Origin of the sequence: Pseudomonas lactucae, from assembly GCF_016937615.1 — a bacterium.
In the GTDB taxonomy this organism is placed as follows: Bacteria; Pseudomonadota; Gammaproteobacteria; order Pseudomonadales; family Pseudomonadaceae; genus Aquipseudomonas; species Aquipseudomonas lactucae.
Map to the genome: position 1 here is coordinate 1 of NZ_JAFHKI010000003.1, position 45,545 is coordinate 45,545.

Genomic DNA, 45,545 nt, shown 5'->3' on the forward strand with positions numbered 1-45,545 from the left:
CACCTGTGCACAGATCCGCAGCCGTGGCCTGCACTTTGTGCATGGGTTACTGATGCCGGGCGTGGATGCGTTGTCGGCGCCGGTGTTCAACGCCGTCGGGCACGTTGCGGCGGTGATGACCGTGGTCGGCCCCACCTCGCTGTTCCACGCGACGAAGATGGCCCGGCGGCGCAGCGCTTGCTGACGGCGACCCGGGCGTGAGTTGGCGCATGGGCTATCAGCCCTGAATCAGTCGTGCCACTGCGTCAGGGCGACGGCCAGACGGTTTTCCAGGGCGTGGATTGGCGCGGCATCGCTCAGGTAATTGTTGCTCACCATCGAGAACACCAGGCGTCGCCCACCGGCATCGGTGATGTAGCCACTTAACGACGAGACGCCGGCCATGGAGCCGGTCTTGGCGTGCAGGTTGTTTTCGGCGGCCGTGCCACGCAGGCGATAACGCAGGCCGCCGCCGCTCATGCGGTCGGCGTTGCCGGCAATCGGCAAGGCGTTGTACCAGGCGTCGAACCAGGGCTGTCTGGACGCGGCCAGCAACAGGTCGGTCAGGGTCTGCGACGACACCAGATTGCGCCGCGACAAGCCCGAACCGTCCACCTGGCTCAGCGTCGCCGGGTCCATGCCGTGGCGTTTCATGAACGCCGCCACCGCCGCCACACCCGCCTGCGCGGTGCCCGCATTCGCCGTCTTGCGCCCCATGGCCTTGAGCAAGACTTCGGACATATTGTTATTCGACAGTTTAAGCAGCGGCGTGATCAGTGCCTGCAACGGCGCCGACTGGTGCTCGGCCAGAGTCGTGGCGGTGACCGGGGTTGCACCACCGATCACCCGTCGTCCCAAGACCTTGATGCCCTGCTGCGTCAGCGCCTGTTCGAACAGGTTGGCGACCAGTTGCGTCGGCTCCCATACGCTCACCCACTGTCGGCTTTGCGTACCCGACGCCAACGTGCCGCTGAGTTGCAGCAGATTGGTGCCGTGCTGGCGGGTAATGCCATAGGTGTTGCCAGGGCCGCTGACCGCGCGATTGCTCAGTTGCACGTAATCGGTTGCCGGGCTCACCCCCACGTTAACTGGCTGGCCGGCTATCACCGGGGCCTTGGCCGTGACGATTAATGTGCCCGCATCAAAATCCGTATCGGGCGACACCGTCAGTGCCGAAATCTGCGCGCCATAGTAGGTACTTTCATCGTCCTGGGCCCAGTCCACACCGAGGCGTTCGGCGTCGAACCAAGTGTCATCGAACACCAGGTCCCCCTGCACCTGCCGCACGCCCTGGCTCGCCAGTTGCGCGGCCAGCGCCTGGTAATCAGCGAATTGCGTGGTCGGGTCGCCCAGGCCGCGCAGGTACAGGTTGCCAGTCAGGCGCTCGCCCTGCCGCGTGCCGTTGCTCAACAGTTGCGTGGAAAACCGATACTGCGGCCCCAGCACCTCCATCGCGGCGGCGGTGGTCAGCAATTTGAGGTTGGAGGCCGGCACCAGCCGCGTGCGCGGATTGTGTTGATAAAGGGTGTCGCCGCTGCGGGCGTCGCGCACCATCAGGGAGACGGTGGCGCCGTTGAGGGCCGGGTCGGCCAGCAGTTGATCAAGAGTGGCGGTGGAGCTTGGCGAAATGCTGGCGCAACCCGCGAGTAAAAAGCTCATGCACAGCAGGTGTAGCCATCGTCCAGAGTGCATCGGTATTGTTTTCCGGCAAATCATTAGTGCGGGCAACGCTAACAGCTCCGTCCTGTTGTGGCGAGCGGGCTTGCTCCAACATTGGGTCCTCACCGCTCTCGCAATTCCCCTTAGAACTGCAACGTACTCGACACCGACACCTGCCGCGCATCGCCCATCGACACGAAAAACCGGCTGGCCGCCGAGGTGTAGTAGGTGCGGTCAAACAGGTTCTTCACGTTGAGCTGGAACTTGACCTTCTGCCCCTCGATTCTGGTGTCGTAGGTCGCGAACGCATCCGCCACGGTGTAGCCCGGCAGGTCGAAATCGTTGGCCGCATCGCCGGCGCGCTCGCCCACATAACGCGCCCCCGCGCCCACGCGCAATTGGTCGCCGCCGAACACGTTGCCGAAGTCGTACACCGCCGACAGCGAGCCGGTGTGTTTGGCGACGTTTTGCAGGCGGTTGCCTTGCAGGGTCGGGTCTTTGGTGACGTCGGCATCGGTGTAGGCATAGCTGCCGATCAGGCTCCAGTTGTCGGTGAGCTGGCCGCTGGCGTCCAGCTCCAGGCCACGCGAGCGCACTTCGCCGGCAACGCTGTAGATCGTGTTCGCGCCGGAGCCGACCGATACCAGCACGTTGCGCTTGTTAATGTCGAACAACGCCACGCTGGCGGTGATGCGCCCCGGCACGTCGAGCTTGGCGCCCAGCTCCCAGGACTTGGATTGCTCAGGCGTCAGATCGCCGGTCAAGGTGCTGCCATCGGCCAGGGCGGCGATGGTGGAGTTGGGTTTGAACGACTCGGTGTAGCTGCCGTAGAACGACAGTTCATTGGTGTAGCGATACACCAGGCCTGCGCGCGGCACCCAGGCCTGGCCCTTGCCGTCGGTATTGGCCTTGAACGGTACGCCTTTGCCGGCGTATTGGTCGTACATCTGGTAGCGCGCGCCAGCCACAAAGATCCACTGGTCGGTGAGGTGAATCGCGTCCTGGAAAAACAGCGAGTCGCTGCGCAACAGGTCGGTCTGGGCGCTGTCGGCGGCGCTGACCGTGGTGCCCGCCACTTCGTTGCCGTACACCGGGTCGTTGTAGTTGAAGTTGGCGCGCGAGCCCTGGCGAATCAGGTCGGCGCGATAGATCTTGCGGTACTCGTCGTCCAGTCCGAACACCAGGTCATGCTGCATGCCCAGCACATTGACCTTGCCTTCCAGGCTGGCGGTGGCGAAACGGTCGGTGCTGATCGCGCCCTGGGTGCCGTCCATCCTGCGGGCCAATGTGCCGTTGCTGTTCACCGCACTGATGCGCACCTGGCTGGCATCGTAGGTTTCGCGGTTCCAGCTGTAGCCAAAGTGAGCTTTCCACGCGTCGTTCAAGTCGTGGTCGGCTTCGAAGCGGTACAGGTCCGAGCGCCCTTCCATATTGTTGAACGGCTCATCCAGGCGCCGTGTGGCGGGGATGTCCAGCGGATGGTTGGTCTTGGGGTCGATGGCGGTACCACGGTCGAATGGCGAGAGAAATTCACGGTGTTCGTAGGCGAACAGCAATTGGGTGCTGTCTCCGTACCAGGCCAGGGACGGTGCCAACAACGTCTCGCGATGGGTGCCGAAGTTGCGCCAGTAGTCTTCATCTTCATGGTCGACGATCAGGCGATAGGCCAGGCCCGAATCACCCAGCGGGCCAGTGGTGTCGAGGCCGCCGCCGCTGCCGTTCTTGCCGTTGCCGAAGGTGGAGCCGCGCACGGTCAGGGACGTGGTTTGAGTCAACTCGGGCTTTTTGCTGACGATATTCACCACGCCGCCCGGGTCCTGGATGCCATACAGCAGCGACGACGGCCCCTTGAGCACTTCGACGCGCTCGGCCGTGGCGTTCAAGGCACGGCCCTGCACCACCGGCATGCCGTCGCGCATGATCGAGCCGTTACGGTTGTCGCCAAAGCCGCGCAGCATCACGGCGTCCTGGGTACTGGCGAGGGTGTTGGCCTGGGTGATACCGCTGACATTGCCCAGGGCGTCATCCAGGTTGCGCGGGGTCTGGTCGCGCAATACCTGGGCCGGGACCACATTGACGGTTTGCGGGGTTTCCAGCAGCAGCGCATGGGAGCGCATCACCGAACTGGTGGGCGGCGGCTGGTAGCTGGTGCTGTCCTGGGTTTGGCCGACACCGCTGATGGTGGTGGCGCCCAGGTTGAGCGTACCGTCGGTGGGCACGGGCTCCAGCGCCAGGGTGCGGGCGTCGATCTGGCGGAAGGTAAAGCCGGAGTTACCCAGCAGGCGTTGCAGGGCCTGGGCCGCGCTCATCTGCCCGCTGACCGCCGGAGCGCTCAGACCGTAAGGCGCTTCATCGGTATAGATCACGCTGATGCCGGTGACCCGACTGAAATCGCTCAGAGCCTGGGGCAACGGCTTGGCAGCCAGGGCAAAGGTGAATTGGGCACTTTGCTGCTCTTGCGCCTGCGCCACGCACAGCGGCAGCAACGCCAGCCCCGATACGGCCAGTACCGACGCGCCCAACCACTGTTTAACCAAACCGCCCGCCATCGACTTCATGCTGTAGGAACCCGTGTAGAAAACGCCGTTAATGCGAATAGATCGCAGTTTCAAGCACTACACGGGTGGGCCACAGGTTTACCTCACCTTTATCTGCAAATATTTTTGGTTTATTGCGCCTGGAGGCGAAAACCGAAGCGTGGGAAGTGCACATGCACAGTGCCTGCGCGTGGGTCGGTGCGGCGCAGGATCAGCGTTTCGCGACCGGCAAAGAGCAACTCGCCGGCGACCGGATCGACCCCGTAATCGATCGCGCTGATGCTCACCTGCTGGCCGGCCTTAAAACCATTCAAGTCCTCGAATACCTCCTCGGGCAACTCGGCGGGGGTTGCCTCGCGGGCGATTTGCAGGGCCTGCTCGGCGCTCATCTGGCTGGACGTGCCGTGGCCGAAACCGAGCACACGTCCCAACCACGCCGACACGGCCGGATACGCATCCACTAACGGCGCGGTCACGGGAGTGGCCTTGAGGAACCACAACGAGTGGGCCAGGGCGAAGTCGGCTATGCACGGCTCGCCGAACAGGAAGTCACCCGGTTCACGCTGCAGTTGCTGCTCCAGCCGCGCCATGATCGACGGCCATTGATGTTTGGCCAATTCACTCGGGAGTTTGCTCGCCGTACCGCCGCTGAACAGCGCGGCGCGGTCGGCGAGAAAGGCCTTGATCGCTTCCGGCGGCAACTTGCCGAAACGCACCGCCACCGATTCCGGCTGGAATACCAGACTCACGGCATGCGCAAACACCACGCTGTCGGCCCAGGTGGCGAAGGTTTGCGTGATCATTTCCTGGCCCAGCGGAAACAGCGCCGGCGCGACTTTTTCCTGTTCAAGGCGGCGTGCGATCAGCGCGGTGTCGCAATAGATATCGGCGCCGATCTGCAGCACCGGGGTTTTACGGTAGCCACCGGTGAGGGCGGTCAGGTCCGGCTTGGGCATCACCGGTGAGATATGCACCGAGTGCCAGGACAAGCCTTTGAAGCCCAGCAGCAGCCGAGCTTTTTCCGCGAAGGGAGAGGTGGGGTAGTGGTGCAGGATTAGCTCAGACATGCCGGGGTCCACTCGAATGATGAACCCGCAGCTTAGCGCGCAATGGGTTGCGGTGGCGTGATGGGCGCCCATCAGTCAGATCAATGACCCGCTCGCCGCCAGGCATTCCTTGGCGCTCTTCTTCAATTTCTTGATCAGCCGTTCCTGGCGCAGCGCCTCGCCCTTGCTCGCGCACCGCTCGGTATACACCAGCGCGACCGCCGGGCTGGACAAAAAAAACCGTGCGCCCTTGCCGCTCTGGTGCGAGGCAAAACGGCGCACCGGGTCGTTGCTGATGCCGCAATACAGCGCGCCATTGGCGGCACGCACCAGGTATACAAACCAGGGTTTGGGTTCGGCGGGATCAGTCACAGGCGGATTCAACGGACCAGAGGAACACCAAGCTTATCAACGACTGGCCTGGAATGCCTTCAGACCTTTGCGCGCCTGGGCACGCACAGCGTTTTTCACCAGCGGCGTCCAGCCCAGCAGCAGGCCTTTGGTGCCCAATGCCTGGCGCGACCAGCGCCACAGGTCGAAGCTGTCGTGGTGTTCGCAGATCTTGCCGTCGCGCAATACAAAGCGTGCCTGGATATCGTTGACCACTGTGTTGCCGGTGGCGCTGAACAGGTAGGTGGCGACCCAATGCGCACCGCCGCTGCGATCATCGCTGCGCACATTGTCGAACGTCAGGGAGAAGTCCTTGGCGCGGGTGGTGAGCATGCGCCACATATCGCCGGCATCCCGGCCACGCAGTTCACCGAAGGCCGGGTCGCTGAACAGCACATCGTCGGTGTAGCAGGCCGCCATGGCCTCGGCATCCAGGCGTTGGAACGCCTCGTAGAAGCGGGTGATCAGGGCGCTGTGGGCATCACTCATGGGCGGGTTCCGTAAACATTTTTGTCAGGCCTGCACGATAGTCCGTGCAGGCCATGAAAACCATGGGCATTCATGACAAAAATAGTGCCGGCGTTGCGCGTTACAGGTAGACGATGTCCAGGGTGGCGCTGCCGTCGATGGGGATGTCTTCGGTGCCCGGCAAATTGTCTTTCTGAGTGATAAATGTAGAAATCAGCAGATCGGCCCGCAAGATCTGCACCGCCAGTGGCACGGGCTGCTGGGTACTTCCCCCGTTCGCCGCGCGCAGCCAGTTCGGTTGCCAGAGTGCGTCCCAGGTTTCAAACCAGGTCTGGCCATCGACGGACTCGACTATGGCACGCGCAACACCGTCGGCTGTCGTGTTGCTTGTGCGAAGCATGTACCGACCGATTTTCTCACCGCCAGACGCTACTCCCAGCCCGAAAAATGAACTGACCGGCGGCCCGCCCTGCCATTCAGGCATGGCGGTTCCGTAGCGGTTATCCGTCGCCTTGACGGCAATCAGCGCCGTCGCTTCGCAGTTGACCGTTAACGTCAACGTGGCGTCCGGCAACTGCGTATGCCTGCGGGGGTCGAGGTCCTGGAAAGATATTTTGCCGTGGTCCACCACGCCGCCGTTGGACAGCTGCGGCGTACAGGCAGACGGTGTGATCATGCCGACGACACTCAAGTCCACACTGGACGCGGCAAATACAGTGGAGACACCCGCCAGCAATAAAGCCGCGGCCGTAAGTACATGAAACTGTTGCATGGGAATGCTCGCTTGCGGTCGATTAATTAACAGCCTCGACAGACATGTGTCGGCAACTTGTCAAGTCGACTCATCCAATAGACTAGGCATGTCAGGCTCCCACCCACTTGCGGCAGGAGGACGACATTAAACTAAAGGATTAACAGCGCACACCCAATACAACTAATACGAATCCGAACAGTAAGTTATCGGCATTAAACGACAACTTGCTAAGGCACCATTCCGGCCTCGCGCGCATAGGCAAACAAATCCACATCCGTGGATATACACAAGCGATGCATGGCAGTACTTTTCTGTTTGCTGATAGTGGAAATACTGCGATTGACCTGGGCGGCGATCTGGCTGACGGTCATGCCACTGGCCAACATGCGCACCACTTCGCGCTCCTTGCCCGACAGTTGCGGCGATGCGTCACTCTTTGAAGTGCCGGCCAGTTCCATCTGTACACGCAAGGACTCACTGACAAAGGTGCGTCCGCTGACCACGGCCCTCAAGGCCAGGGGCAACTCCCGCGCCGAGGCGCTTTTGGCGACGATCGCCCTCGCGCCATGGGCGAACGCCGAACGCAGGGTGGCGACATTGGCGAACATGGTCACCAGAATCACCGGCAATGTCGGATATTGGCGCTGCAACAAGCCCAACAAACCATACCCATCCGCCTGCTGGTCGCCGGGCATGGCGAAATCAGTGACAATCACATCGCAAGGCGTACTCGCCACCAGCGCCAGCAACTGATCAGGGCCATTGGCCTCACCCACGACTTTGTATACACCACCGGCCTCGATTACCACTTTCTGCCCAACACGAACAATGGGGTGATCGTCGGCAATAATTATCCGAAGCATCGTATTTTCCATGATGGCAATTTGAACAACTGAAAATACCCCGGCAAACCTTGGACAACAACCGGTGATATTGCACAGGTTTTCACCACACCCCGTATTTACGTGCGCTTAACTTATACCCACAAGAGAAAAGGAACAGTCGTACAGAAACATCCTACTTATCAGATGGAAAAATTCCTGCATTTCCTCGTAGGACACTAGAGGCTTGCCAAGTACGATAAATAATGTTCGATGTCCCTTTCAAAACGCGTCAGCAGCGCTGCGTTAGCGGCCACGCCGGTGCGCTGTACACGCTCGATCAGGTGCATGGCGCGCTGTTCCAGGCCCGTGTCGCCAAGAAATGCCATCCCCCCCACCAGCCGATGCAAGCGCTGGGTGGTGGTGACGCTATCTTGATCGTTGAGCGCTTGTTTCAGCACTGCCAGGTCTTCGTGAGCCTCCTGGATCAAACAAAACAACAGGGGTTCCACCACCTCCCAGAAGCCGAACGTTGCGATCAGGCTGGCACGGGTTGCAAGCTTGCCATGCAAACGTACCAAATCCACCGGGCGCCCTGGGCGATGCAGCCGTGTGTCGGAGCTGGGCAGCCAATACAGCAGCACCTCGCGCAGTCGCTCAAGGGTGATGGGCTTGAGCATCCAGTCGTCCATGCCGCACGCCACGCAGCGCTGGATCTGCTCCGCGCCCAGGCATCCGGTCAAGGCAATCACCGGCAGCCGCGCGGTGCCGGCCAGACGTTCACGGCGACGCAGTTCAAGGGTCAGGGCATAACCGTCCATCACCGGCATGCGGCAATCACTGATCAGCAGATCGAACGGACGCGCCGCCAAGGCCTCCAGCGCCGCCTGGCCATCTCCAACGGCTTCATGGGCCAACCCCAGCGAACACAAAAATGAACCGATCAGCAGCCGATAGGCGCGGTGATCATCGGCCACCAATACCCGCAGGGTCTGCCAATGCGGCGGTATTGGCGATTTGATGTGTGGACTACAGCCAGCAGTGGAGTCCTGCATAGCTACCTCGCGCAAAAGATCAGCGCGCCGGTCCACGGGGAGCCGACGGTTGCCGACCGGACGGTCGACCTCACTCGATTTTTTCGCGCAAGGGCCTGCACCTCCATCCAATTAAATGAATCGAGATTATTAAATAGCCAAGAAAAGTATCCGAATGAATGATTCAGGGCGATACAACAACTACGACAATACCGTTTCTCTTACACGCAAGGGTGTCTTTTCCGGCGCTCAGCGGCATCGCCACTCACTATCGTAATAGTTGCATTCACACACGACAGGGCCGTCGCTAAAGTCGCCGTCGCTCAGCCTCAGGACAGCGCGCCGGGGCTGAAACTCCCTGTCTCAGCGCAGGGCCAGAACGCTTACTCACAAGGACTTGTGCCCATGGACAGAACCACCCCAGCCGCCCTCGCCATTGTGTTGGCGGCCTGCGCATCCGGCGCCATAGCCGCCAGCGACACCGACTTGAACGTCACCGGCATCATTACCCCAGCCTCCTGCAAGCCCAGCCTGTCCGATGGCGGCGTGGTCGACCACGGCAAGCTGACCGCCAAGGACCTGCACCCGGACAAACCCACTAGCCTGCAAGTCGGCGAAATGAGCCTGGAAGTGGTGTGTGAAGGCGCGACGTTTTTCACCCTGAACACCATCGACAACCGCGCCGGCAGCTCGGCGATCAACCCGGCGCTTCACGGCCTGGGCATCATCAACGATGACCAGAAACTCGGCAGCGTGGCCTTTGGGTTATTTGATCCTGTGGCCGACAGCGTACCGGTGCAAACCATCCTGTCACGCGACGGCGGGGCCCACTGGAGCCCTTCGGCGTATCTCGGGCACGTCGCCTTGACGTCGTTCTCCGCACCCGGCGGCCCCTACGCGCCGATGGCCATGCAAACCCTGAACGCCCGCCTGCGCGCATTCACCATGATCGTGCCCGCCACGGACCTGACCCTGCTCGATGAAGTGCCCATCGACGGCCAGGCCACGCTGCAACTCAAGTACTGGTAACCCTTTCTCCTAATCGCTATTCCCGGAGCTCCACGATGAACATTGTCTTCAAAACCCTGACCGCCGCCCTGCTGCTTGCCAGCAGCGGCAGCGCCTTTGCCGCGTCCAGTGTCGACCTGACCGTCAAAGGCCTGATCACCCCAAGCGCCTGCACGCCCACCCTGTCCAACGGCGGTTCGGTGGACTACGGCAAGATTTCGGCCAAGGACCTCAACGTCGATCAAAAGACCTGGCTCGACCCGCAAACCCTGCAACTCACTGTCACCTGTGACGCAGCCACGTTGATGGCGCTGGACGCCGACGACAACCGCGCCGGCTCGAACTACGGTGACGACACGTTCGAGTTCGGACTGGGCCTGATCAACGGTACCGAAAAGCTCGGTGCCATGGGGCTGCGAGTGTTAAACCCAATCGCCGATGGTGTCCCGGTCAAGACCGTCGCTTCCAATGATGGCGGCGCCAGTTGGATGGTCAGTCGCGATCTCACGCCGGTCGAGCTCCTTGCGCCCGCCGCAACGGGCGTTGATGCGCCGATTCCCGTGCAAGTGTGGACCGCGGACCTGGTCGTCAGCTCGGCAATCGCTCCGGCGAGCGGGCTGACCCTCACCAACGAAGCCGCCATCGACGTTCGGCAACCCTCACCGTGCACTATCTGTAACACCCTGACCCAAACAACGGCAGGCATCCACGCCTGCCCTCGTCCTGTACGCAAACGATGAACCAGGCAACCGGTGAACCTTCCCCATGAAGCATTACTCTTCACGCCTTCTTGCCCTGTTTTACCTGCTCGGCGCCCACTCGTTGGCGTTGGCGGCCTCCAGTGCCGAGCTGAACGTCACTGGCCTGATCACCCCCAGCGCCTGCACCCCAACGTTGTCGGCCAACGGCATTGTCGACCACGGCAGGGTGCCGGCACGCAGTCTCAACCAGTATGAGTTCAGCGTCTTGCCGCCCCAAGCCCTGGATCTGAATGTGAGTTGCAATCAACCGGTGCTGTTCGTACTGGTCGGCGTGGACAATCGCGCCGATTCCTCCCTGGGGCCGGGCTTTTATTACGGCCTGGGCACCAACGTGCATGCCCCCACGGAGCGGCTGGGCACCGTCTCGCTGGCGTTTCGCGAGGCGACAGGCGACGGCCAGCGCGTACTGGTTCTGGCGTCCAGCAACCAGGGCCTGACCTGGTTCCCGGAGTCCAATGCCTACCCGGACAACTACATGGGTTTTGCCCGTCCAGGCACGCTGATCCCGGAGCCGCACCGGCGGGTCGACGCCACGCTGCAGATCAGTACCTCTATCAACGCGGCAGCTTTCCTGACCCTCGATCAGGAAGTGCCGCTGGACGGTTCCATCCTGCTTGACCTGAGGTACCTGTAGCCATGGCTCCCCTGCCCTTTTTCAGCCGTTCCTTCACCTGGGTACGCTACGCCGGTGTGTATGTCGTCGCGCTTGCCCTGGCCTGCGGCGGCCCCACATGGGTACTGGCCGACGGCATGGTGCCGGACACCTCGGTGGTGATCGTCAACGAGGCCGACGGCGAAGCTTCGGTCACGGTGACCAACACCGATGACAAGCTCGCGCTGCTGCATGTCACCCTTGAAGACATCCCCGAGGACGCGGCGCCGTTGCTGTTCGTTACCCCGCCCCTGGCCAGGGTCGAACCGGCCAAGAGCCAACTGATCCGCTTCATCCTGCAAGCGCCCGAGCCCTTGACCACTCAACGCCTCAAACGGGTGATTTTCGAAGGCATGCCCCAGGGCCGTATGGCGGCCGAGGCCGGGCATGCGCGAGTCGGGGTGACGGTGCGCCAGAACCTGCCGGTGATCGTGCATCCCAAAGGCCTGGCACCCAACCGCACACCCTGGACCGGACTGCAGTGGCGTTTGAACAACGACCAGTTGAGCGTACACAACCCGAGCCCCTACGTGGTGCGCTTGGCCCAGGAGCTGCGACTGCTGCCCGGCGCAGGTTCGGCGCTGCTGCCACGCACCTATGTACTGCCGGGGGAAACCCTGACGGTCACCACCAGCGGCGCCGCGGCAAGCCGCGTGCAACTGCAACCGGCCACGGTGTACGGCTTTGCCGTGCCGCCCTACGAAGCGCCGATCACCCTCTAGAAATAAGGTGGCCCGCCAATGCCACCCAACGTCCTGACGCCACCGCAGAGTGGCCAGGCCACCGACAGTTGAGTACGACCTTGTGAGCACAGCAATCACTGACCGCGACGGCAGAAGCGTGCCCGGCGTTTCACCGCGCCGCGCCGCCAGGCTACTCGCTGGACTGGCGCTGGCGGTTGGCGGCGCGTGGCCTGGCGGTGCGCCGCTGGCCGATGAAAACCCGAGTGTCGGGTCCTTCGATCCGCAGACCCTGTCCCGGCGCGGCATCGACCCGGAACTGGCCAACCTGCTGCTGCAAGCCCCGCGTTTCGGGGCGGCCGGCATGCCGTCAACCTGAGTGTCAACGGACAGCGTCGTGGCCGCGTGGACGTGGAGTTCAATCGCCAGGGCGGGCTGTGTTTCGACCGTGCCCTGCTGGATGCCGGCAACCTGAGGGTGCCCGATAACCAAGGCGACCCGCTCTGCCATCCCTTTACCGAGCGCTACCCGCAAACCGTCATCGAGCAGGACCCCGCGAGCCTGGGCCTGGCGCTTGTCGTACCCACCGACGCCCTACGCCCCGCGCAACAGGACATCTCGGGCTATCAGACCGGCGGCTTTGCGGGCCTGCTCAACTATGACCTCACCGGGTTGTACAACGAAGTGGGCGACAACCGCAGTCGCTTCGGCTCGGCCAATACCGAGGTGGGCTTCAATGCCGGTGACTGGATCGTACGCAGTCGTCAAGTCAAGACCTGGCAAGACAGCCGTTCGCGCACCACCCACCTGGACGCTTACGCCCAACGCACCTTCGCCGAACACCAGGCGGTGCTGCAGGCCGGGCAGATCAGCCTGTACAACCCGGTGCTGGCGGGGACGCAGATCACTGGCGCGCAAGTGCTGACCGAGACCGCACTGCAGGATCAGAACCAGGGCGCGACGATCACCGGTATCGCCAACAGCCCGGCCCAGGTCGAGGTCCGCCAGAACGGCGCGTTGATCCACTCCACCGTGGTGCCGGCCGGCCCCTTCATATTGACCGATGTGCGCCGCCTCAACGGCCGCTCCGACGTGGAAGTCACGGTCAAGGAAACCACCGGCGAAGAACGCCGCTTCAACGTGCCCGCCGGCATGCTTGGCCTGGGTTTGCCGGCACCGGGTTATTCGGTGGCGGCCGGGCGCGTGCGCCAGATCGGCGACAGCAACGGCCAGGAGCCCTGGGTGGTCAGCGCCGGCTGGAGCGGCGCGGTGCACCCGCAAATCAGTGTGGGCGGCGGCCTGCTGGTGGCGGATGCCTATCGTGCGGCGGGACTGAACCTGGGCTGGTTGCCATGGCAGGACAGCCAGTTGCAGTTGACCGCCCAAGGCGCCGAGGCCAGCCGTGAAGGGCGTGATCGAGGGGTGCAAACGGATGTGTCGTGGTCCCAGCGCTTGAGTGACAGCTGGTCGATGAGCACGTCCGCTTCATGGCGCTCCCAGGGTTACCGCGACCTGGAAGACTCAACTTATGTCGGCAACCACCGCGACCAACAACGCTCGCGCTACCGCGATCAGCAAAGCCTGACCGCCTCCTGGACGCACCCGGCGCTGGGCGCGTTCAGTGCCGGAGTATCACGCACGGCGTCGTACAACGGTGAGAGCAGCAGCCGCGCGCTGGCCTCCTGGGGCACGCAGTTTGGCCGGGTATCGGTGTCGGCCAGCGCCGAGTGGCAAGTGGGCGGCCGCCAGCAAAACGACAACAGCCTTTACCTCAACCTCAGCCTGCCGCTGGGGGAAACCCGCCGTGCCCGGGCCTGGGCGCGCAACACGGGCGGCGAACACCGCATGGGCGTGGGGATGAGCGAGCAGTTCAATGATCAACTGAGCTACCGCGTCGGTGTGGAACGTGACAGCCGGGACCGCGAAGTCGAGGCCTCGCTCGGTGTGTCGGCCTTGCCGTGGTACAGCCAGTTGGATTTCAACTACACCCGCGCCGATGACCAAAGCGCCAGTTACCAGGGCGGTGCCCGTGGCGGCATCGTGCTGCATGGGGACGGCGTGACCCTCTCGCCGTATCCGGTGCGCGACACCTTTGCGCTGATGTCGGTGGGCGACATGGCCGGGATCAAGGTCAGCACCCCGAGTGGCCCGGTATGGACCGATTGGCAAGGCCAGGCCGTGGTGTCGCAGCTCAACGCCTATGGCCGCAGCCCGGTGGAAGTGCATACCCGCTCATTGCCGCGCAATGCCGATATCCACAACGGCCTGGCCGTCATTGCCGCCGGGCGGGGGGCAGTGGACACGCTGCAGTTTGGCGTCGCCATCACCCGTCGCGCCCTGTTGCAGGTGGCCGATGCCAACGGCGCGCCATTGCCACGCGGCGCCAGCGTCAGCACCGCCGATGGCGAATTCGTCACCCTGGTGCAGGAAGGCAGCCAAGTGTTTCTGCCCGACGTACTCGACCCGCGCCCCTTGTGGATCAAAGCGGCGGGCCAGCCGCGTTGCCGCCTGAGCTATGCGTTGCCGCCAGAGCCCGACCCCGAGGTGTATTTCGAAACCGCACCGGCCCGGTGCGAGCAGCCATGAGGACATGTGCGATGAGCCTGAAACAGGCGCTGTATCCCCTGGTTTTTTTACTGCTGGGCACTCCTGCCTGGAGCGCCGAAGACTGTCGGCTCAACCTCAGCCAGGCACAACTGGACTTCGGCCTGATGAACCGCGCCGTGGCGTGGGTGCCGGCCCCTGAGCGTTTGCTCGGCGAGCGGCGCGTGAGCCTGACACTGAACTGCGCGCAATCCACCGACCTGAGCCTGTTTTACCGCGGTCCAGGCGCGTGGCCGGAGCGCTTTCGCTTTACCGAACGCGGCAGTTACGGCCTGCGAGTGAGCGAAGCGACAGTGGACGGCCAGACGGTCGAATTGGGCTTGATTGCCGGCGCAGGGCAAGCGCCCTCCGCCACCAGCGCCCAGTTGGCCTGGCAGCCGGACCACGGCATTGTGCCCATGCGCAATGGAATGGCCGTGGCCGGTCGCAGCCTGTCGCTGCAGCTCGACATCAGCGCCTGGGCCAGTGAAGACGCCGCGCGGGTACGTGATGCGGTGACCTGGGACACCACCGGGCTGTTCGACGCCACCGCCGCCGGCCGCTCGCGCGAACTGCGCCTGCTGGCGCACTTTGCCCCGGCGGCCTGCACGCCCACGCTCTCCAACGGTGGCCATGTGGAGCTGGGCAAGCTGTCGGTCAGCGACCTGAACGTCGACAAGGACACCGCCCTGCCCCCGCGAACGTTATCGCTGGGCGTGACTTGCGACGCACCGACCGCGTTCGCCCTGCGTATGCAAGACAACCGCGAAGGGTCGGCCACCGGTATCGCCGATCCAAGCGTTTACGGGCTGGGCCTGAACGCTCGCCAACAAAAGATCGGCCGCTATCGGCTGCTGTTCGATCCGGCACGCATCAGCGCCGACAGCTATGCCCAGATGTTTACCACCGACTCCGCCACCGGCGGGCTGCCCTGGAGCAGCGCCGGCACCCGCATCGGCGCAGTGAGCGCCAATCGCTATCTGGGTTTGAGCGCCACCGCCGGCAGCACCGGCGGCCCCAGTGCCATCCAGAATCTCAACGCCACGCTGAGTCTGGAAGCGGTTATTGCACCGCTGAATTCGCTGGACCTGGGCAACGAGGTGCGGCTCGACGGCTCGGGCACCCTCGAAATTCACTATTTATAGGAGTCATACCGTGAATGCGTTCCTTATACCTTTGGTGGCCGCCGCATGGCTGACCAGTACCTTGCCGGCCCTGGCCGCCTCCAGCGTCGACCTGAGCGTTACCGGGCTGATTACCCCGAGTGCCTGCCACCCCACGCTGTCCGATGGCGGGGTCTATGACCTGGGCAAGATTGCCGCCAGAGACTTGAATGTCGACCGGCCGACCCGACTGACCGAGCACAGCCTGCAACTGGTGATCACCTGCGAGGCGACGACGTTGCTGGCTATACAACCGAAGGACAACCGCCTCGGCTCCAGTTCTGCGCAAGTCAACCCGCATATTTTCGGCCTGGGCCTGGTCAATGCAACCCAACCACTTGGCTACATGGAGCTTCGGCTGATGTCGATCATGGGCGATGGGGTCCGCATGTACGGTATCTCCACAGGCGGAGCAAACTGGTTCCCTACCAGTATCCTGTCGCCCAACTTATTAACATCATTCACCAACCGCCTATTTCTGGGTCCGGAACCTTTACGCTACCTGAACGCCGACCTGTTGATCTCCCCCATCATCGCCCCCGCCAACACTCTGCCTCTGGCCGAAGAAATGCCCATCGACGGCTCCGTGACCCTGTCCATGCATTATCTATAGGAGTTGATCCATGAAACTGTTATTGCCCGTGGCGACCTGCACATGGCTGGTCGTCAGCACAGCAGCCAACGCCGCCTCCACTGTCGAACTGACCGTCGGCGGCCTGATCACCCCCATGGCCTGCACCCCGGTGCTGTCCGGCGGTGGGCTGATCGATTTCGGCAAGATATCCCGGCAGGACCTCAACCAGGCGACCGGCACGCGCTTGCCACTCAAGTCGCTGACCTTGACCGTCAGTTGCAACGCCCCAGGCCGCTATGCCCTGCGCATGCGCGACAACCGCGACGGCAGCGCCCACGTCAACAGCGAGATCTACTACGGGCTGGGCCTGGACAGTGCAGGCAACAAGCTCGGCGTGTACTCGGTGAAATTCGACCCTCGGCAAACCGTGGCCGACGCCCTGCCGGTGACCTACGGCACCGAGTCGACTACGGGCGGCCTGGCCTGGCGCACGTCCAACAGCAACCCGATCGACATCGGCTCGCGCAGTTTGCTGGGCTTCACGGATATCGCCGGCAGCAACGCCGGCCCGTCGGCAATCCAGAACCTGACCAGCACATTGATCCTGGAAGCCGTGATCAATGCCCGGCAGAACCTGGACCTGAGCGTGGAAACGCCCCTGGACGGCTCCGCCACATTGGAAGTGGTGTATTTGTAGCGCTAGACCTTCTCGCTGGTCACGCCCACGTACAACGCACGTCCGGCACCGCAACCGGCGACAATCGCGCCCAGTCCGATCACGCCGAAGACCCAGCCGGTGGCGCCCCAGCCGCCGGTCCAGTCATGCAGCACGCCGACCGCCAGCGGCCCCATGGAGGCCAGGGTGTAACCGAAGCCCTGGGCCATGCTCGACAGGTTGGCCGCGACATGCGCGTCGCGCGAGCGCAGCACGATCAAGGTCAGCGCCAGGCTGAACGTCCCCCCCTGGCCCAGCCCCAGCAGGATCGCCCAACCCCACAACCCGTCCAGCGGCGCATACAGGCAACCGAACAGGCCGCCCAGCGTCAGCAGCATCACCACCACAATGGCCAGGCGCTGGTCTTTACCGCGCGTGGCAACCAGGGCGCAGACAGGGAGCTGAACAACTGCATGATGATCGAGCCGGACAGCGCCAACCCCGCTTCGGTAGCGCTCAGGCCGCGGCCGATCAGGATCGACGGCAGCCATCCAAACACGATGTAGGACAGTGATGACTGCAGGCCCATGTACACGGTCACCTGCCACGCCAACGGATCGCGCAATAACCCCTTCACACGATAGGCGACGCGGTGCGCCCCGTGCTTGTGCCCCACCTGCGGCAGCCAGCACAGCGCGGCCAGCAATGCCGGCACCGTCCAGAACCCCAGGGCCAGGGCCCAGCTGCCTGCGAAATAATGGCTGAGCGGCACAGAGGCTCCTGCCGCCAGCGCCGCGCCCAGGCACAGCGCCATGGTGTAGACACCGGTCATGGCCCCGGCCTGTCGGGCGAAATCGCGTTTGACGATGCCCGGCAGCAACACGCCAATGATGCCGATGCTCGCGCCGGCGATCAGGCTGCCGGCGAACAGCCCTACTTCGCCGAACGCGCTGCGCAAAATGATGCCGGCCGCCAGCGTGAGCAGGATGCCGAGCACCACGCGCTCAGCCCCAAAGCGTCGCGCCAGTCTCGGTGCGGCGGGCGCAAACAGCCCCAGGCACAATACCGGCAAGGTGGTCAGCAAACCGGCACGGGCGGCCGATAAGCCCAGGCTGTCGGACACTTCGCCGAGCAATGGCGACAGGCTCGACAAGGCCGGGCGCAGGTTCAAAGCCACCAGCACCAGGCCCAACAGCAACAGCCACGGGCGAAGCACCGTGGGTTGCGCCTGTTGCACCGCCTCGTCGTCGGCTTCGGCATCGATCAACAGCTCATCGAGTTCTTGTGCAGGTTTGGTTTCACGGTTCATGGATCAACTGTCGGCAGAGGGATTTGGCGCGTTCCGGGTCTTGTTGTTCCACCGCATCGAGCAACTCGGTATGCAGGTCGAACACCGCCTGGCGACGCGGCGAAACCGTCAGGGTCTGGCGCAACTGAGCACCGACAACGGCGGAAAAATAGTGATACAGCTCGCTCAACGCCGGGTTGTGCGCAGCGTCCACCAAGCGTTGGTGGAACACCAGGTCGGCGCTGATATACGCCTCCAGATCACCGTGATACAGCACGGCGCTGGCCTTGAGCGCCTGGCGCAACGCGACAAGGTCCGCATCGCTGCGACGCAACGCCGCGAGGCCAATGGCCTCCACTTCCAGGATCTGCCGCGTTTCCTGCGCCTGCGCCAGGGAGCAATGGGACAACGCCCGCATCGCGCCCAACGGGTCGGTCATCGAGCGCAGGTAACTGCCATCGCCCTGGCGGATTTCAATCAGCCCGGAAAACGCCAATACGCGCATGGCTTCGCGCACGGTATTGCGGCTGATGCCCAGCTCGGCGGACAGCTCGGGCTCGGTGGGCAAGCGCTCACCAACCGCCCACGCGCCTCGGGTGATGCGCAGGCGCAGTTGCTCCAGGGCCTGATCGACCAGCGAGCGTTTGATCAAAGGGGCGATGTCTGTCATGGGTTTCGCGCTTTCGTCCAATCATAGGATGAATTTTCCTACAGGCTATTCGGAGCCTCCTACAAAAGCAAGGCGCTAGGGTTTTTGGGCAGGCAAAGGAGCAGTATTTTCGATTGGTAAAATTACCCTTAGAGGGTAATTATTGGACTCAGGTGTCTTATGGAAAAGTACACACCTCATTACGATCTGGCTGTGATCAAGGCGGATGTCAGGCGGCTTGGGGCGAAGGCATTTACCTCAACCGCAAGGAACACCGGACGGAAACTCGGCCTTGATATCCACGAGATGCAAGACGTCATTTTTCAATTGCAAACGGGCATATTGCGCAAATCAATGACTACCTATGCAGACCATAGAATCTGGCAGGACGTGTATCACATCAGTTCACGCGGTATGGAGATTTACATAAAAGTTACTTATCGCTCAGGCGGTATCCCACCGGTGATCTCCTTCAAGGAGTGCGACTCATGAAAACTCAACAGTGCTTTATCTGCGGATCGCTCGACGGAATGACTCGCTTCGAGGGGCGGAGCGAAACCCTCAGCGTCAAAGGTATGGAACGTCGCGTCGATGATCTTTCTGGCTGGGAATGCCACGCCTGCGGCGACGGCATGTATGACCCAGATAGCTCAGAACGCCATGCGAAAGCGGGTGATGAACTCATCCACGCAGCCAGGATGATGATCGGCTCTGAGATGAAGCGCATCCGTCGCAAGCTGCACCTTACGCAAAAAGAAACCGTGCAACTGTTATCCGGAGGCGGTCACAACGCTTTTTCACGCTATGAGCGCGGTGAGCTTCTCCCTCCCAAACCATTGGTACTGTTAATGCGGCTGCTGGATAGATATCCGCATTTACTCGCCGACGCCAAGGTATTGGCCGAAGGAGCTGACATGCGTGGATTCACTCATACCGTAAACACCGAACCCGAGGCACTCAAGGCCTGTTGAGCAGGCAAAAAAAAACCCGGCGCCAGGCCGGGTTTATTTTCAAACAGCATCCATCGATCAATGCAAAATCTGGCTCAAGAACAACTTGGTCCGATCATTCTGCGGATTGTCGAAGAAGTCATTCGGCGCCGCCTGCTCGACGATTTCGCCCTTGTCCATGAAGATCACGCGGTTGGCCACGGTGCGCGCGAAGCCCATTTCGTGGGTCACGCACAACATGGTCATGCCGTCTTCGGCCAGGCCGATCATGGTGTCGAGTACTTCCTTGACCATTTCCGGGTCCAGCGCCGAAGTCGGTTCGTCGAACAGCATGATTTTCGGCTTCATGCACAAGGCACGGGCAATCGCCACACGCTGTTGCTGGCCGCCGGACAGTTGCCCCGGAAACTTGTGGGCCTGCTCCGGAATACGCACACGCTCCAGGTAGTGCATGGCGATTTCCTCGGCCTTGCGCTTGGGCATCTTGCGCACCCACATCGGCGCCAGCGTGCAGTTCTGCAAGATGGTCAGGTGCGGGAACAGGTTGAAGTGCTGGAACACCATGCCGACTTCACGGCGAATCGCTTCGATCTGCTTGAGGTCGTTGGTCAGTTCCACGCCATCGACCACGATGCGGCCCTGCTGGTGCTCTTCCAGACGGTTGAGGCAGCGGATGGTGGTGGATTTGCCCGAACCCGACGGGCCGCACAGCACGATACGCTCGCCCTGCTTGACGTTGAGATTGATGTCTTTCAACACGTGGAACTGGCCGTACCACTTGTTGACGCCCTGCATCTGGATAATGCCTTCAGGGCTCACAGGCTGTTTGATTGCTTCGCTCATAAAAAGAACTCCTAACGCTTGTGGCCTGTGTCGAGCTTGCGTTCCAGATGCATGGAATAGCGCGACATACCAAAACAGAAAATCCAGAACACCAGGGCGGCGAACACATAGCCTTCAGTGGCCATGCCCAGCCATTTGGGGTCGGCGGCGGCTTGCTTGACGCTGTTGAGCAGGTCGAACAAGCCGATGATGATCACCAGACTGGTGTCCTTGAACAGCGCAATGAAGGTGTTGACGATGCCCGGGATCACCAGCTTCAGGGCTTGCGGCAGAATCACCAGGCCCATGCTGCGCCAGTAACCCAGGCCCATTGCCGCGGCCGCTTCGTACTGGCCTTTGGGGATCGCTTGCAACCCGCCGCGCACCACTTCGGCCACGTAGGCCGACTGGAACAGGATCACGCCGATCAGGGCCCGCAGCAGTTTGTCGAAGTTCATGCCTTCAGGCAGGAACAACGGCAGCATCACCGAGGACATGAACAGCACCGTGATCAACGGCACGCCGCGCCAGAATTCGATGAAGGTCACGCAGATCACACGAATCGCCGGCATGTTCGAACGCCGTCCCAATGCCAGCACGATGCCCAGCGGCAAGGCGCCGGCGATGCCGACGGTGGCGATCACCAGGGTCAGCATCAGGCCGCCCCATTGGCTGGTCGCCACGTTGGCCAGGCCGAACACGCCACCGTGCAGCAGGAAGTAGGCAACGATCGGGTACAGCACCAGGAAGCTCAGACCGTAGAGCGCTTTGTGCGCAAAGCGCGAGATGAACAACGGCGCCACGCCGACAATCGCCAGCCACACGGTGAGGTCTACGCGCCAGCGCAGGTCACCGGGGTAGTAGCCGTACATGAACTGTCCGAAGCGCTGTTGGATGAACACCCAGCAGGCGCCTTCCTTGGTGCAATCGGCGCGGGTGGTGCCCACCCAGTTGGCATCGAGGATGGCCCAATGCAGGATCGGCGGCACCACCAGGTACACCAGGTAAATCGACAGCAAGGTCAGCAGGGTATTGAGCCAACTGGAAAACAGGTTGGCGCGCATCCATGCCACCGGGCCGAAGACTTTGCTCGGCGGCGGCATATCCGGTTTGAAAGTATGAGAACTCATGTGCGTTTCCTCACCGCTCGATCAGCGCAATGCGCTTGTTGTACCAGTTCATCAGCAGGGAAATGCTGATGCTGATCGCCAGGTACACGCTCATGGTGATGGCAATGACTTCGATGGCCTGGCCGGTCTGGTTGAGCACCGTGCCGGCAAACAGCGAAACCATTTCCGGGTAACCGATACCGGCGGCCAACGACGAGTTTTTCGCCAGGTTCAGGTATTGGCTGGTCAGCGGCGGAATGATCACCCGCAGGGCTTGCGGAATGATGACCTTGCGCAGCGTCGGGCCGTTGCGCAGGCCCAGGGAACGGGCCGCTTCGGTCTGGCCGTGGCTGACGGACTTGATGCCCGAACGCACGATTTCAGCGATGAACGCAGCGGTGTATACCGTCAGGGCCAGGGTCAGTGCCAGCAGTTCAGGGATAAGCACCCAGCCGCCGACAAAGTTGAAGCCTTGCAGTTTGGGCATTTCCCAGTGCAGCGGCACGCCGAAGATCAACGCGCACAGTGCCGGGATCACGATGAACAATGCCAGGCCCGCCCAGAACTTGTGGAACGGAACACCGGTGGCTTCAAAGCGCTTGTTGGCCCAACGAGTCATCAGCACGATCGCCACAATGGCAACCACGATGCTTGCCACGAACGGCCAGAACCCATCAGCGGCAAGCGCCGCCGGCATGTTCAGGCCACGGCTGCTGACAAAGAAGGTATCGCCGAAGTTATGACTGTTACGCGGCCCCGGCATGGTCAGGAACACCGCGAAATACCAGAACAGGATCTGCAGCAGCGGCGGAATGTTGCGGAACACTTCCACATACACCGTCGCCAGCTTGTTGATCATCCAGTTCGGCGACAGCCGCGCCACGCCGACGATAAAGCCGAGCAGCGTTGCCAGGATCACGCCGATAAAGGTCACCAGCAAGGTATTGAGCAGGCCGATCACGAAGACGCGGGCGTAACTGTCCGATTCGGTGTAGTCGATCAAGTGCTGCGCGATGCCGAAGCCGGCACTGCGCTCGAGAAAGTCGAAACCCGAGGTGATGCCCCGGTGTTGAAGGTTGGTCTGGGTATTGTTGAAGAGGTACCAGCCCAGCGAGACCACCGCCACAATCGTGATGATCTGGAAGAGCCACGCACGCACTTTGGGATCGCTGAAGCTGAGCTTCTGCTTTGGTGCGCCGATTTGATTTTGCATGAAGTGCCCCGGAGAGAATGGAACAGAACATCACCCGGCGGTTGGCCCACCGGGTGACAGAACCATCAGCGATCAGCGCACAGGCGGTGCGTATTGAATGCCGCCGTTGTTCCACAGCGCGTTCAGGCCACGGTCGATTTCCAGCGGGGTGCTCTTGCCGAGGTTGCGCTCGAACACTTCCCCGTAGTTACCCACTTGCTTGACGATCTGTACGACCCAGTCTTTCTTCACTTTCAGGTCTTTGCCGTATTCGCCGTCGGCACCGAGCAGACGCGCAACGTCCGGGTTCTTGGTGGACTTGGCTTCAGCTTCAACGTTTTTCGAGGTGATGCCGGCTTCTTCAGCGTTGAGCATGGCGTAGCCTACCCAGCGCACGATAGCCAGCCACTCGTCGTCGCCATTACGCACGACCGGGCCCAGGGGCTCCTTGGAAATGGTTTCCGGCAGTACCACGTAGTCCTTCGGCGAGGCCAGCTTGCTGCGCTGGGCGAACAGTTGGGACTTGTCGGAGGTCAGCACGTCGCAACGACCGGATTCCAGCGACTTGGCGCTTTCGTCGGAGGTGTCGAAGGTGATCGGGGTATATTTCAGACCGTTGCCACGGAAGTAGTCGGAAACGTTCAGCTCGGTGGTGGTACCGGCCTGGATGCAGATAGTCGCGCCGTCCAGTTCCTTGGCACTTTTCACGCCCAGTTTGTTGTTAACCAGGAAACCGATACCGTCGTAGTAGGTAATGAAACCTGGGAATTTCAGGCCCATGCCGGCGTCGCGGGAGCTGGTCATGGTGGTGTTACGGGACAGGATGTCGACTTCGCCCGACTGAAGCGCGGTGAAACGCTCCTTGGCGTTCAACTGGCTGAACTTGACCTTGGTCGCGTCGCCAAACACGGCAGCGGCGACAGCGCGGCATACGTCAGCGTCGATCCCCAGGATCTTGCCGCTGGCATCCGGTACAGAGAAACCCGGCAGGCCGTCACTCACGCCACATTGCACAAAGCCTTTCTTCTGCACGGCGTCCAGGGTGGCGCCGGCTTGGGCGAAACCACTGACACCCAGTACAGCAGCCGCGCAAACGATGGCCAGGGTGGATTTCAATACCTTCATTCAAACCTCCAGTTTTGCTCTTGTTGTGTCGGAGCTCGAACCTCAGCGCACCCTTATGAGGCGATATTGACCCGTGTTGGCTTTTTTTAGGGTCAAGCGGCATGAGGCTGTCGCAATAATTCCAGCGGCTATCCCACAAACGACAGTCACTGATAGTGTTACCGTCTGTGGATAGTTCTGACATCAACCAACACATAGCAAGGCCCGTACCAGAGTGGCGGCTGAGTCGATTCAGCCTAAGGTCAAGAGGAAAAGATTCAACCTTGCGACATTCTCGTAACAGATCAACACCTCACGCACCGTTCCGTCGCACTTAATCGGAGCGCACGCACATTTATGGAGCAGACATGACCGAACCCTTGATTCTTCAGCCCGCCAAGCCCGCAGACGCCTGCGTCATCTGGCTGCATGGCCTGGGTGCCGATCGCTACGATTTCCTGCCGGTGGCCGAGGCCCTGCAGGAAACCCTGCAGAGCACCCGCTTCGTTTTGCCCCAGGCGCCAACCCGTCCGGTAACGATCAATGGCGGCTACGAGATGCCGAGTTGGTACGACATCAAGGCCATGAGCCCGGCACGTTCGATCAGCCTGGAAGAGCTGGAAGTGTCGGCCAAAACCCTCACGGACTTGATCGAAACCCAGAAGAGAACCGGAATAGACGCTTCGCGAATTTTTCTCGCGGGTTTTTCCCAGGGCGGCGCCGTGGTCTTCCACACTGCGTTTATGAATTGGGAAGGCCCATTGGGTGGCGTCATCGCGCTATCCACTTACGCCCCCACCTTTGATGATGAGCTGGACTTATCCGCCAGCCAGCAGCGCATTCCAACGCTGTGCCTGCACGGCCAGTACGACGATGTGGTGCAGAACGCCATGGGCCGCACGGCCTACGAGCATTTGAAGAGCCGTGGTATCACCGTGACATGGCAGGAATACCCAATGGGCCACGAAGTGTTACCCGAGGAGATACGCGATATCGGCATCTGGTTGGCCGAGCGACTGCGCTGAAACCCGCGTTTATGTAGCTGTATGACAGACGCACTACGCCGCGCCCGATTCTTGCATTACACTGGCCGGCGTACATTCCTTAACCAATTAATGAGATCACCGTGCTCAAAGCACTCAAGAAGATGTTCGGCAAACACGAAGCTGAGCCGCTCGCGCCTGAATCCAGTGCTCCCACTTCCGCGTCCGGCAACCGCACTGACGGTCAACAGCCAGGCCGGACCGCAGCAGTCGCCCAGCCGACGACACCGACGGTGACGTCACCCGAACCGGCGACACCCGCCGAGGTTCAAGCCGCACCCGCGCCCAAGCCGCGCCGCGAGCGAGCACCGAAACCCGTCGTTATTCCGTGGAAACTCGAAGACTTCGTCGTCGAGCCCCAGGAAGGCAAGACCCGCTTCCACGATTTCAAGCTGGCCCCGGAACTGATGCACGCCATTCAGGACCTGGGGTTCCCTTATTGCACGCCGATCCAGGCGCAGGTGCTGGGTTTCACCCTGGCGGGCAAAGACGCCATCGGCCGCGCCCAGACCGGCACGGGCAAGACCGCCGCGTTCCTGATCTCGATCATCACCCAACTGCTGCAGACGCCGCCGCCCAAAGAACGCTACATGGGTGAACCGCGCGCGCTGATCATCGCCCCGACCCGCGAGCTGGTGGTGCAGATCGCCAAGGACGCCGCCGACCTGACCAAGTACACCGGCCTCAACGTGATGACGTTCGTCGGCGGCATGGATTTCGACAAGCAGCTCAAGCACCTCGAAGCCCGTCACTGCGACATCCTGGTGGCGACCCCGGGCCGCCTGCTGGACTTCAACCAACGCGGCGATGTGCACCTGGACATGGTCGAAGTGATGGTACTGGACGAAGCCGACCGCATGCTCGACATGGGCTTTATCCCACAAGTACGCCAGATCATTCGCCAGACTCCGCCGAAGGCAGAGCGCCAGACCCTGCTGTTCTCCGCGACCTTTACCGAAGACGTGATGAACCTCGCCAAGCAGTGGACCACCGACCCGTCCATCGTCGAGATCGAAGCGCTGAACGTCGCCAGTGAAAACGTCGAACAGCACATCTATGCAGTGGCCGGCGCGGACAAGTACAAGCTGCTTTACAACCTGATCAACGACAACGGCTGGGAACGCGTGATGGTGTTCGCCAACCGCAAGGACGAAGTGCGTCGCATCGAAGAGCGCCTGGTGCGCGATGGCGTCAACGCCGCGCAATTGTCGGGCGATGTGCCGCAGCACAAGCGCATCAAGACCCTGGAAGGCTTTCGCGAAGGCAAGATTCGCGTGCTGGTGGCCACGACGTGGCCGGGCGCGGGATTCACATCGACGGCATCAGCCACGTGATCAACTTCACCCTGCCGGAAGTACCGGACGACTACGTGCACCGCATTGGCCGTACCGGACGTGCGGGCGCCGCGGGTGTATCGATCAGCTTTGCCGGTGAGGATGACTCGTATCAGTTGCCGTCGATCGAGACGCTGCTGGGGCGCAAGATCAGTTGCGAAACGCCGCCTACGCATCTGTTGCGGGCCGTAGAACGCAAACGCCCTTAACGGTTGGAATGCGCTAAAAAATGTGGGGCGGTGCGACGATTCGACTTGCCCCCTCCCACATTTGCATCTGTGTTCGGCCGGCTATTTCCAGCGATCAGCAGCAGCGTGGTCGCTGTCGCGCCCTTCCACCCAGCGCGCCCCTTCCGGTGTATTTTCCTTCTTCCAGAACGGCGCACGGGTCTTTAAATAATCCATCACAAACGCGCAGGCATCGAACGCCGCCTGACGATGGGCGCTGGCAGCCGCGACAAACACGATCGGCTCGCCCGGCTCCAGCGCGCCGACGCGGTGCAGCACTTCCAGCTTGAGCAACGGCCAGCGCTGCTCGGCTTCCACGGCGATCTTGGCCAGGGCCTTTTCGGTCATGCCGGGGTAGTGTTCAAGGAACATCCCCGACACATCGCGACCGTCATTGAAGTCGCGCACATAGCCGACAAAACTCACCACCGCGCCCACGCCCACATTGGCCGCGTGCATCGCGTTGACTTCAGCACCGGGATCGAACGCTTCGACCTGCACGCGGATGGCCATGCTCAGCCTCCGGTCACAGGCGGAAAAAACGCCACTTCATCGCCGGCCTGCACCGGTTCGTCGAGGCTGCACAGCTCCTCGTTGCGCGCACACATCAGGCTCGCTTCGTTGAGCACTGCGAACTCCGGATCAGCGGCCAATGCCAGGCGCAGCGCGTCGACAGTCGCAAAGTCGCCTTCCATCTCCAGCGAATCAAAGCCCGCCGCTTCGGCGTAGCGCGCAAAAAACAGTACGTTTATGCTCATTGCTCCTGCACCTTGAAATGCCCACTTTTACCGCCGAGTTTCTCCAACAGGCGGATGGTTTCGATGGTCATGCCGCGATCCACCGCCTTGCACATGTCGTAGATAGTCAGCGCCGCGACACTGGCTGCCGTCAGCGCCTCCATCTCCACACCGGTCTGCCCGGAGAGTTTGCACCGCGCAACGATATGCACCGCATTCTGCCCTTCGGCGGTCAGTTCAACCTTGACGCCCGTCAGCATCAGCGGATGACACAAGGGGATCAGGTCGCTGGTTTTTTTCGCGGCCTGGATCCCGGCAATGCGAGCCACGGCAAACACGTCACCTTTGGGGTGAGCGCCGTCGACAATCATTTGCAGGGTTTCGGGCAACATGCGCACCCGCGCTTCGGCCACCGCCTCACGGAACGTCACGGATTTGTCGGTGACGTCGACCATATGGGCGCGGCCTTGGGAATCGAGATGAGTCAGCACAGCGATACTCCTGATCTTGAGCCGCGATTGTAAACCCGCCACTCAAGATCGCGCACGCTTGATTGCTTGCTCACTAATAGCCAATTGCCCGATCAGTGTGGCGAATACGCGCCATCAGAACAAAGAATTGGCGCCGTCAAACCAACCACCGTAAAACTTTAAAAAAATCGGAACGAAGACGTCATGACCTTACTGCCTTTCATCCTGCTCGGTTTATTCGCCGGCTTCGCCGTTCCCCTGCAAGCCGGGACTAACGCCAAACTGGGTAATCTGCTGGGCCACCCTTTGTGGGCGACCGCAGTTTCATTATTGGTCAGCCTGGCTGTTCTTATTCTCATCATTATTGTGACGAAAGCCCCACGCCCCAATCTTGCAGCCGTTCAAGAGGGCCCCTGGTGGATCTGGATGGGTGGAGTCGCCGGCGTATTCTATATTACCGTCGCCTTGTTAATGGCGCCCCGACTGGGTGCGCTCAACTTCATCATGGCGGTACTGGTAGGACAATTGGTTGTATCAATAGCCATTGACTATTTCGGCCTGATGGGCTTTCCAAGACAATCTCTGAATATAAACAAAGTGGTCGGAGCTGTCGTCGTTATAGGCGGTTTTCTAATTACCACGCGCACCTGAACGTCAACTAGTCAGTCATTAACTTAGATGTAAACTCATGACGAGCCAATGGGCGGTCAGAACTTGCACCTGCGACCGGATCAGTCGACCTGCACGGTATGAGCCACCACTTGCTTGACCTGTTCGCGCAACCAGGCATGTGACGGATCGTCACAGAAACGCTGGTGCCAGATCTGCACAAACGGAAAGCGCGGAATGTTGAACGGTGGCGACAGTTGCACCAGGTCCGGGTTAAGCAAGGTGTCTTCCAGGGTACGTGTCGCCACGGTGAGAATCAGGTCGGTGTGGTGCAGCAGGCTCGGCGCCGTGCGCCAGTGCGGCACACTGACGGCGATCCGTCGGCGCATGCCTTCGGCACGCAGCAGGCTGTCGACCTCGCCATTGGCGCCACCGTCCATGGACACCTGGATATGGGGGCGCTCCAGGTAGCTCTCCAAGTCCAGCACACCGTCCTTGGGCAGCGTGCGCCGGTCCAGCAGACAGGAAAAACTCTCCTCGAACAACACCTCCATCGACACGTCGGTCGTCAGGCTGGGAAACACTCCCAGGGCCAGGTCGATCTTGCCCTGTGCCACTTGTTCGAACATCGCATGCCGACTGCCTGGGTGACCACCAGGGTCGTGTTCGGCGCCTCGCTGCGCAGTCGCACCAGCAACTTGGGCAAGATAATCGCCGCGCCATAATCCGACATCGCCAGCTGGAACGTACGCTGGGAGCTGGCGGCGTCAAACTCTATGGACTTGCCAAACAGCGTCTCGATCCCGCTGAGAATCTCCCGCAGCGGCGTCTGAATATTCTGGGCCAGAGCACTGAGCACAACCTCGTTGCCCTCGCGAATCAGGATCGGATCATCGAGCAGTACCCGCAACTTGCTCAGGGAGTGGCTGATAGCCGGCTGGCTCAAATGCAAGCGCGCGCCGGTACGGGTAACGTGCTTTTCGGTGAGCAGCGCATCAAGCACCACCAACAGATTCAAATCGATATTGCGTAGTAGAACCGTGACCATGCTGTGAATTCCATCTCAGGGAGCAACTCTTCAACAAGCAACCCATGCCTCAACTCAAACGAATCATTGAGACCGCACTGTACGTGGACGCTCCCGATCGCGCCAAAGCGTTTTACGCCCAGCACCTAAATGGCCTGATAACACAACGGGCGACCCAGGGTCGCCGTTTCAGTCTGTATTTAAGGTCAGAGATGGGATTCGGCGTATTCAGCCAGAATCGAGCGAGGCACCCCTTGCAGCGCAATGTGCACGCCGTTCGGGAAATCCTTGAAGCGTTCCGTCAGGTAGGTCAGCCCGGAGCTGGTCGCGGACAGATAAGGCGTGTCGATCTGCGCCAGGTTGCCCAGGCACACCACTTTGGAACCGGCGCCGGCACGGGTGATGATGGTTTTCATCTGGTGCGGCGTGAGGTTCTGGCATTCATCGATCAGAATCAGGCTCTGCTGGAAGCTGCGACCTCGGATGTAGTTGAGGGATTTGAACTGCAACGGTACTTTGCTGAGGATGTAGTCGACGCTGCCATGGGTGTTTTCGTCATCCATGTGCAAGGCTTCGAGGTTGTCGGTGATCGCCCCCAGCCACGGCTCCATTTTTTCCGCTTCGGTGCCGGGCAGGAAACCGATTTCCTGGTCCAGGCCCTGCACGCTGCGGGTGGCGATGATGCGGCGATAGCGCTTGGTCACCATGGTCTGTTCGATGGCGGCCGCCAGGGCGAGGATGGTTTTACCCGAGCCCGCGGCGCCGGTCAGGTTGACCAGGTGAATGTCCGGGTCGAGCAGCGCATACAGCGCCAGGCTCTGGTAGACGTCACGCGGTTTCAGGCCCCAGGCTTCCTGGTGCAACAGGGGTTCCTGATGCAGGTCGAGGATCAGCAGCTTGTCGACCTGGATTTCTTTGATCCAGCCCACGAAGCCCTGTTCGTCGATGATGAACTCGTTGATATGCACGGCCGGCAGGTTGTCGATCAACTGTACCTGGTGCCAGGTGCGGCCATGGTCCTGACGGGTTTCGACCTTGCTGACGAGGTCCCAGAACGAGCCTGTCACCGTGTGATACCCACGCGACAGCATCGACACGTCGTCGACCAGTTGGTCGGTACTGTAGTCCTCGGCAGCGATCCCACACGCTCGTGCCTTGAGGCGCATGTTGATGTCTTTGGTCACCAGCACCAGGCGCAGGTCCTTGTCGCGTGCGTGCAGGTCGATCAATTGGTTGATGATTTTGTTGTCGTTAAGGTTTTCCGGGAGCAGGCTGTTGGGCTCGCTGCGCTTGCTCATCAGAATCGACAGCAAGCCTTTGGGTCCGCTTTTACCGCGCTGGATCGGCACGCCGACTTCAACATCTTCAGGCGACGCTTCACCCAGGGTCTTGTCGATCAGGCGAATGGCCTGGCGGCATTCGGCGGCGACGCTGTGGTGCCCGCTTTTGAGTTTGTCGAGTTCCTCAAGCACGATCATCGGGATGGCGACGTGGTGTTCTTCAAAGTTCAGCAGTGCGTTTGGATCGTGGATCAGTACGTTGGTATCAAGCACATAAAGGATTGGCTGGTCGGAAGAAGGGTTACGTCCATGATCATCCATACTCGGTCACCTTTGTGGGAGCCATTCGACGCAATACCTGGGCGGTGCTGCGCCTCGATTCGACCACCGACTGCACCTTGAGTGACGTCAAGCGCAGTGCCCACATGAGGAGTCTTGTAAGACGCCACCTGTGTTGCAGGTTTCGGCGGTCTGACTTCGTAATACCGCAAAACCCATGACAGGAAAAAGCACTTTGACGCTTTTTTGAAGTTTATTTTTCAGGATGACGAATAGCACTAGCCGACTACCATGCACCCCGTTAAAGTCGGAAGTCGGCCTGCATCGAAATGCCGCATAAAATCGCCCCGCAAACACCCCACGCCCAACAGGGCCGGGCACCTTAGCGAAACGCTTCGCGGCAGTCCTGCCAACCCAGGCCACTCTGCGCCGTTGCCTGCAACAACAGCGGCAATGCCACCCGCGCCTTGTCCTGGGTGTCGTGAAACACAATCACCCCTTTTCGCCACAACAGCATCAGCGTCAGCACCCGTTGCGCCGACTCTTCGGCCTTGAGCTTGCCCGGCTCGTCCTGGGAATCGATGTCCCACAACGCTACCTGCAAACCCTGCGACTGGAAGAATCCCTGGCTGTCCGCCCGGCGCTGACCATAAGGCGGGCGGAACAGCGGCACATAGTTTTCCGGCATCAGGTTCTGCACCAGTGCGGTGCTGCGGGTGATCGAACTTTGCCAGTCCACCCAATGGCTGTGTGAGCGGTATTGCCAGCCCTGGGTGCCGACGCACTGGCCCTGGTACAACGCCTCCACCTCGGCGGCGGAACTGCGCTCCACACGGGTTTGCAGGCTGCTGCCGAGGGCGAAGAACGTGGCGTTCAGCTTTTGTTTGCGCAAATAGTCGACAAGCCAGTCGGTATTGCCGCTCACCGGCGCCGGGCCGCCGTCAAACGTCAGCAGGAACAGGCGGTCGTTGAATTCATCGCCATTGCGCTCATGGTCGCCAAAGCGCGCGACTTCGCTGCTGATCTGCGGCAACAGCGCGGCCTTGCGCAGCAGTTCGTCCAGGTAGCGCTCATGGAATGCGTGGCTGGGAGCGGCCCAGCCTATATAGAAGGAATCTGCGCTGACCTCGAATTTGCCGGCCTCCTCGCGCAAATCGTCCATGTTTTCCACCAGGTAGCAGAACGAGGCGTCCTCCTCGCAGCTCTGTTGGGCGACCGTGTAATTCTCCAGCAGGCGCTGCCAGAGCTGGCGACGCAGGTCGTCGATGGCGGCCAGGTTGATGATCTTCAAGCCCAGGCGCTGCTTGAGCGCCGCCTCATCCAGCGCTTCGCTGGCCAGTAGGCTGCGGGAGAACATCAGGATTTCCGCGCGCGAAGCCACATCGAACAGCGCCGGGCTGCTGAGTTTTTCGGGCCAGGTGCCACGGTCCAGGCTGGCGATGTCCACCGGCGCCGCTTGGGCGGTGGCACATAGCAAACAAGCCGACAATAAAAGCGCTAATCGCACACGGGGTCTTCCTTTCCAGAGTTACCGGCCATCATAGCGGATCGTACCTATCGCCATCATAGGTGGAGTCAAAACGCCCCAGCCCCTAGAATCGCGCCCACGATTACAGGAGACGACTTCATGCTGATGGTGATTTCCCCCGCCAAGACCCTCGATTTCGAGTCAAAGCCGGTAACCCCGCGCTTCACCCAGCCGCAGTACCTCGACCACTCCCAGGAGCTGATCGAACAATTGCGCGCGCTGAGCCCGGCGCAGATCAGCGAACTGATGCACGTGTCCGACAAGATCGGTGGCCTCAACGCCGCGCGTTTCGGCAGCTGGACCCCGGCCCTCACCCCCGAGAATGCCAAGCAGGCCCTGCTTGCCTTCAAGGGCGACGTATACACCGGCCTCAACGCCGAAACTTTCAGCGATGCCGATTTCAGCTACGCCCAGGACCACCTGCGCATGCTCTCGGGCCTGTACGGCCTGCTGCGGCCTCTGGACCTGATGATGCCTTACCGCCTGGAGATGGGCACCAAACTGGCCAACGCCCGTGGCAAGGACCTTTACGCGTTCTGGGGCACCCGCATCAGCGAGTGGCTCAACGAAGCGCTGGCCGCGCAAGGCGATGACGTGCTGCTCAACCTCGCCTCCAACGAGTACTTCTCGGCGGTCAAGCGCACAGCCCTGAACGCGCGAATCATCAACACCGAGTTCAAGGACCTCAAGAACGGCCAGTACAAAATCATCAGTTTCTACGCCAAAAAAGCCCGCGGCATGATGAGCCGGTTCGTGATCCAAGAGCGCATCAACGATCCGGCCAGGCTCAAGCAGTTCGATGTGCAGGGCTATCGCTTCAATGCGGAGCAGTCCAAGCCGGATAATCTGGTGTTTTTGCGCGATCACGCACCGGAATGAAGCCTTAGCGCCCTCTTCCAGACGATAAGTTGCATATGTGGGAGGGGGCTTGCTCCCGATATAGGTGTTTCAGTCGGCTCATATATCGACTGTTCTACTGCTATCAGGGGCAAGCCCCTCCCACATTTTCGATCACATTTCACCCCAATGCCGTCATTTATTTGGCGTCAAAAAACATCATGAAGCAAATCTAACAATTCTTTCACTCGACATTCGTCGTTTTTTTTCGTAGTGGCACCACTTTTTTCAATCAGTAGTGGCACAAAACTATCCCATCGCGCCAACTACCTGTAACTACTGGCTCAAATAGCAAGTGCTATCAATATAGTACTAGTGCCATCTATTCCAATATTTCAAAAAATTTCGGCAAACAGGATGAGCGGCCAGGAACTTCACCCAAAAGCACCGCTCATACCACCGGTAACGAAATTCTCTGATCCTGTAAGAGATGACTTACATACCGACCCAAGGAAGTAGCAAAGTTGCCCCATCAACTTTGACTCACGGGTCATATCATCAATTGAGATGAGTTGAGGGCGGCGATAAGGATGATTTGCTATCCCCTATAGGCCAAGGCAGCGCTTACCCAAATGTGTCGGTGCCAACGCTTAAGAGATTGATATCAAAGGGCTAACCGCCTCCATCAAGGCTCTACGGCGCCGGCGTCAGATCCTTCCCCCCGGAAGACTGGCTGCATTTGAGGGCAAGCCCCAATAACAAGGCCACGTTGCGCACAACTTGAGTGCAATAGTTAGTCACTCACTATTAAACATGCCTGTACGCGGTAAGTCGGCGTCTACTCGCCCAACTTCCGTGGCATTAGTGACGCTTGCAAACATGAACTCCGGCCATCTATTGGCACAATTAACACCGTCTTCAATGACAACGAGGTAAATGCGATGCGCATCAGCATATTTGGTTTGGGTTACGTTGGCGCAGTCTGTGCCGGTTGCCTGTCTGCCCGTGGCCACGACGTGGTCGGCGTAGACATCTCCAAGGAAAAGATCGACCTGATCAATGCCGGCAAATCGCCGATCGTTGAACCGGGTCTGGGCGAACTGTTGAACCAAGGCATCGCAACCGGTCGACTGCGCGGTACGACCAACTTCGCCGAAGCCATCCGCGATACCGACCTGTCGATGATCTGCGTCGGCACGCCAAGCAAGAAAAACGGCGACCTGGAACTCGATTACATCGAAGCCGTGTGCCGCGAGATCGGTTTTGTCCTGCGTGACAAAGCCACCCGCCACACCGTGGTGGTACGCAGCACCGTACTGCCGGGCACCGTGGCCAACGTGGTGATCCCGATCCTCGAAGACTGCTCCGGCAAGAAAGCCGGCGTCGATTTCGGCGTCGCGGTCAACCCGGAATTCCTGCGTGAATCCACCGCCATCGCCGACTACGACCTGCCACCGATGACCGTTATCGGTGAATTCGACAAAGCCTCGGGCGATGTCTTGCAGTCGCTGTACGAAGAACTCGATGCGCCGATCATCCGCAAGGACATCGCCGTTGCCGAGATGATCAAGTACACCTGCAACGTATGGCACGCCACCAAAGTGACCTTCGCCAACGAGATCGGCAACATCGCCAAGGCCGTCGGCGTCGACGGGCGTGAAGTGATGGAGGTGGTCTGCCAGGACAAGACCCTCAACCTGTCCCAGTACTACATGCGCCCAGGCTTCGCGTTCGGCGGTTCGTGCCTGCCCAAGGACGTACGCGCCCTGACCTACCGCGCCAGTTCCCTGGACGTGGAAGCGCCGCTGCTCAACTCGCTGATGCGCAGCAATGAATCCCAGGTGCAGAACGCCTTCGACATCGTCTCCAGCCACGACAAACGCAAAGTCGCCCTGCTGGGCCTGAGCTTCAAGGCCGGCACCGACGACCTGCGCGAGAGCCCGTTGGTGGAACTGGCGGAAATGCTGATCGGCAAGGGCTTCGACCTGAGCATCTACGACAGCAACGTCGAGTACGCCCGTGTCCACGGCGCGAACAAGGACTACATCGAAGGCAAGATCCCGCACGTGTCGTCCCTGCTCAACTCGGACTTCGACGACGTGATCAACAACTCCGACGTGATCATCCTGGGCAACCGTGACGAGAAATTCCGCGCCCTGGCGCAGAACGCTCCGGACGGCAAGCAAGTGATCGACCTGGTGGGCTTCATGTCCAAGGCCACCAGCGCGAACGGCCGTACCGAAGGCATTTGCTGGTAACAGCAACGGCAAGTTTCGCGCTGCACGTGGCCTGATCCCCAGCACGTGCAGCGCGAAGCCTTCTTCACCTTCGGATGACGCTTATGTCCAAGTTAAAACACGTACTACTGCAATCCGCCGGCTGGCTGTTCTTCCTCAGCCTGCTGATGGGTCTCGCCCTGCTATTGCCGGCGAGTACGTTCGACTCCGAGTCGAAGAATTTTATTTTCCTGATTGGCGCCGTCGGTATCTGGCGCTACTCGATGGGTGCTACGCATTTCTTTCGCGGCATGCTGTTCCTGTATGTGGTGTACCCGCATCTGCGCCGCAAAGTGCGCAAGCTGGGCAAGGCGGCCGACCCGTCCCACGTGTTCCTGATGGTCACCAGTTTCCGCATCGATGCGCTGACCACCGCGCAGGTCTACAGCTCGGTGATCCGCGAGGCCATCGAATGTGGCTTCCCCACCACCGTGGTCTGCTCGCTGGTGGAAATGTCCGATGAGCTGCTGGTCAAGAGCCTCTGGGAAAAGATGAACCCGCCCGATCACGTCAAGCTCGACTTCGTGCGCATCGCCGGTACCGGCAAGCGCGACGGCCTGGCCTTCGGTTTCCGCGCCATCTCCCGTCACCTGCCGGATGACCGCGCCGTGGTAGCGGTGATCGATGGCGACACCGTGCTCGCCGAAGGCGTGGTACGCAAGACCGTGCCGTGGTTCCAACTGTTCGGCAACGTCGGTGGCCTGACCACCAACGAATTCTGCGAAGTGCGCGGCGGCTACATCATGAGCGAATGGCACAAGCTGCGCTTCGCCCAGCGCCACATCAACATGTGCTCCATGGCCCTGTCCAAGCGCGTGCTGACCATGACCGGTCGCATGTCGGTGTTCCGCGCCAGCGTGGTCACCGACCCGGGCTTTATCGCCGACGTGGAAAGCGACTCGCTGCAACACTGGCGCCTGGGCCGTTTCAAGTTCCTCACCGGTGACGACAAGTCCAGCTGGTTCAGCCTGATGCGCCTGGGCTACGACACGTTCTACGTGCCGGACGCCGCGATCAACACCGTGGAACACCCGCCGGAAAAGAGCTTTATCAAGGCCAGCCGCAAGCTGATGTTCCGCTGGTACGGCAACAACCTGCGCCAGAACTCCCGTGCACTGGGCCTGGGCGTACGCCGCCTGGGTCTGTTCACCAGCGTGGTGCTGTTCGACCAGCGCGTGTCGATGTGGACCTCCCTGCTCGGCCTGACCGTGGCAATCATCGCCACCTTCAAGTACGGCGGCGCGTTCATCCTCGCGTACCTGCTGTGGATCGGCATCACCCGCCTGATTCTCACACTGCTGCTGTCGTGCTCCGGGCACAAGATCGGCCCGGCCTACCCGCTGATTCTCTATTACAACCAGATCATGGGCGCACTGGTGAAGATCTACGTGTTCTTCCGCCTTGATCAACAGTCCTGGACCCGCCAGGACACCAAACTGACCCGCGATTTGGCCAGCTTTCAACGTTGGTTCAACACCTGGTCGTCTCGGACCATGACCTTCTCCGCCGGCAGCATCTTTGTTGCCGTGTTGCTGATGATGGTCTGACCCTGCCAAGCCTGAATTAACTAGGAACTAGAACATTATGAACAGCCAAGTAAACGCCAACGTTGTCCACGAATCCGAAGCCCAGCGCCAGCACGCCCGAGTCAAAATCCCGGCCAAGCTGCGCTTCTTCAACAGCGACCGCACGCCGACCGAAGCACGCGTGATCGACCTGTCCGCCGGCGGCCTGGCGTTCACCGCCACCCAGCCGCTCACCGTCGGCCAGGTGCACAAGGGCCGCCTGCAGTTCGTGATCGACAACCTCGGCCTGGCCATGGACGTGGAGCTGCAGATCCGCTCCTACGACCGCCAGAGCGGCCGTACCGGTTGCCAGTTTCAAAACCTGGAACCCCAGGATATTTCCACCCTGCGCCACCTGATCACCTCGCACTTGTCCGGTGACATCGTGACCATGGGCGACGTGCTGGCGACCCTGCAACGCGACAACTTCACCAAGGCACGCAAGGTCAAGGACGGCGGCAGTGGCATGAGCTTTTTCGGCCGCCTGCGCGCCGTGACGTTCAGCCTGGCTATCTTCCTGGTCGGCCTGGCCGCGTTCGGGTTCGTGTTCAAATCCATCTACGGCATGTACTTCGTCAGCCACGCCCAGGCGGCCTCGTCAGCGTACCCGGCATGAACGTAACCATGCCGCGCGACGGCACCGTGCAAAGCCTGCTCAAAGGTGACGCCGTAGCCGCCAAAGGCGCGCCGCTGGCAACCTTCAGCACCAGCATGCTCGACGTGCTCAAGGGCCATCTGGACGAAGACCAACTGCAACCGGCCAAGGTTGAAGAGCTGTTCGGCAAGCAAATGACCGGCACCCTGACCTCGCCGTGCGATTGCGTGGTTGCCCAGCAACTGGTCGCCGACGGCCAGTACGCCAGCAAGGGCGACGTGATCTTCCAACTGGTGCCACGCGGCAGCCAGGCCAACGTGGAAGCACGCTTCACCTATCGCCAGTTCGGTGACGTACGCCCAGGCACGCCAGTGACCTTCCAGGTCGCCGACGAAGAACAAGTGCGCACCGGCACCATCGTCAGCAGCACCAGCCTGAACAGCGCCGACCTGTCCTCCGATATCCGCGTGCAAATCAAGCCTGACGCACCACTGGACAGCACCTACGCCGGTCGCCCGGTGGAAGTCACCAGCGACCGTGGCCCATCGCTGAACTGGCTGATCGACAAAGCCATGGCTCACGGTCTGTAAGCGAGGACATGCCTGTGAACCCTATTCCAACAACACAATCCCTGTGGGAGCGGGCTTGCTGTGGCGAGGGAGCTTGCTCCCGCTCGACAGCGCAGCTGGAGCCGGCTCTTGGAGGCGCTCCGCACCCCAGCGGGAGCAAGCTGCCTCGCCACAAAGGCAGTGCCCACTTTGGTTCGGTAGCGTTGATCGCCCTAGCAATCAGCCTCGCCGGTTGCGCCGGCCTGCCCGACCAACGCCTGGCCAACGAAGCATTGAAGCGCGGCGACACCGTCACCGCCCAACAGAATTACCAGCAACTGGCAGAGCTGGGTTACAGCGAAGCCCAGGTGGGCCTGGCCGATATCCAGGTCGGCACCCGCGACCCGGCACAGATCAAACAGGCCGAGGCCACTTATCGCGCAGCGGCAGAGACCTCGCCGCGTGCCCAGGCGCGCCTGGGTCGTCTGCTGGTGGCCAAGCCCGGCAGCACCGAAGCCGAACACCATGAAGCCGAAGGCCTGCTGAAAAAAGCCTTTGCCAATGGCGAAGGCAACACCCTGATCCCGCTGGCGATGCTGTACCTGCAATACCCGCACAGCTTCCCCAACGTGAACGCCCAGCAGCAGATCAGTAAATGGCAAGCCGCCGGTTACCCGGAGGCAGGCCTGGCCCAGGTGCTGCTGTATCGCACCCAGGACACCTACGACCAGCACTTGGATGATGTGGAGCGCATCTGCAAGGCCGCGCTGCACACCACCGACATCTGCTATGTCGAACTGGCCACGGTCTACCAGAAAAAACAGCAGCCGGAGAAACAGGCCGAACTGCTCAAGCAGATGGAAGCCGGCTACAGCGTGGGTACCGTCACCGCCCAGCGGGTCGACAGCGTCGCCCGCGTGCTCGGCGATGCGACCCTGGGCACCCCGGACGAAAAAACCGCCCAGGCCCTGCTGGAAAAAATCGCGCCTGGCTACCCGGCGTCCTGGGTCAGCCTGGCGCAACTGCTCTACGATTTCCCGGAACTGGGCGACGTCGACCAGATGATGAAGTACCTCGACAACGGCCGCGCCGCCGACCAGCCACGCGCCGAACTGCTGCTGGGCAAGCTCTATTACGAAGGCAAGTGGGTGCCGGCAGACGCCAAGGCTGCGCAAGCGCACTTCGAAAAAGCCGTGGGCCGTGAAGTGGCCGCCGATTACTACCTCGGCCAGATCTACCGCCGTGGCTACCTGGGCAAGGTCTACCCGCAAAAAGCCCTGGACCACCTGCTGACCGCTGCGCGTAACGGCCAGAACAGCGCCGACTTCGCTATCGCGCAACTGTTTTCCCAAGGCAAGGGCACCAAGCCCGACCCCATCAACGCCTATGTCTTCAGCCAGTTGGCCAAGGCCCAGGACACCCCGGAAGCCAATGACCTGGCGGCCCAGCTCGAAGCGCCCCTGACGCCGGAACAACGCGCCCAGGGCCAACGCCTGGTGCAACAGGAACTGGCTGCGCGCGGCACCCTGGCCCAGAGCACGTTGCAACTGCACGCCCTGGATGAAGAAGACGACGGCGAGGAATCCCTATGAAGCTCAATCCATTCGTCAAGGCCGGTATCGGCCTGACCTTCGCCCTGCTTTGGTCGTGCCCGACCCTGGCGGCGCTGACCGAAGCCAAGAACTTCGGCCTGGAAGTCAAAATCACCGGCCAGTCCGAAGACGACCGTGACCTCGGCACGCAGAAAGGCGGCGACGTCAACGGCGTCGGTATCGACCTGCGCCCCTGGATCTACGGCGAAAGCGGCAACTGGAGCGCCTACGCCATGGGCCAGGCCGTTGCTTCCAGCGACATCATCGAGACCGACACCCTGCAACAGTCGGCCGATGACGAAAACCAGCAGACCAGCAACAGCGACCGCAAGACCAAGAAAAACTACCTGGCCATGCGCGAGTTCTGGGTCGGCTACAGCGGCTTCACGCCCTACCCCGGCGAGATCCTCAAGCTCGGCCGCCAGCGCCTGCGCAATGACGACGGCCAATGGCGCGACACCAACATCGAAGCGCTGAACTGGACCTTCGACACCACCTTGCTCAAGGCCAATGTCGGCGTCGCCGAGCGTTTCAGCGAATACCGTACCGACCTCAAGGAACTGTCGCCCAAGGACAAGGACCGCCAGCACCTCTACGCCGACGCGTCCTACCAGTGGACGCCGGGGCAGTGGATCGGCCTGCGCGGTCACCACACCCATGACAACGGCAAGCTCGACTATCCGCAACCGGGCGTGCCCACCGACTCGCTGGACAAGCGCGAGAACGGCGACCTGACCTGGCTCGGCATCGAAGCCAACAGCGACGCTTATAGCTGGCGCAACACTAACACCGTCAACTACTGGGCCAGCATCACCGGCATGCGTGGCGACCGCGACAGCGTCAACGCGTTGAACGCCGACGGCACTCGCCCCACCAACGCCAAGCGCAGCGATGACGTGAGCGGTTGGGCCACCGACCTGGGCATCCGCCTGCGTCTCGACCCGCAGTGGCAAGTGGGTGCGGCCTATGCCCGCGCCAGCGCCGAGTACGAGCAGAACGGCCTGCAAAGCAACCGTTCGAACTGGACCGGCACCCAGTCTCGCGTGCACCGCTTCGGCGAAGCGTTCCGTGGCGAGATGAACAACATGCAGTCCATGAGCCTGTTCGGTTCCTGGCAACTGCGCGAGGACTACGACGCAAGCCTGGTGTACCACAAGTTCTGGCGCGTCGACGGCAACAAGCCGGTGGGCAGCAACGGCATCGATGCGGTGCAGAACAACACCGATGACGTAACCGGCGCGATCCTGTCCAGCACTTCCCTGCCGCTTGAAGACGGCAAGAAAGACCTGGGTCAGGAGATGGACCTGGTGGTCACCAAGTACTTCAAGACCGGCCTGTTGCCTGCCGCGTTGAGCCAGTCGGTCGAAGAGCCGTCGGCGCTGGTGCGCTTTCGTGCCGGGGTGTTCAAGCCGGGCGACGCCTACGGCAGCCAGGTCGACTCGTACATGCACCGCGCCTTTGTCGACGTGATCTGGAAATTCTGATGGGAGCCTGTGCAATGAATGCTCAAAGCCTACTCGTCGCGGCAATGCTGATGGCCAGCACCACAGCGTTTGCCGATACGGCGGCCAAGGCGCCGACCATCGCCAAGGAACTCCAGCAGGCCAAGACCTACACCATTTCCAGCCCGCCGACCGCGCCGCTGGAAATGGTCAAGCCGGCCCTGCCCGACCTGTCGGGTTACACCAGTGCGGCCATTGAGAAAAAGATCGTGCGCGGCAAACCCGGAAAAATCAGCATCCGCCGCATGATGCAGGAAGACGCGCTCAAGGACTTTATCGGCGGCGATAACAAAATGGCCGAATGGGTAGTGCGCCAGCACGGCATTCCCCAGGCAATCTTCGTCGACGACGGCTACATGAACCTCAAGGACCTGCTCGGCAAAGTGCCCAAGCAGTACCTGAGCGAAACCTCGCCGGGGGTGTTCCTGGCCAAGTTGCCGATTGTGGTCGGGCGCAAAGGCATCCTGGAGATCGATAAGAAAACCCAGGAACTGCGCCTGTCCCAGCAAGCCGGTTCGTTCCTGATCAACGACGGCCAGCTGTTCGTGCGCGACACCAAGATCACCGGTTGGGACGAGAAGGCCAATGGCCCGGCGCTGTTCAAGTCGCCCAAGGAATTTCGCCCATTCCTGCTGGCCTGGGGCGGCACCGAGACCTACATCGCCAACAGCAAGATGGCCAGTTTCGGCTACGCCAACAGTAAGTCGTACGGCGTGAGTATTTCGCAGTACACGCCGAACATGGCCAAGGTGCTCAAGCGTGCGGAACCGACCGGTTGGATCATCGACTCCGAGTTCTCGGACATGTGGTACGGCTTCTACTGCTACGAAACCACCGGCTTTGTGATCAAGGGCAACACCTACAAAGACAACATCGTCTACGGCATTGACCCCCACGACCGTTCCCACGGCCTGATCATCGCGGACAACACCGTGTACGGCACCAAGAAGAAGCACGGCATCATTATTTCCCGGGAAGTGAACGACAGCTTCATCTTCAACAACCGCAGCTACGACAACAAGCTCTCGGGCCTGGTGATCGACCGTAACAGCGTGAACAACCTGATCGCCGACAACGAGATCTACCGCAACCACACCGACGGCATCACCCTCTATGAGAGCGGTGACAACCTGCTGTGGGGCAACAAGGTGATCAGCAACCGTCGTCACGGCATTCGCGTGCGTAACAGCGTGAACATCAAGCTGTACGAGAACACCGCCATGGCCAACGGCCTGACCGGCGTGTACGGCCACATCAAGGATCTGACCGACACCGACCGTGACATCGCCCTCGACCCGTTCGATGCCAAGGTTTCGCTGATCGTGGTCGGCGGTGAGCTGGCGGGTAACGGCAGCGGGCCGCTGTCCATCGATTCGCCGTTGAGCATCGAGCTGTACCGCGTGTCGATGCTGGCGCCGACCAAATCCAGCGGCATCAGCTTCTCCGGTGTTCTTGGCGATCGCCAGGAAGAGATTCTCGACCTGCTGGTGCGCCAGCAGAAAGCCGTGCTGATCGACCCTGTCGAACGCCAGACCGAAATGCAGGACTGAGGATGACCCTTATGCACCCACACATGATCAAACTGCTGAGCCTCTCGGGTCTGACCCTCGGCCTGCTCGCGGCCAGCCAGGGCGTACGCGCCGATGAGGTGAAAGCCCCGACCTTCACCGCCGAACCGTGCTGCAGCCTGTGCCCGGCCGCCCATGACGCGAAGAACTACACCACGCGCTACCAGCAGAACTTCACCACCCTGGTGCAAGCCCAGGGCGACTGGCTGTTCCGGACCCAGGAAGACTTGCGCACCGAATTCGACACCAGCCCCGCCGGCTACAAACGCCTGCAACAGCTGCACGATGCGTTCAAAAGCAAGGGCGTGGAACTGGTGCTGGTCTACCAGCCGACCCGTGGCCTGGTGAACCGCAACAAGCTCAACCCGGAAGAAAAAGCCTCGTACGACTTCGACAAGGCCCTGGGCAACTACAAGACCATGCTCGGCCGTTTCGCCAAGATGGGCTACGTGGTGCCGGACCTGTCGCCGTTGACCAATGAGCAACTGCCGGATGAATTGCCGGCCCACGATTTCTATTTCCGCGGCGACCAGCACTGGACCCCGTACGGCGCCCAGCGCACCGCAAAAATCGTCGCGGCCAAGGTCAAAAAACTGCCTGAATTCGCCGAGATTCCCAAGCGCGAATTCGAGACCAAGCGCTCCGGGCGCATGGGCAAGACCGGTACCCTGCACAACATGGCCGGGCAACTGTGCGGCACCAGCTACGCGATCCAGTACATGGACCAGTTCACCACCGAGCCCAAGGGCGAAGCGGGCGACGGCGACCTGTTCGGCGATTCGGGCAACCCGCAGATCACCCTGGTGGGCACCAGTCACAGCGGCAAGAACTACAACTTCGCCGGGTTCCTGGAAGAAGAAATCGGCGCCGACATCCTCAACGTTGCTTTCCCCGGCGGTGGCCTGGAAGGTTCGATGATCCAGTACCTGGGCAGCGAAGAATTCCAGAAAAACCCGCCGAAAATCCTGATCTGGGAATTCTCGCCGCTGTATCGCCTGGACCAGGAAACCATCTACCGCCAAATGATGGCGCTGCTCGACAACGGCTGCGAAGGCAAGACCGCGCAGATGAGCGCGAGCACCACGCTCAAACCCGGCAAGAACGAATTGATGGTCAACAGCTCGAACAAAGACCTGCGTAATGCCAATCACCAGGTCGATATCCGCTTCGCCGATCCGTCGGTGAAAACCTTGCAAGCCACCCTCTGGTACATGAACGGGCGCCACGAGGACATCAAGATCGAGAAACCCGAAACATCCGATACAGACGGGCGTTTCGCCTTTGAACTGCGCACCGATGAAGACTGGGCCTCGCAGAACTTGCTGGCCGTGGAAGTGCAGGGCCCTGAAGCGGGCGCTGCCGCGCAGAAAGTCGAAGCGAAAATTTGCACACGCAACGTATTCCCGGCCGGTGGTCAACAGACCGCCTCAACCGGGCAATGAGGTTACCTATGCAGAAGTTATTGATGCCAACACTGCTGGGCCTGGCGATGTTTGCCGGTTCAGTCAACGCCGCCGCCCCGCTGCGTCCGCCCCAGGGCTATTTCGCACCGATCGAATCGCTCAAGACCGGCGCCTCCAAGGAAAGCTGCGACAGCATGCCGACGCCCTATACCGGGCCTCTGCAATTTCGCAGCAAGTACGAAGGCTCCGATAAGGCCCGTTCGACGCTGAATGTGCAGTCGGAAAAAGCCTTTCGCGACAGCACCGCCGACATCACCAAGCTGGAAAAAGACACCAGCAAGCGCGTGATGCAGTTCATGCGCGACGGCCGTCCGGAGCAGCTCGAATGCACGCTGAACTGGCTGGTGTCATGGGCCAAGGCCGATGCGTTGATGTCCAAGGACTTCAACCACACCGGCAAGTCCATGCGCAAATGGGCGCTGGGCAGCATGGCCTCGGCGTACGTGCGCCTGAAGTTCTCCGACTCGCACCCGTTGGCCAACCACCAGCAGGAATCGCAACTGATCGAAGCCTGGTTCAACAAACTGGCCGATCAGGTGGTCAGCGACTGGGACAACCTGCCGCTGGAAAAAACCAACAACCATTCCTACTGGGCCGCCTGGTCGGTGATGGCGACCTCCATCGCCACCAACCGTCGCGACCTGTTTGACTGGGCCGTCAAGGAATACAAGGTCGGCGTCAACCAGGTCGACGACCAGGGCTTTTTGCCCAACGAATTGAAGCGTCAGCAACGCGCCTTGTCGTACCACAACTACGCCCTGCCGCCGCTGTCGATGATCGCCAGTTTTGCCCTGGTCAACGGCGTGGACCTGCGCCAGGAAAACAACAGCGCGCTCAAGCGCCTGGGCGACAAAGTACTGGCTGGGGTCAAGGACCCGGAAATCTTCGAGCAGAAGAACGGCAAGGAACAGGACATGAAAGACCTCAAGGAGGACATGAAATATGCCTGGCTTGAGCCGTTCTGCACCCTCTACACCTGCGCTCCGGATGTGATCGAACGCAAGCACGGGATGCAACCGTTCAAGACCTTCCGCCTGGGGGGTGACCTGACCAAGGTCTACGACCCGGCGCATGAGAAAGGCAACAAAGGTTCCTGAGCGAACTCGGTAAAAAATGTGGGAGGGGGCTTGCCCCCGATAGCGGTGTATCAATTGATACATCCGGTGACTGACTCACCGCCATCGGGG

36 protein-coding genes and 7 pseudogenes are annotated in these 45,545 nt (G+C 61.0%); 23 read left to right on the forward strand and 20 right to left on the reverse strand.

What is annotated here, in order from left to right; all coding sequences use genetic code 11:
* A pseudogene (locus tag JWR98_RS00535) lies at window positions 1–227 on the forward strand (IclR family transcriptional regulator domain-containing protein); the annotation flags it as partial.
* 1 nt (window position 228) lies between these two features.
* Here JWR98_RS00535 and dacB read toward each other — a convergent pair.
* The 8 genes from dacB to JWR98_RS00575 form a co-directional block, all read right to left on the reverse strand.
* Window positions 229–1,671: a D-alanyl-D-alanine carboxypeptidase/D-alanyl-D-alanine endopeptidase gene (gene dacB, locus JWR98_RS00540; protein ID WP_205489108.1), complete on the reverse strand. Its 1,443-nt coding sequence runs from the start codon at window positions 1,669–1,671 to the stop codon at window positions 229–231.
* A gap of 110 nt (window positions 1,672–1,781) precedes the next feature.
* The gene (locus JWR98_RS00545; protein WP_205489109.1) at window positions 1,782–4,196 is read right to left on the reverse strand and encodes a TonB-dependent siderophore receptor; all 2,415 of its coding nucleotides are present in this window, start codon (window positions 4,194–4,196) and stop codon (window positions 1,782–1,784) included.
* A 110-nt stretch (window positions 4,197–4,306) separates the two neighbouring features.
* Window positions 4,307–5,242: a glutathione S-transferase family protein gene (locus tag JWR98_RS00550; RefSeq protein ID WP_205489110.1), complete on the reverse strand. Its 936-nt coding sequence runs from the start codon at window positions 5,240–5,242 to the stop codon at window positions 4,307–4,309.
* A 75-nt stretch (window positions 5,243–5,317) separates the two neighbouring features.
* Window positions 5,318–5,593 carry a GIY-YIG nuclease family protein gene (locus tag JWR98_RS00555; RefSeq protein ID WP_078731678.1) on the reverse strand — a complete coding sequence of 92 codons (276 nt, stop codon included), beginning with the start codon at window positions 5,591–5,593 and terminating at the stop codon, window positions 5,318–5,320.
* Window positions 5,594–5,629: 36 nt separating this feature from the next.
* The gene (locus tag JWR98_RS00560; protein ID WP_078731677.1) at window positions 5,630–6,100 is read right to left on the reverse strand and encodes a nuclear transport factor 2 family protein; all 471 of its coding nucleotides are present in this window, start codon (window positions 6,098–6,100) and stop codon (window positions 5,630–5,632) included.
* Window positions 6,101–6,200: 100 nt separating this feature from the next.
* Entirely contained in the window at window positions 6,201–6,851 is a 651-nt protein-coding gene (locus JWR98_RS00565) for a DUF1120 domain-containing protein (protein WP_205489111.1), read from the reverse strand.
* Window positions 6,852–7,060: 209 nt separating this feature from the next.
* Window positions 7,061–7,696: a response regulator gene (locus JWR98_RS00570; RefSeq protein ID WP_078731675.1), complete on the reverse strand. Its 636-nt coding sequence runs from the start codon at window positions 7,694–7,696 to the stop codon at window positions 7,061–7,063.
* Between the two features lie 197 nt (window positions 7,697–7,893).
* Entirely contained in the window at window positions 7,894–8,709 is an 816-nt protein-coding gene (locus JWR98_RS00575; RefSeq protein WP_225908488.1) for an Hpt domain-containing response regulator, read from the reverse strand.
* 384 nt (window positions 8,710–9,093) lie between these two features.
* Here JWR98_RS00575 and JWR98_RS00580 point away from each other — a divergent pair, with 384 nt between their 5' ends.
* The 8 genes and pseudogenes from JWR98_RS00580 to JWR98_RS00615 all read left to right on the forward strand — a co-directional run bounded on the left by JWR98_RS00580 (window position 9,094) and on the right by JWR98_RS00615 (window position 16,806).
* Window positions 9,094–9,717, forward strand: a complete 624-nt coding sequence (locus JWR98_RS00580) for a DUF1120 domain-containing protein (protein ID WP_205489113.1) — start codon at window positions 9,094–9,096, stop codon at window positions 9,715–9,717.
* 35 nt (window positions 9,718–9,752) lie between these two features.
* Window positions 9,753–10,375 (forward strand): annotated as a pseudogene (locus JWR98_RS00585) (DUF1120 domain-containing protein).
* Window positions 10,376–10,461: 86 nt separating this feature from the next.
* Window positions 10,462–11,091: a DUF1120 domain-containing protein gene (locus tag JWR98_RS00590; RefSeq protein WP_078731672.1), complete on the forward strand. Its 630-nt coding sequence runs from the start codon at window positions 10,462–10,464 to the stop codon at window positions 11,089–11,091.
* A gap of 2 nt (window positions 11,092–11,093) precedes the next feature.
* Complete coding sequence (locus JWR98_RS00595; RefSeq protein ID WP_078731671.1) at window positions 11,094–11,831, forward strand: fimbria/pilus chaperone family protein; 738 nt, start codon at window positions 11,094–11,096, stop codon at window positions 11,829–11,831.
* An 82-nt stretch (window positions 11,832–11,913) separates the two neighbouring features.
* Window positions 11,914–14,375, forward strand: a pseudogene (locus JWR98_RS00600) (fimbria/pilus outer membrane usher protein).
* A gap of 11 nt (window positions 14,376–14,386) precedes the next feature.
* A complete protein-coding gene (locus JWR98_RS00605; protein ID WP_205489114.1) occupies window positions 14,387–15,517 on the forward strand; it encodes a DUF1120 domain-containing protein in 1,131 nt (376 codons plus the stop codon).
* A 10-nt stretch (window positions 15,518–15,527) separates the two neighbouring features.
* Entirely contained in the window at window positions 15,528–16,148 is a 621-nt protein-coding gene (locus JWR98_RS00610) for a DUF1120 domain-containing protein (protein WP_256858151.1), read from the forward strand.
* 10 nt (window positions 16,149–16,158) lie between these two features.
* A complete protein-coding gene (locus tag JWR98_RS00615) occupies window positions 16,159–16,806 on the forward strand; it encodes a DUF1120 domain-containing protein (protein WP_205489115.1) in 648 nt (215 codons plus the stop codon).
* A gap of 2 nt (window positions 16,807–16,808) precedes the next feature.
* Here JWR98_RS00615 and JWR98_RS00620 read toward each other — a convergent pair.
* Window positions 16,809–18,073 (reverse strand): annotated as a pseudogene (locus JWR98_RS00620) (CynX/NimT family MFS transporter).
* The gene (locus JWR98_RS00625) at window positions 18,063–18,722 is read right to left on the reverse strand and encodes a FadR/GntR family transcriptional regulator (RefSeq protein WP_205489116.1); all 660 of its coding nucleotides are present in this window, start codon (window positions 18,720–18,722) and stop codon (window positions 18,063–18,065) included. The pseudogene JWR98_RS00620 and the gene JWR98_RS00625 overlap by 11 nt, the downstream one beginning before the upstream one ends.
* A gap of 159 nt (window positions 18,723–18,881) precedes the next feature.
* Here JWR98_RS00625 and JWR98_RS00630 point away from each other — a divergent pair, with 159 nt between their 5' ends.
* Both JWR98_RS00630 and JWR98_RS00635 read left to right on the forward strand, forming a co-directional pair.
* Window positions 18,882–19,193, forward strand: coding sequence for a type II toxin-antitoxin system MqsR family toxin (locus JWR98_RS00630; protein WP_205489117.1), 312 nt, complete (start codon window positions 18,882–18,884; stop codon window positions 19,191–19,193).
* Window positions 19,190–19,672, forward strand: coding sequence for a type II toxin-antitoxin system MqsA family antitoxin (locus JWR98_RS00635; protein ID WP_078823338.1), 483 nt, complete (start codon window positions 19,190–19,192; stop codon window positions 19,670–19,672). Before JWR98_RS00630 ends, JWR98_RS00635 begins: the two co-directional genes overlap by 4 nt.
* Window positions 19,673–19,729: 57 nt before the next feature.
* Here JWR98_RS00635 and JWR98_RS00640 read toward each other — a convergent pair whose 3' ends face one another.
* The 4 genes from JWR98_RS00640 to JWR98_RS00655 form a co-directional block, all read right to left on the reverse strand.
* Entirely contained in the window at window positions 19,730–20,494 is a 765-nt protein-coding gene (locus JWR98_RS00640; RefSeq protein WP_003171943.1) for an amino acid ABC transporter ATP-binding protein, read from the reverse strand.
* Window positions 20,495–20,505: 11 nt separating this feature from the next.
* Complete coding sequence (locus tag JWR98_RS00645; protein WP_205489118.1) at window positions 20,506–21,603, reverse strand: amino acid ABC transporter permease; 1,098 nt, start codon at window positions 21,601–21,603, stop codon at window positions 20,506–20,508.
* Window positions 21,604–21,613: 10 nt separating this feature from the next.
* On the reverse strand, window positions 21,614–22,795 hold the full coding sequence (locus tag JWR98_RS00650; protein ID WP_078731662.1) for an amino acid ABC transporter permease: 1,182 nt from the start codon (window positions 22,793–22,795) through the stop codon (window positions 21,614–21,616).
* A gap of 72 nt (window positions 22,796–22,867) precedes the next feature.
* Window positions 22,868–23,899, reverse strand: a complete 1,032-nt coding sequence (locus tag JWR98_RS00655; RefSeq protein ID WP_034096005.1) for an amino acid ABC transporter substrate-binding protein — start codon at window positions 23,897–23,899, stop codon at window positions 22,868–22,870.
* A 347-nt stretch (window positions 23,900–24,246) separates the two neighbouring features.
* Between JWR98_RS00655 and JWR98_RS00660 the strand changes: the two genes are divergently transcribed.
* Window positions 24,247–24,903 (forward strand): alpha/beta hydrolase, encoded by a 657-nt coding sequence (locus tag JWR98_RS00660; RefSeq protein ID WP_205489119.1) that lies wholly within the window; start codon window positions 24,247–24,249, stop codon window positions 24,901–24,903.
* Window positions 24,904–24,998: 95 nt separating this feature from the next.
* Window positions 24,999–26,464, forward strand: a pseudogene (gene rhlB, locus JWR98_RS00665) (ATP-dependent RNA helicase RhlB).
* An 81-nt stretch (window positions 26,465–26,545) separates the two neighbouring features.
* Here rhlB and moaE read toward each other — a convergent pair.
* The 3 genes from moaE to moaC are packed head-to-tail and all read right to left on the reverse strand — an operon-like array spanning window position 26,546 to window position 27,710.
* Window positions 26,546–26,995 carry a molybdopterin synthase catalytic subunit MoaE gene (gene moaE, locus JWR98_RS00670; protein WP_078731659.1) on the reverse strand — a complete coding sequence of 150 codons (450 nt, stop codon included), beginning with the start codon at window positions 26,993–26,995 and terminating at the stop codon, window positions 26,546–26,548.
* A gap of 2 nt (window positions 26,996–26,997) precedes the next feature.
* Window positions 26,998–27,240, reverse strand: coding sequence for a molybdopterin converting factor subunit 1 (gene moaD / locus JWR98_RS00675; protein WP_205489120.1), 243 nt, complete (start codon window positions 27,238–27,240; stop codon window positions 26,998–27,000).
* On the reverse strand, window positions 27,237–27,710 hold the full coding sequence (gene moaC, locus JWR98_RS00680; RefSeq protein ID WP_205489121.1) for a cyclic pyranopterin monophosphate synthase MoaC: 474 nt from the start codon (window positions 27,708–27,710) through the stop codon (window positions 27,237–27,239). The genes moaD and moaC overlap by 4 nt, the downstream gene beginning before the upstream one ends.
* Window positions 27,711–27,893: 183 nt before the next feature.
* Between moaC and JWR98_RS00685 the strand changes: the two genes are divergently transcribed.
* Window positions 27,894–28,340, forward strand: coding sequence for a DMT family transporter (locus JWR98_RS00685; protein WP_205489122.1), 447 nt, complete (start codon window positions 27,894–27,896; stop codon window positions 28,338–28,340).
* 80 nt (window positions 28,341–28,420) lie between these two features.
* Here the strand turns inward: JWR98_RS00685 and JWR98_RS00690 are convergent.
* From JWR98_RS00690 to JWR98_RS00700, 3 genes and pseudogenes are all read right to left on the reverse strand, one after another.
* A pseudogene (locus JWR98_RS00690) lies at window positions 28,421–29,346 on the reverse strand (LysR family transcriptional regulator).
* A 185-nt stretch (window positions 29,347–29,531) separates the two neighbouring features.
* Window positions 29,532–30,926, reverse strand: coding sequence for a PhoH family protein (locus tag JWR98_RS00695; protein WP_078731654.1), 1,395 nt, complete (start codon window positions 30,924–30,926; stop codon window positions 29,532–29,534).
* A 340-nt stretch (window positions 30,927–31,266) separates the two neighbouring features.
* Window positions 31,267–32,391 carry a polysaccharide deacetylase family protein gene (locus JWR98_RS00700; RefSeq protein ID WP_205489123.1) on the reverse strand — a complete coding sequence of 375 codons (1,125 nt, stop codon included), beginning with the start codon at window positions 32,389–32,391 and terminating at the stop codon, window positions 31,267–31,269.
* A 120-nt stretch (window positions 32,392–32,511) separates the two neighbouring features.
* Between JWR98_RS00700 and yaaA the strand changes: the two genes are divergently transcribed.
* The 9 genes and pseudogenes from yaaA (at window position 32,512) to JWR98_RS00745 (ending at window position 45,455) form a co-directional block, all read left to right on the forward strand.
* On the forward strand, window positions 32,512–33,291 hold the full coding sequence (gene yaaA / locus JWR98_RS00705) for a peroxide stress protein YaaA (RefSeq protein WP_205489124.1): 780 nt from the start codon (window positions 32,512–32,514) through the stop codon (window positions 33,289–33,291).
* Between the two features lie 899 nt (window positions 33,292–34,190).
* Window positions 34,191–35,507: a nucleotide sugar dehydrogenase gene (locus JWR98_RS00710; RefSeq protein ID WP_003171927.1), complete on the forward strand. Its 1,317-nt coding sequence runs from the start codon at window positions 34,191–34,193 to the stop codon at window positions 35,505–35,507.
* 83 nt (window positions 35,508–35,590) lie between these two features.
* On the forward strand, window positions 35,591–37,072 hold the full coding sequence (alg8, locus tag JWR98_RS00715; protein ID WP_179119881.1) for a mannuronan synthase: 1,482 nt from the start codon (window positions 35,591–35,593) through the stop codon (window positions 37,070–37,072).
* Window positions 37,073–37,109: 37 nt separating this feature from the next.
* Window positions 37,110–38,275 (forward strand): annotated as a pseudogene (locus JWR98_RS00720) (PilZ domain-containing protein).
* Window positions 38,276–38,283: 8 nt separating this feature from the next.
* Window positions 38,284–39,825, forward strand: coding sequence for an alginate biosynthesis TPR repeat lipoprotein AlgK (gene algK, locus JWR98_RS00725; RefSeq protein WP_225908489.1), 1,542 nt, complete (start codon window positions 38,284–38,286; stop codon window positions 39,823–39,825).
* Window positions 39,822–41,309, forward strand: a complete 1,488-nt coding sequence (locus tag JWR98_RS00730) for an alginate export family protein (RefSeq protein ID WP_078823318.1) — start codon at window positions 39,822–39,824, stop codon at window positions 41,307–41,309. The genes algK and JWR98_RS00730 overlap by 4 nt, the downstream gene beginning before the upstream one ends.
* On the forward strand, window positions 41,309–42,877 hold the full coding sequence (gene algG, locus JWR98_RS00735; protein WP_205489125.1) for a mannuronan 5-epimerase AlgG: 1,569 nt from the start codon (window positions 41,309–41,311) through the stop codon (window positions 42,875–42,877). The genes JWR98_RS00730 and algG overlap by 1 nt, the downstream gene beginning before the upstream one ends.
* Window positions 42,878–42,888: 11 nt before the next feature.
* Window positions 42,889–44,337 carry an alginate O-acetyltransferase gene (locus JWR98_RS00740; RefSeq protein WP_205489126.1) on the forward strand — a complete coding sequence of 483 codons (1,449 nt, stop codon included), beginning with the start codon at window positions 42,889–42,891 and terminating at the stop codon, window positions 44,335–44,337.
* Window positions 44,338–44,345: 8 nt separating this feature from the next.
* Window positions 44,346–45,455, forward strand: a complete 1,110-nt coding sequence (locus tag JWR98_RS00745; RefSeq protein ID WP_205489127.1) for a mannuronate-specific alginate lyase — start codon at window positions 44,346–44,348, stop codon at window positions 45,453–45,455.
* Window positions 45,456–45,545: the final 90 nt, after the last annotated feature.

Excerpts from the sequence above, each read along its gene's own strand:
- dacB (WP_205489108.1), bottom strand. The coding sequence starts at position 1,671 with ATGCACTCTGGACGATGGCTACACCTGCTGTGCATGAGCTTTTTACTC.
- JWR98_RS00545 (WP_205489109.1), bottom strand. The coding sequence starts at position 4,196 with ATGAAGTCGATGGCGGGCGGTTTGGTTAAACAGTGGTTGGGCGCGTCG.
- JWR98_RS00550 (WP_205489110.1), bottom strand. The coding sequence starts at position 5,242 with ATGTCTGAGCTAATCCTGCACCACTACCCCACCTCTCCCTTCGCGGAA.
- JWR98_RS00560 (WP_078731677.1), bottom strand. The coding sequence starts at position 6,100 with ATGAGTGATGCCCACAGCGCCCTGATCACCCGCTTCTACGAGGCGTTC.
- JWR98_RS00565 (WP_205489111.1), bottom strand. The coding sequence starts at position 6,851 with ATGCAACAGTTTCATGTACTTACGGCCGCGGCTTTATTGCTGGCGGGT.
- JWR98_RS00570 (WP_078731675.1), bottom strand. The coding sequence starts at position 7,696 with ATGCTTCGGATAATTATTGCCGACGATCACCCCATTGTTCGTGTTGGG.
- JWR98_RS00575 (WP_225908488.1), bottom strand. The coding sequence starts at position 8,709 with ATGCAGGACTCCACTGCTGGCTGTAGTCCACACATCAAATCGCCAATA.
- JWR98_RS00580 (WP_205489113.1), top strand. The coding sequence starts at position 9,094 with ATGGACAGAACCACCCCAGCCGCCCTCGCCATTGTGTTGGCGGCCTGC.
- JWR98_RS00590 (WP_078731672.1), top strand. The coding sequence starts at position 10,462 with ATGAAGCATTACTCTTCACGCCTTCTTGCCCTGTTTTACCTGCTCGGC.
- JWR98_RS00595 (WP_078731671.1), top strand. The coding sequence starts at position 11,094 with ATGGCTCCCCTGCCCTTTTTCAGCCGTTCCTTCACCTGGGTACGCTAC.
- JWR98_RS00605 (WP_205489114.1), top strand. The coding sequence starts at position 14,387 with ATGAGCCTGAAACAGGCGCTGTATCCCCTGGTTTTTTTACTGCTGGGC.
- JWR98_RS00615 (WP_205489115.1), top strand. The coding sequence starts at position 16,159 with ATGAAACTGTTATTGCCCGTGGCGACCTGCACATGGCTGGTCGTCAGC.
- JWR98_RS00625 (WP_205489116.1), bottom strand. The coding sequence starts at position 18,722 with ATGACAGACATCGCCCCTTTGATCAAACGCTCGCTGGTCGATCAGGCC.
- JWR98_RS00630 (WP_205489117.1), top strand. The coding sequence starts at position 18,882 with ATGGAAAAGTACACACCTCATTACGATCTGGCTGTGATCAAGGCGGAT.
- JWR98_RS00635 (WP_078823338.1), top strand. The coding sequence starts at position 19,190 with ATGAAAACTCAACAGTGCTTTATCTGCGGATCGCTCGACGGAATGACT.
- JWR98_RS00640 (WP_003171943.1), bottom strand. The coding sequence starts at position 20,494 with ATGAGCGAAGCAATCAAACAGCCTGTGAGCCCTGAAGGCATTATCCAG.
- JWR98_RS00645 (WP_205489118.1), bottom strand. The coding sequence starts at position 21,603 with ATGAGTTCTCATACTTTCAAACCGGATATGCCGCCGCCGAGCAAAGTC.
- JWR98_RS00650 (WP_078731662.1), bottom strand. The coding sequence starts at position 22,795 with ATGCAAAATCAAATCGGCGCACCAAAGCAGAAGCTCAGCTTCAGCGAT.
- JWR98_RS00655 (WP_034096005.1), bottom strand. The coding sequence starts at position 23,899 with ATGAAGGTATTGAAATCCACCCTGGCCATCGTTTGCGCGGCTGCTGTA.
- JWR98_RS00660 (WP_205489119.1), top strand. The coding sequence starts at position 24,247 with ATGACCGAACCCTTGATTCTTCAGCCCGCCAAGCCCGCAGACGCCTGC.
- moaE (WP_078731659.1), bottom strand. The coding sequence starts at position 26,995 with ATGGCCATCCGCGTGCAGGTCGAAGCGTTCGATCCCGGTGCTGAAGTC.
- moaD (WP_205489120.1), bottom strand. The coding sequence starts at position 27,240 with ATGAGCATAAACGTACTGTTTTTTGCGCGCTACGCCGAAGCGGCGGGC.
- JWR98_RS00685 (WP_205489122.1), top strand. The coding sequence starts at position 27,894 with ATGACCTTACTGCCTTTCATCCTGCTCGGTTTATTCGCCGGCTTCGCC.
- JWR98_RS00695 (WP_078731654.1), bottom strand. The coding sequence starts at position 30,926 with ATGGATGATCATGGACGTAACCCTTCTTCCGACCAGCCAATCCTTTAT.
- yaaA (WP_205489124.1), top strand. The coding sequence starts at position 32,512 with ATGCTGATGGTGATTTCCCCCGCCAAGACCCTCGATTTCGAGTCAAAG.
- JWR98_RS00710 (WP_003171927.1), top strand. The coding sequence starts at position 34,191 with ATGCGCATCAGCATATTTGGTTTGGGTTACGTTGGCGCAGTCTGTGCC.
- alg8 (WP_179119881.1), top strand. The coding sequence starts at position 35,591 with ATGTCCAAGTTAAAACACGTACTACTGCAATCCGCCGGCTGGCTGTTC.
- algK (WP_225908489.1), top strand. The coding sequence starts at position 38,284 with ATGCCTGTGAACCCTATTCCAACAACACAATCCCTGTGGGAGCGGGCT.
- JWR98_RS00730 (WP_078823318.1), top strand. The coding sequence starts at position 39,822 with ATGAAGCTCAATCCATTCGTCAAGGCCGGTATCGGCCTGACCTTCGCC.
- algG (WP_205489125.1), top strand. The coding sequence starts at position 41,309 with ATGGGAGCCTGTGCAATGAATGCTCAAAGCCTACTCGTCGCGGCAATG.
- JWR98_RS00740 (WP_205489126.1), top strand. The coding sequence starts at position 42,889 with ATGCACCCACACATGATCAAACTGCTGAGCCTCTCGGGTCTGACCCTC.
- JWR98_RS00745 (WP_205489127.1), top strand. The coding sequence starts at position 44,346 with ATGCAGAAGTTATTGATGCCAACACTGCTGGGCCTGGCGATGTTTGCC.